The organism is Thermostichus sp. OS-CIW-20 (genome assembly GCF_054061455.1).
Genome location: NZ_JBSSEF010000017.1, coordinates 1 through 51,302, shown reverse-complemented (window position 1 = coordinate 51,302; position 51,302 = coordinate 1). Strand labels below are relative to the sequence as shown.

General features: G+C 60.0%; 48 protein-coding genes. 24 read left to right on the top strand and 24 right to left on the bottom strand.

From position 1 onward, the window contains the following. Positions 1 to 136 precede the first annotated feature (136 nt). Positions 137 to 562 (bottom strand): arylamine N-acetyltransferase family protein, encoded by a 426-nt coding sequence (locus ACVWXC_RS07845; protein WP_011431031.1) that lies wholly within the window; start codon positions 560 to 562, stop codon positions 137 to 139. Positions 563 to 713: 151 nt separating this feature from the next. Between ACVWXC_RS07845 and ACVWXC_RS07840 the strand changes: the two genes are divergently transcribed. Together ACVWXC_RS07840 and ACVWXC_RS07835 are read left to right on the top strand one after the other, a co-directional pair. Beyond that, the gene (locus ACVWXC_RS07840; RefSeq protein ID WP_011431030.1) at positions 714 to 2,852 is read left to right on the top strand and encodes a polyribonucleotide nucleotidyltransferase; all 2,139 of its coding nucleotides are present in this window, start codon (positions 714 to 716) and stop codon (positions 2,850 to 2,852) included. Positions 2,853 to 2,957: 105 nt separating this feature from the next. Next, positions 2,958 to 5,042: a CHASE2 domain-containing protein gene (locus ACVWXC_RS07835; protein WP_457391938.1), complete on the top strand. Its 2,085-nt coding sequence runs from the start codon at positions 2,958 to 2,960 to the stop codon at positions 5,040 to 5,042. Positions 5,043 to 5,439: 397 nt separating this feature from the next. On the opposite strand, the gene gshB is transcribed toward ACVWXC_RS07835, so the two are convergent. Continuing rightward, entirely contained in the window at positions 5,440 to 6,387 is a 948-nt protein-coding gene (gene gshB, locus ACVWXC_RS07830) for a glutathione synthase (RefSeq protein ID WP_457391943.1), read from the bottom strand. A gap of 218 nt (positions 6,388 to 6,605) precedes the next feature. Here gshB and ACVWXC_RS07825 point away from each other — a divergent pair, with 218 nt between their 5' ends. Next, positions 6,606 to 7,334, top strand: coding sequence for a pentapeptide repeat-containing protein (locus ACVWXC_RS07825; protein ID WP_414401401.1), 729 nt, complete (start codon positions 6,606 to 6,608; stop codon positions 7,332 to 7,334). Between the two features lie 73 nt (positions 7,335 to 7,407). Here the strand turns inward: ACVWXC_RS07825 and rpmB are convergent, their stop codons facing one another. Further along, positions 7,408 to 7,644: a 50S ribosomal protein L28 gene (gene rpmB, locus ACVWXC_RS07820; RefSeq protein ID WP_011431026.1), complete on the bottom strand. Its 237-nt coding sequence runs from the start codon at positions 7,642 to 7,644 to the stop codon at positions 7,408 to 7,410. Between the two features lie 24 nt (positions 7,645 to 7,668). Beyond that, on the bottom strand, positions 7,669 to 8,031 hold the full coding sequence (locus ACVWXC_RS07815) for a hypothetical protein (RefSeq protein WP_011431025.1): 363 nt from the start codon (positions 8,029 to 8,031) through the stop codon (positions 7,669 to 7,671). 187 nt (positions 8,032 to 8,218) lie between these two features. Between ACVWXC_RS07815 and ACVWXC_RS07810 the strand changes: the two genes are divergently transcribed. After that, on the top strand, positions 8,219 to 9,325 hold the full coding sequence (locus tag ACVWXC_RS07810; protein ID WP_099812909.1) for a dockerin type I domain-containing protein: 1,107 nt from the start codon (positions 8,219 to 8,221) through the stop codon (positions 9,323 to 9,325). A gap of 434 nt (positions 9,326 to 9,759) precedes the next feature. Further along, on the top strand, positions 9,760 to 9,936 hold the full coding sequence (locus ACVWXC_RS07805; RefSeq protein WP_457391933.1) for a hypothetical protein: 177 nt from the start codon (positions 9,760 to 9,762) through the stop codon (positions 9,934 to 9,936). A gap of 772 nt (positions 9,937 to 10,708) precedes the next feature. Here ACVWXC_RS07805 and ACVWXC_RS07800 read toward each other — a convergent pair. The 7 genes from ACVWXC_RS07800 to ACVWXC_RS07770 all read right to left on the bottom strand — a co-directional run bounded on the left by ACVWXC_RS07800 (position 10,709) and on the right by ACVWXC_RS07770 (position 16,799). After that, positions 10,709 to 11,338, bottom strand: a complete 630-nt coding sequence (locus tag ACVWXC_RS07800; protein ID WP_457391931.1) for a biotin transporter BioY — start codon at positions 11,336 to 11,338, stop codon at positions 10,709 to 10,711. Between the two features lie 152 nt (positions 11,339 to 11,490). Beyond that, complete coding sequence (locus ACVWXC_RS07795; RefSeq protein WP_414390416.1) at positions 11,491 to 11,706, bottom strand: phosphatase PAP2 family protein; 216 nt, start codon at positions 11,704 to 11,706, stop codon at positions 11,491 to 11,493. 697 nt (positions 11,707 to 12,403) lie between these two features. Then, complete coding sequence (locus ACVWXC_RS07790; RefSeq protein ID WP_457391929.1) at positions 12,404 to 12,817, bottom strand: hypothetical protein; 414 nt, start codon at positions 12,815 to 12,817, stop codon at positions 12,404 to 12,406. Positions 12,818 to 12,928: 111 nt separating this feature from the next. Beyond that, positions 12,929 to 13,671 (bottom strand): IS5-like element ISSoc13 family transposase gene (locus ACVWXC_RS07785; protein WP_457391927.1). Its coding sequence is split into 2 segments (ribosomal slippage): positions 12,929 to 13,353 and positions 13,353 to 13,671, totalling 744 coding nucleotides; the frame shifts between segments, so codons are not numbered across the junction. 379 nt (positions 13,672 to 14,050) lie between these two features. After that, on the bottom strand, positions 14,051 to 15,892 hold the full coding sequence (pyk, locus tag ACVWXC_RS07780) for a pyruvate kinase (protein ID WP_011431019.1): 1,842 nt from the start codon (positions 15,890 to 15,892) through the stop codon (positions 14,051 to 14,053). A gap of 404 nt (positions 15,893 to 16,296) precedes the next feature. Further along, entirely contained in the window at positions 16,297 to 16,455 is a 159-nt protein-coding gene (locus ACVWXC_RS07775; RefSeq protein ID WP_011431018.1) for an urease accessory protein UreE, read from the bottom strand. Then, positions 16,452 to 16,799 (bottom strand): hypothetical protein, encoded by a 348-nt coding sequence (locus ACVWXC_RS07770; RefSeq protein WP_457391925.1) that lies wholly within the window; start codon positions 16,797 to 16,799, stop codon positions 16,452 to 16,454. Before ACVWXC_RS07770 ends, ACVWXC_RS07775 begins: the two co-directional genes overlap by 4 nt. Before the next feature lie 41 nt (positions 16,800 to 16,840). Here ACVWXC_RS07770 and ACVWXC_RS07765 point away from each other — a divergent pair, with 41 nt between their 5' ends. The 3 genes from ACVWXC_RS07765 to ACVWXC_RS07755 all read left to right on the top strand — a co-directional run bounded on the left by ACVWXC_RS07765 (position 16,841) and on the right by ACVWXC_RS07755 (position 18,975). Continuing rightward, positions 16,841 to 17,167 (top strand): phasin family protein, encoded by a 327-nt coding sequence (locus ACVWXC_RS07765; protein WP_011431016.1) that lies wholly within the window; start codon positions 16,841 to 16,843, stop codon positions 17,165 to 17,167. Positions 17,168 to 17,305: 138 nt separating this feature from the next. Then, on the top strand, positions 17,306 to 17,908 hold the full coding sequence (gene leuD / locus ACVWXC_RS07760) for a 3-isopropylmalate dehydratase small subunit (protein ID WP_041438503.1): 603 nt from the start codon (positions 17,306 to 17,308) through the stop codon (positions 17,906 to 17,908). Beyond that, on the top strand, positions 17,905 to 18,975 hold the full coding sequence (locus tag ACVWXC_RS07755) for an SAM-dependent methyltransferase (protein WP_011431013.1): 1,071 nt from the start codon (positions 17,905 to 17,907) through the stop codon (positions 18,973 to 18,975). Before leuD ends, ACVWXC_RS07755 begins: the two co-directional genes overlap by 4 nt. Here ACVWXC_RS07755 and ACVWXC_RS07750 read toward each other — a convergent pair. Then, positions 18,957 to 19,145 (bottom strand): hypothetical protein, encoded by a 189-nt coding sequence (locus tag ACVWXC_RS07750; protein WP_011431012.1) that lies wholly within the window; start codon positions 19,143 to 19,145, stop codon positions 18,957 to 18,959. The genes ACVWXC_RS07755 and ACVWXC_RS07750 overlap by 19 nt on opposite strands. Before the next feature lie 142 nt (positions 19,146 to 19,287). Between ACVWXC_RS07750 and ACVWXC_RS07745 the strand changes: the two genes are divergently transcribed. After that, entirely contained in the window at positions 19,288 to 19,527 is a 240-nt protein-coding gene (locus tag ACVWXC_RS07745; protein WP_011431011.1) for a hypothetical protein, read from the top strand. An 83-nt stretch (positions 19,528 to 19,610) separates the two neighbouring features. Continuing rightward, the gene (locus ACVWXC_RS07740; protein ID WP_011431010.1) at positions 19,611 to 20,036 is read left to right on the top strand and encodes an NfeD family protein; all 426 of its coding nucleotides are present in this window, start codon (positions 19,611 to 19,613) and stop codon (positions 20,034 to 20,036) included. 321 nt (positions 20,037 to 20,357) lie between these two features. On the opposite strand, the gene ACVWXC_RS07735 is transcribed toward ACVWXC_RS07740, so the two are convergent. From ACVWXC_RS07735 to sufB, 5 genes are all read right to left on the bottom strand, one after another. Further along, entirely contained in the window at positions 20,358 to 21,758 is a 1,401-nt protein-coding gene (locus tag ACVWXC_RS07735; protein ID WP_457391921.1) for a 1-acyl-sn-glycerol-3-phosphate acyltransferase, read from the bottom strand. Positions 21,759 to 21,894: 136 nt separating this feature from the next. After that, on the bottom strand, positions 21,895 to 22,347 hold the full coding sequence (locus ACVWXC_RS07730; protein ID WP_011431008.1) for an AbrB family transcriptional regulator: 453 nt from the start codon (positions 22,345 to 22,347) through the stop codon (positions 21,895 to 21,897). Between the two features lie 673 nt (positions 22,348 to 23,020). Beyond that, on the bottom strand, positions 23,021 to 24,307 hold the full coding sequence (sufD, locus tag ACVWXC_RS07725) for a Fe-S cluster assembly protein SufD (RefSeq protein WP_099812916.1): 1,287 nt from the start codon (positions 24,305 to 24,307) through the stop codon (positions 23,021 to 23,023). Further along, positions 24,304 to 25,077 carry a Fe-S cluster assembly ATPase SufC gene (sufC, locus tag ACVWXC_RS07720; RefSeq protein ID WP_099812918.1) on the bottom strand — a complete coding sequence of 258 codons (774 nt, stop codon included), beginning with the start codon at positions 25,075 to 25,077 and terminating at the stop codon, positions 24,304 to 24,306. The genes sufD and sufC overlap by 4 nt, the downstream gene beginning before the upstream one ends. Positions 25,078 to 25,203: 126 nt before the next feature. Then, positions 25,204 to 26,640: a Fe-S cluster assembly protein SufB gene (gene sufB, locus ACVWXC_RS07715; protein ID WP_457391919.1), complete on the bottom strand. Its 1,437-nt coding sequence runs from the start codon at positions 26,638 to 26,640 to the stop codon at positions 25,204 to 25,206. A gap of 162 nt (positions 26,641 to 26,802) precedes the next feature. Between sufB and sufR the strand changes: the two genes are divergently transcribed. From sufR to ACVWXC_RS07675, 8 genes are all read left to right on the top strand, one after another. Further along, positions 26,803 to 27,531 (top strand): iron-sulfur cluster biosynthesis transcriptional regulator SufR, encoded by a 729-nt coding sequence (gene sufR, locus ACVWXC_RS07710; protein WP_011431002.1) that lies wholly within the window; start codon positions 26,803 to 26,805, stop codon positions 27,529 to 27,531. A 50-nt stretch (positions 27,532 to 27,581) separates the two neighbouring features. Continuing rightward, a complete protein-coding gene (locus tag ACVWXC_RS07705) occupies positions 27,582 to 27,707 on the top strand; it encodes a hypothetical protein (protein ID WP_255322479.1) in 126 nt (41 codons plus the stop codon). 87 nt (positions 27,708 to 27,794) lie between these two features. Then, on the top strand, positions 27,795 to 28,901 hold the full coding sequence (locus ACVWXC_RS07700) for an efflux RND transporter periplasmic adaptor subunit (RefSeq protein ID WP_457391916.1): 1,107 nt from the start codon (positions 27,795 to 27,797) through the stop codon (positions 28,899 to 28,901). 276 nt (positions 28,902 to 29,177) lie between these two features. Beyond that, the gene (locus ACVWXC_RS07695; protein ID WP_457391915.1) at positions 29,178 to 29,453 is read left to right on the top strand and encodes a hypothetical protein; all 276 of its coding nucleotides are present in this window, start codon (positions 29,178 to 29,180) and stop codon (positions 29,451 to 29,453) included. A gap of 546 nt (positions 29,454 to 29,999) precedes the next feature. Beyond that, entirely contained in the window at positions 30,000 to 31,070 is a 1,071-nt protein-coding gene (locus tag ACVWXC_RS07690; RefSeq protein ID WP_457391913.1) for a 3-deoxy-7-phosphoheptulonate synthase, read from the top strand. A 201-nt stretch (positions 31,071 to 31,271) separates the two neighbouring features. Continuing rightward, entirely contained in the window at positions 31,272 to 31,877 is a 606-nt protein-coding gene (gene miaE / locus ACVWXC_RS07685) for a tRNA-(ms[2]io[6]A)-hydroxylase (RefSeq protein WP_011430999.1), read from the top strand. A gap of 25 nt (positions 31,878 to 31,902) precedes the next feature. Then, positions 31,903 to 33,237: a sensor histidine kinase gene (locus ACVWXC_RS07680; RefSeq protein ID WP_011430998.1), complete on the top strand. Its 1,335-nt coding sequence runs from the start codon at positions 31,903 to 31,905 to the stop codon at positions 33,235 to 33,237. Positions 33,238 to 33,538: 301 nt separating this feature from the next. Further along, the gene (locus ACVWXC_RS07675; protein ID WP_457391911.1) at positions 33,539 to 35,830 is read left to right on the top strand and encodes a DUF1796 family putative cysteine peptidase; all 2,292 of its coding nucleotides are present in this window, start codon (positions 33,539 to 33,541) and stop codon (positions 35,828 to 35,830) included. Positions 35,831 to 35,885: 55 nt separating this feature from the next. Here ACVWXC_RS07675 and ACVWXC_RS07670 read toward each other — a convergent pair whose 3' ends face one another. Further along, positions 35,886 to 37,004 (bottom strand): hypothetical protein, encoded by a 1,119-nt coding sequence (locus ACVWXC_RS07670; RefSeq protein ID WP_457391909.1) that lies wholly within the window; start codon positions 37,002 to 37,004, stop codon positions 35,886 to 35,888. Positions 37,005 to 37,148: 144 nt separating this feature from the next. On the opposite strand from ACVWXC_RS07670, the gene ACVWXC_RS07665 reads away from it, so the two are divergent. From ACVWXC_RS07665 to arsJ, 4 genes are all read left to right on the top strand, one after another. Continuing rightward, a complete protein-coding gene (locus ACVWXC_RS07665) occupies positions 37,149 to 39,020 on the top strand; it encodes an N-acetylmuramoyl-L-alanine amidase (RefSeq protein WP_457391907.1) in 1,872 nt (623 codons plus the stop codon). Between the two features lie 150 nt (positions 39,021 to 39,170). Beyond that, the gene (gene murI, locus ACVWXC_RS07660) at positions 39,171 to 40,049 is read left to right on the top strand and encodes a glutamate racemase (RefSeq protein ID WP_011430994.1); all 879 of its coding nucleotides are present in this window, start codon (positions 39,171 to 39,173) and stop codon (positions 40,047 to 40,049) included. Between the two features lie 245 nt (positions 40,050 to 40,294). Further along, the gene (locus ACVWXC_RS07655) at positions 40,295 to 41,305 is read left to right on the top strand and encodes an ArsJ-associated glyceraldehyde-3-phosphate dehydrogenase (protein ID WP_011430993.1); all 1,011 of its coding nucleotides are present in this window, start codon (positions 40,295 to 40,297) and stop codon (positions 41,303 to 41,305) included. 37 nt (positions 41,306 to 41,342) lie between these two features. Then, the gene (gene arsJ / locus ACVWXC_RS07650; RefSeq protein ID WP_011430992.1) at positions 41,343 to 42,629 is read left to right on the top strand and encodes an organoarsenical effux MFS transporter ArsJ; all 1,287 of its coding nucleotides are present in this window, start codon (positions 41,343 to 41,345) and stop codon (positions 42,627 to 42,629) included. Positions 42,630 to 42,633: 4 nt separating this feature from the next. Here arsJ and proB read toward each other — a convergent pair whose 3' ends face one another. Beyond that, on the bottom strand, positions 42,634 to 43,749 hold the full coding sequence (proB, locus tag ACVWXC_RS07645) for a glutamate 5-kinase (RefSeq protein WP_099887368.1): 1,116 nt from the start codon (positions 43,747 to 43,749) through the stop codon (positions 42,634 to 42,636). Between the two features lie 152 nt (positions 43,750 to 43,901). Here proB and psb29 point away from each other — a divergent pair, with 152 nt between their 5' ends. Next, positions 43,902 to 44,621, top strand: a complete 720-nt coding sequence (gene psb29 / locus ACVWXC_RS07640) for a photosystem II biogenesis protein Psp29 (RefSeq protein ID WP_011430990.1) — start codon at positions 43,902 to 43,904, stop codon at positions 44,619 to 44,621. A 6-nt stretch (positions 44,622 to 44,627) separates the two neighbouring features. On the opposite strand, the gene ACVWXC_RS07635 is transcribed toward psb29, so the two are convergent. Continuing rightward, positions 44,628 to 45,338: an esterase/lipase family protein gene (locus ACVWXC_RS07635; protein WP_011430989.1), complete on the bottom strand. Its 711-nt coding sequence runs from the start codon at positions 45,336 to 45,338 to the stop codon at positions 44,628 to 44,630. A 3-nt stretch (positions 45,339 to 45,341) separates the two neighbouring features. Next, on the bottom strand, positions 45,342 to 45,866 hold the full coding sequence (locus ACVWXC_RS07630) for a GNAT family N-acetyltransferase (protein WP_099812932.1): 525 nt from the start codon (positions 45,864 to 45,866) through the stop codon (positions 45,342 to 45,344). A 174-nt stretch (positions 45,867 to 46,040) separates the two neighbouring features. Here ACVWXC_RS07630 and ACVWXC_RS07625 point away from each other — a divergent pair, with 174 nt between their 5' ends. Then, complete coding sequence (locus ACVWXC_RS07625; RefSeq protein ID WP_011430987.1) at positions 46,041 to 46,760, top strand: DUF554 domain-containing protein; 720 nt, start codon at positions 46,041 to 46,043, stop codon at positions 46,758 to 46,760. Positions 46,761 to 46,989: 229 nt separating this feature from the next. On the opposite strand, the gene ACVWXC_RS07620 is transcribed toward ACVWXC_RS07625, so the two are convergent. The 3 genes from ACVWXC_RS07620 to ACVWXC_RS07610 form a co-directional block, all read right to left on the bottom strand. Then, on the bottom strand, positions 46,990 to 48,303 hold the full coding sequence (locus ACVWXC_RS07620; RefSeq protein ID WP_011430986.1) for a M16 family metallopeptidase: 1,314 nt from the start codon (positions 48,301 to 48,303) through the stop codon (positions 46,990 to 46,992). Then, the gene (locus ACVWXC_RS07615) at positions 48,303 to 49,610 is read right to left on the bottom strand and encodes a M16 family metallopeptidase (RefSeq protein ID WP_011430985.1); all 1,308 of its coding nucleotides are present in this window, start codon (positions 49,608 to 49,610) and stop codon (positions 48,303 to 48,305) included. The genes ACVWXC_RS07620 and ACVWXC_RS07615 overlap by 1 nt, the downstream gene beginning before the upstream one ends. A gap of 114 nt (positions 49,611 to 49,724) precedes the next feature. After that, positions 49,725 to 50,915 (bottom strand): site-2 protease family protein, encoded by a 1,191-nt coding sequence (locus ACVWXC_RS07610; protein WP_011430984.1) that lies wholly within the window; start codon positions 50,913 to 50,915, stop codon positions 49,725 to 49,727. Positions 50,916 to 51,302: the final 387 nt, after the last annotated feature.

Sequence of the window (51,302 nt, the reverse complement as noted above, 5' to 3'; positions counted from 1 at the left end):
ATATAGGGGGGCGGTGGGACTGCCGCTCTCTGGCTGTGGAGGATCCTGGTTTACCAGTCCGTTGAAGCAGCAACTCCGGGAAGTGATTCTCGGAAACTCCCGTCTACAGCCCGTCAGGGCTTAGCGGGAGAGGATGTCACGCCTCATTGCCGCAGTTCACCTGCAGGGCCAGATGGTCGCATTCGGGGCCAAAGTGGCCATCAGGCTCCGTCCGAGTAGCGTGAACGGCCCGGCTCACCTGTCCCGAGAGCAGATGGACCGAAAACCCCATCCCCTGCAGAGCAGCGGCCAGCAGGCTGTTCAGCTCAAAGCAAAAGCCGCCCCGCCGCTCTCGGACGATTTTTTGGAACAAAAAATCCCGCTCCAGGCGAATGGGGCGACCCCAGTGAATATCCAGATTTTCAAACGGCACCCGCAGCAGGTGGGCCAGGTGGATCTGGCGCAGGGTTTGCGGGGTGAGCTGGGTGGGGCCGACGTAGCCAATGCGCTCCAGGTAGGCCCTGATTTGGGCAGGCGTCAGCGGCTCTAGCATCAGCACGGGAGGCGGTTGGGTTGGCGGCAAGCGAGCATCTGGCCTACCCTAGCCTTGCTGCAGCTCCCTGGCCAGAGCCAGAAGAACAGTTTTTGGCGACGCCCCAACTCTCTCCCACCAGAGAACAAAGCAAAAAGAGAATGCTACGATAGCGGCAAGAAAAAAGAAGGCGAAGCGTTACATGGCGGAATATACTCGGTCGATTTCCTTTTACGGGCGGGAAATTGACATCAATATTGGGTTGATGGCTCCCCAGGCAGGTTGCGGAGTCTGGTTGACTTCTGGGGAAACTTCGGTCTTGGTCACGGCTACGCGACAAGCCGGTCGTGCCGGTGTCGATTTCTTGCCTTTGCTGGTGGACTATGAGGAGCGGCTCTACGCTGCCGGGCGGATCCCAGGAGGCTACTTGCGGCGGGAAGGTCGGCCACCGGAGCGGGCCACCCTGATCTCTCGTCTTATAGACCGGCCCCTGCGGCCTTTGTTCCCAGAATGGCTGCGGGACGATGTGCAAATCGTGGCCACCACCCTCTCGGTGGACGACAAGGTGCCGCCCGATGTGTTGTGTATTTTGGGGGCCTCGCTGGCCATCCACAGCGCTCGCATCCCCTTCAACGGCCCGGTGGCGGCGGTGCGGGTCGGCTTGGTTAAAGATGAGTTCATCATCAACCCCACCTATGCCGAGATCGAGGCCGGCGATCTGGATTTGGTGGTGGCTGGCTGTGCCGACGGCGTAATCATGGTGGAGGCCGGCGCCAACCAACTGCCGGAAAAGGACGTGGTCGAGGCCATTGAGTTTGGTTTCGAGGCCGTTCAAGAGCTGCTCAAGGCCCAACAGCAAGTTTTCGCCGATCTCAACATCACCCCTGTGGAGCTGCCCCCGCCCCCTCAAAATGAGGAGCTGGTTGCCTTTGTGGCAGAACACGCCCAGGAGGAGATTCGCTCCGTCCTCAGGCAGTTCCTGGATAAGACCAGCCGCGAGCAACAACTGGAGGCGATCAAGGCCAAGCTAGAGGCCCAGATCCAGGCACGGCCAGAGGGGGATCCCTTGCGGCTGTATCTGCTGGAAAATCCCAAGGAATTGGACAACCAGTTCAAGGCTTTGACCAAGAAGCTGATGCGCCAGCAGATCTTGCAGGAGGGGGTGCGGGTGGATGGGCGCAAGCTGGACGAGGTGCGACCAGTCTCTTGTCGGGTGGGCTTGATCCCACGGGTACACGGCAGCGCTCTGTTCAACCGCGGCCTCACCCAAGTCCTTTCCATCACCACCCTCGGCACCCCTGGTGATGCCCAGGAGCTGGACGATCTGCACCCAGTGGACGAGAAGCGTTACATGCACCACTATAACTTCCCCGGCTTTTCCGTGGGAGAAGTGCGGCCCTCGCGCTCGCCGGGACGGCGGGAGATCGGCCATGGGGCGCTGGCGGAGCGGGCCTTGGTGCCGGTGCTGCCCAAGGAGGAGGAGTTTCCCTACGTGGTGCGGGTGGTCTCAGAGGTGCTCTCCTCCAATGGCTCCACCTCGATGGCCTCAGTCTGTGGCTCTACCCTGTCTTTGATGGATGCCGGGGTGCCGATCAAAGCGCCGGTCAGCGGCGTAGCCATGGGCTTAATTAAGGAAGGGGACGAGGTGCGCATCCTCACCGACATCCAGGGCATCGAGGACTTTTTGGGGGATATGGACTTCAAGGTGGCCGGCACGCGGGCCGGGATCACCGCTTTGCAGATGGACATGAAAATTACCGGCATCACCGTGGATGTGGTGGAGAAAGCCCTCCTGCAGGCCAAGGCCGGGCGGGACTACATCCTTGACAAAATGCTGGAGGTTCTCCCGGCGCCTCGGCCCCAGTTGGCCAAAACAGCCCCTCGTCTGCTCACGTTCAAGGTGGATCCGGAAGATATCGGCAAGATCATCGGCCCTGGCGGCAAGATGGTGCGCAGCATCACCGAAGCGACAGGAGCCAAGGTGGACATCAGCGACGATGGCACGATCACCGTGTCCTCCTCGGTGGGCGGCCAGGCAGAAGCGGCTCGGGCGATGATCGAAAACCTGGTGCGGCGGGTGGAAGAGGGGCAGGTGTACCTGGGCAAGGTGACCCGCATCATTCCTATCGGCGCCTTTGTGGAGTTCTTGCCGGGCAAAGAGGGCATGATCCACATCTCGCAACTGGCGGAGTACCGCGTCAGCAGGGTGGAGGATGAAATTGCCGTAGCAGATGAGGTGGTGGTCAAGGTGCGCAGCATCGACCACAAGGGCCGCGTTAACCTCACCCGTCTCGGCATTAGTCCTGAGGAGGCGGCGCGGGTGCGCAACCATCACCCCTGAAGCTGCGGTTTTTCCCCAGCAACTGGGTGGGCAGGGATCCCCTCGCCAGCCGTTGTCAGCGGCCAAGATGGCAGAGGAGGCGCTCTTCAACCTGTTGGCCTCAACATGCCGAATCTCGCTTCTCCCCTTCTTGCTGGCCAAGAGCGTGGCCCTCAGAGGCGACTGTCTCCCTCCCGGCGGCGACTGGGCTGGGCCTTGGCTTGGGGCCTGGGGTGGGCCACCTTGCTCAACCTTTCTGCCCAGCACCCTTTGTTGCTGCGGCTGGAGAGCGACGCCCAGGAATGGCTCTATGCTTGGCGCGGCCCTCAGCAACCTTCCCCGGAGGTGGTGATCCTCGGCATCGATGGCCGCATTGATGAGCAGGGAGAAAGTGGTGATGGCCAGCATAATGTTGACTTTCTCTTGGAACGGGCTAACTACGCCGGCCTGACCTTGCGCCTTCTGGAAGAGGCCGAAGCCAGGGTGGTGGTGCTGAACCTGCCCAGCAGCTTTGTGGTGCCGCAGAATCTGGGCAACGAGAACCTAGATGCTCCCCTGCGTCAGGTGGTGCAGCGCTACCCGGATCGCTTGGTTTTGGCCACCCGCAGCAGCGAGAGCTTTGGACGCTCCGAGATCAACATCTACAACCACTTCTTGCCTTTTTCGTCCTTGCGCCTTGAGTATTTGGTGCCGCCAGAGCATGTTCAGGGGGTGGTGCAACACCGAGTCGACAGAACCGGGATCCTACGCCAGGCCCAGTTGCGGGGGCTCTACCTACGCCGCGACAGCCAGGAGGAGCAGATGTTCGCCTCGGTGGAGGCTCTGGCTTTTGCCAAGTACGACCCGGAGAAGGCTAGCCGCTGGTTTCGCAAGCGGGGCTTACAGCCGTTTCAGTTCAATCCCCTTGGCTCTCAGCACAGCATCCCCATCATCCCCATCGAACGGGTCTGTCCGCCGCTGATCTCCCAGACGGGATCCGGCTCCCCGACGCTCAGCCCCGGCCAAGCCTGCCGCGGCCAAGAAGGGATCCCGCCCCTCGACCCCAAAGTTGCCGACCAACTGCGAGACAAAATTGTCCTGGTCGGCTTTGTGGGCGGCTACCCGGAGACCTTCCCGGTGCGGACGGCGGATGGATCCCAGATTGCGGCAGTCGAGCTGCAGGCGCAAATCCTCTCGAGCCTGCTCACCGGAGAGGTGTACCGATCCCTGCCGGCAGGGCTAGCGGCGGGAGTTGTCTTCCTGCTGGGGGCGGGAACGGGCCTGATCTGGGTGCTCTATCGCCCCTCCCCGCGACGGAATTGCTGGGACTGGAAACAACAGCGCTCTCTCCTCTGGCCAGTGGTGGGGCTGGTTGCTTATGAAGGGTGGGCCGTGACCCAATTTTTGCTGTGGCGTTGGATTTGGCCGCTGACCTTGCCGGCTTTGGCCGTCGGTCTAACGGGGGTGAGCCTGCTTCTGACCTTGGTAATCTTGGAGAACCAGGAGCGGCTCTTGGCCCAGCAACAGGAACTGGAGCGCCTGCGCCGGGCCGAACAAGAGGCTGCTATCGACCAAGCCCGCAAGCTGCTCTACCGCATTGCCACCGACATTCACGATCGCGAGCTGCAGGAGCTGAAGGTGGTGATGGACGAGCTGGAGAGCTTGCAATGGCAACAGCAGCAGGGTAAGGATCCCGATCCTGCCATTTACGATCGTCTGCTGGAACAACTGGAAAGGATCGGGCGAGGCATTCGCGAGCAGCTTAACGATGTGCGCACCCTGGCCACCAAGCTGCGCATTTCCCCCAGCTTGCGGGAGGGCTTGCACCGGGGCATCGACACCTATCTGGACGAGCTGATTCGGACGGGCAGCCTGACCTTGCCTGTGGAGCGCCACCTACAACCTCTGGAGGAGCCCAATACCGGCGAGTGGTTCGACCAACGGGAGGACATCTTGCGCTTTTTGCGAGAGGCCATCGGCAATGTCATCGCCCATGTGCAACCTCCCAAGGGCAACGCCTCCTTCGTCAAGGTGTCCTTGGTGCAAAAGGAGCGCCACTGCTGCTTGTCGGTCATCAATGACGGCGTAGAATACGCCCCCAGCCCCGGTGGCGGCTATGGCAGCAAAGCCATGAATACCATTGCCCGCTACCTGCCCAAGGGCTCCTGGCATCGCACCCACACTCCGGAAGGCCATACCTACGTCGAGCTGCACTGGGAGATGCCGCTCTAAAAGACTTAGACAACAGCGGGCAAAAGGGAACTTTTGTCTGTGCTTCAGCGACTCCTACCTAGCTGGTCGCCCAGCCCCGGCAGACCCCAGGCGTAACTTCCCCCAGAGCTTGAGGTACAGCCTGCTAAAGAATCAAGAGGTACAGTAGCAACACTTAGCAAACCCACTTCGGAAGCGGATAGAGGTCTTACCTGCCTGATAAGCTGTCACAACTCTTTGCCGTCAATCCAAAGAATGGGTTGGCATCCCCTCCTCTCCTGCCTCTTGAATACCTGTACCCTATTTTTAACAGGCTGTAGCATCGATGCTCTTGCGAGGGAGCTCAAAGGGGGAAAGTGACTGGAGAGGGTATCTGTTGGATAATGCCCAGATTCCTCGGAAGAGGGCGTGGGGCAGTTTACGCTTTGATGGGCACTTTCTTCTCCAGCCACTGGGCCACTTGATCGGCCAGATCAACCCCTTCTAACTGGCAGATCTCCCGCAGCATAGTTGGGCTGGTGACGTTAATCTCTGTCAGCCGTTCCCCGATGACATCAATTCCAACAAAATAGAGTTTCTCCTGCCGCAGCACTGGCGCCAAAGCCGCGCAGAGGGCCCGTTCTTTTTCAGCAATCTCGGTTTTCTCCACCCGACCCCCAGCGGCCACATTGCCACGGAAATCCCCCTCCCCAGGGATGCGATTGACGGCGCCCAAAGGCTCGCCCTCCAGCAGCAAAATGCGCTTATCTCCCGCTGCTGCCTGCGGCAAATACTCTTGCACCATCACGGGCAGCCGGCCAAACTGAGTGCTCAGCTCGATCAAGGAATTGAGGTTTGGATCGCCGGCATTGACCCGCAGGATCCCTTCCCCACCCTTGCCGCCCAGGGGCTTGAGCACCGCCTGCCCCACCTGCTCGATGAATTGGCGGAGCAAGGCCTTGCTGCTGCTGACGCAGGTACGCGGGATCCACTCTTTAAACCGCAAAGCATAGAGCTTTTCGTTGGCGGAGCGGATCCCGGCAGGATGGTTGAGCACTAGGGTGCGGCGGGGGGAGAGATGATCCAGAAGGTAGGTGGCGTAGAGATAGGCCGCGTCCACCGGCGGATCCTTGCGCATCCATACGGCTTGCATCTGGCTCAAGGGCAACAAACGCCGTTCTTTGACTTCGTACCAGGGATCCGCTCCTAGATCCAACACAATCTCCTCAACGGATCCCCAGGTTTCCCCTTGATCCCAGTAGAGGTCGGCCAATCCAAGGCAAAAAATGCGGTGGCCTCGTTTCTGCAGCGCCTCCATTAGGGCAACGCTGGTGTCGTGGCCCACCTGCAACTGAGACAACGGATCGACAATGAAAGCTACCTGCATGAATGGTTTGAGCAACGAAAAGCTGCCCTGAGTATGCAACAAATTGGAGCGGATTGCTCCGGGCAGGAAGTTAAACCGATGCAGAGCCGTCTTTAACATCCCCTTAACCCTGACCAGCGAAGCAAACGTTAGCTTAGTTAGATGAGATCCCTGTTAGACCTCAGTGTTTCGGCCAGGTTGACCAGGTTTCTGGCTCGCCTGTGAGGAATGGTCTGTCTGTGAGTGTTCCTTCTCCCCAACCCTCCGAGCCGGTTCGCATTGAAACCACGCGGGACTTGCTAGCAGCCCTGCGAGAAGGGCGCTCCCTGCTGGGTGCCAACCTCGAAGGCGCCTACCTCTCGCGGGGCCTGTTCGACCGCATCCAGATGCCCAAGGCCAACTTGACGCGGGCCAACCTGCGCTCGCTCAGTATGCAGCAGGCAGATCTGCGGTTATGCAACTTTCGCCGTGCCGAGCTGGAGCGGGCCAACTTCGCTGCCTCCGATCTCCGGGGATCCAGCTTCAGTCAAGCCCTGGGAGACTACAGCAACTTCACCGCTGCCAAGCTGGACAAAAGCAGCTTTCAGGGGGGACACTTCAGCCATTCCATCTTTCGCGAGGCCAGCTTGGTGGCTGCCAACCTAACGGAAGGCAACTTTTTTGCCGCCGACTTTCGCCAAGCCAACCTCTTTCGCTGCAACCTCTCCCAGGCCATCCTATCCAGTTGCCAGTTGCAGAATGCCAACTTTGACCAAGCCCTCCTGGTGGGGGCCAACCTCCAAGAGGCCCAAATTGAAGGGGCCAGCTTTGTCGGCGCCGACTTTACCGACGCCAAGCTCTCGGACGAAATGCGCAAGTTCTTGATCGAACGCGTGAGCGGCACCAACGAGCTTACTCAGCGGGACACCCTCAACACTCTGCTGGCGGGGCTCCAGCCCAAGTCACGCAAACTGTTTGGATTGCTGTGAACTGTAGCCAGGGCCACTCTTGCGCCAGCCCCAGCAGATCGGTTTTCAAGAGGTCAAGGCAGCGGATGATCCCTCAAAATTGGTTGAGGTCGATTCCAGCTTCGCGGGCCATGGCCCCTATCCCTTTGGCCTTGAGGGTTTTCAGTGCCTTGGTGGAAAGGCGCAAACGAACAAACCGCTTGCCCTCCTCCCACCAGATGCGTTTCCACTGCAGGTTAACCTCCTGCAGACGCTTGGTACGCCGGTGGGAGTGGGAGATGGCGAAAGCGTTGTTGCGTTTTTTGTTGGTCAGTTGGCAGCGACGTGCCATGAGATCCAAGGGAACTCAGCTTCGCTATTCTATGGCCTCTTTTTGTCGAGCAGCAAGCTGCAGCTGAGCTTGCAACTGGGCTAGCTCTGTCCTCAATTGGTCAAAGGTTTGTTGGCAATGGTTGACGCTTCTCAGGGGCAGCTCTTCGTTTTTGGCGATGCAGGTGACCTGTACAGATCCGTCAGCGGCTTGGCGGGTGCGATCCACAAACACCTCTACCGTCACCAGTTTGGCGTAGGGATTTTTTCCAGGCGGCTCGCCGGCCACCCAGTAGTCAGGGCTGTTGTGTAGGACAGTAAGCTGGCAACGCTCCAAGACAGCGCGAATCGCTTCGCTTAACTGCTCGGCTGAGCCCATGAGCTGGGTAACGCAGGAGTATCGAGCCATAGGAGAAGCAAGTCACCACGGTTATCCTACCACCAAGTTTTCGGCTCCTGCAGCCAAAGGCGGGCGAGCAAAATTGCGTTTAAGAGTACTTCGCACCGGCTCGGCCAACCCTGCTGTGGGGGAGTAATTGCGTTAAAACATAAGGACATAAAGAGTGCCTTTCGGCTCTTTCCCCAGGAGAGTTGTGATGTCTAGGGTCTCCTGTTTAGCCCGTTCTCTCTTGTTGCTGGGATCCCTGGCTCTGGGTTGGATAGACCTGTCTTCTGCCCAAGCGCAGCCCTTTCAAGCAGGCGATCTGGATGGGGATGGTCGTTTGACGGTGCAGGATCTCAACCTGTTGGGGGCCTATTTGCGGGGAGAACGGGAGTTGACCGACGACCAGATCCGGGCTGCCGATGTCGATCAGGATGGGCGGATTACAGAAGCCGATTGGCAGGTGTTGCAGCAGCGCATTCAGGCGGCCACAGATGCACCCACCGGCCAGGTGCAGTTGGACTCGGCCTACTCTGGGCAGGTGGTGGATCGCCTGACAGGGCAGCCTTTGGCCGGGGTGGAGGTGGCCATTCCGGGGGCAGGGATTTCGGTGCGCACCGATGCCCAAGGGCGGTTTCGCCTGCCGGGGCCGCTGCCGGCAGAAGAAATTTTGGTGGCGCGGCTGGAGAACTATTTGCCCTATTCCCAGAGCACAGGCAACGGACAGACCGGCGGGGATCGGCCTTGGCAGTTGCAGTTGGAGCGCTGGGATCCCAACGCCACGCTGGTGCTGGAGGCCAATGTCATCCGCCTGGGCGATAACCAATATTCTCCAAAGTCGGCGGCTGCCGGGCAATTTCTGGCGCCTGCCCAAGGGGTGGAGATGACCCGCTCCTTCAGCCTAGACCGCCTGCCGCCTCGCCCACCGGTTTTGCGGCTTGGATCCCTGATTGGGTTGGATACTGCCGCTGCCTATCGGGCCGGCCAGTCCCGCATTCCCGGCGCCAATATGTCTCCCATGCGAGTGCTTTTAAACGGAGTGGAGGTGGAGCAAATCCACTTGGGGGGAGACGACCTGCGCATCCCTCTGCCACTAGAGCATCTGCGCCTGGGGCTGAATACGGTTACCTTGCGCACTGGCAAAACGGTGATCCAGCCTGGCAGGATCGCCGGCGGATCCCGGATCAGTATCCCTCTTTTGGGTGGATCCCTGGATATCTTTGTGCCGCTGGGGACTGACACAATCGGCCAGGACGGTGGGGCTTGGGTGGACTATGACGATGTGCAGTTGGCCAATGTCACGATCGAGATCCCCAACTAAATGCCCAGGCTAACTTGCGCTGGCTAGGCCGCGGGGATTTTGTTGCTCAGAAGCTTGCCCGAAGCCTTTTCGACAGGCCTACTGGGCCCTGACGTGTTGACTTTGCGCAGCTTGGTCTTCGGTTTAGTAAACCTGTTTTTAAATTGTTATCCTGCTGGATGGAAAGCGACTGTGGAGCTTATTTCTAAAGCCGTTCCCAGAGGAGTGGAAAGCTCGAATTACTGAAAGTGTGCGGCGGAATTTTTGGGATTTTTCTGGGGTTGAGCCGTGTTGTCGCTTTTCTTCGCTATTTCAGCTTTTCCAGTGTTTTTAGTACTTCGGATCCCTTCAGCTCTAACCTCATCGATGATTACAGGTTTATTTGATTTAATTCCAGGTATTGGAGCCACTATTGGGACTAGCCTAATTGCTCATATTGTCTTATCACAGAGCGTATGGCTCTCTATCCAGTAATTTGTATCTCCCTACAACAAGTAGAAGAGAGCTTACTCCTGCTTTGCGTGATGCAGGGATCCGTCAATATCAACCCTGTGATCATGTTTTTCTCTTTGTTTGTGAGCGGTACTGTGGCCGGCTTGTTGGCGGTGTTCTTGGCCATTCCGGTGACGTGAGTGTTGATCAACTTACTTGAGTAAAAGGGCATCCAAAACGGTGATCTCCGCTTCCAGATTGCCCTTCAGGTTTTCCTCTACACCACCGGGGATCAGGAGCTGTTTTACCAGCGCTACGGCCAGGCCACCCAGGAAACGGTGATCCAGTTTCTGGCTTTTGATAGGGTTGGCTTGCTAAGTGTTGCTACTGTACCCCTTAATTAGGCTGTAGCACTGGGTTGAACAGCTTGGCTCTATCCTCTGATCTACTGCTCCACATGTTCTTTTAGGGCAGTCCATCTTTTACTTCCGTGTCTTGAAAACTGTTGGTCTTAGGTTTTCTCGGCTCAGCCAGCGATAAACCGTTAACGACTGACTTCGTAAATCTATGCGGCTATTGTCGGGCTGTCCCCTTCCTTAACATACCCTACAACTCTCTCCTAAGTCTGGGCTGTGGCTCGTGGAGTTGCCTCTTGGAGTCTGCTCCATACCATCTTATCTCTAACAGCGTTCCACCCTCAGCCAAATTGGCTATAGCAAGTCAGGGTCAGCCCTATCCCACCTTTTTTATAAAGCCGATAAAAAAAGCCCCATAAAGGGGCTTGTCGCTCAGCGACTTATAAAACTCTAGAGCAATATAGGGAAGCGCTCCATTGAATCTGTTGCTTTAAACACCGTTTTGATCACAGTCACTAGAATCTCAGAAAAAAGGCCAAACTGCGGCAGATATCATTTTTTTTTTAGATTTTCGGGAGGCTGGCCCTACACCGATCGGGCTGCTGTTGGGCAAGCCCTAGCTTGAGGACGACTTGGGATCCGCTGTCTCCCGCCCCAGCCAGCGCCAAGTGGTGGGCAGCAGGGCTGCTGCTAGCACACACTTCAGCAGATCGCCGGGGATAAAGGGGAACACGCCTTTGGTGAGCACGGCCAAGACGGAAGTGGGGCCGACATTCTCGTTCAGCCACACCCCCAGCCAGGTGGCTCCCAAGACGTAGATCAAAACCGAGCAGGAGAGCATGGACGCGGCCATCTTCCAAGGGCTGCGATCCACCCCCCAGCGCTCCACAAACCAGCCCATCAGCCCTGCGGCCAGGGGAAAGGCCAGCAAGTAGCCCCCTGTCGGTCCGGTTAGGTGGCTGAGCCCGGAGCCGCCGCCGTTGAAGAAGGGCAACCCCAAAAGCCCCTCCAGCAGGTACAGCAGCAAGGCGAGAAAGCCCAACCTCGACCCAAAGCCTGCCCCCACCAGCATCACGCCGAAGGTTTGTCCGGTGATGGATACTGGCGTAAAGGGCAAAGGGATCCGCACCTGCGCCAGGGCCGCTACCAACAAACTTCCCCCCAACACCAGCATGGAATCCCGAACCCAGGAAGGACGGGTCAGAAGGGTTTGCGCCAAAGGTGTGTGAACAAAAGTAGCAGTCATAGGATATTTGGGGCGCTGAGATACAAGAGATAACAGCCCTTTTCCGAGATCCGCTGACCCATCCCAAAAGCTTTTGGCCAGAGGCTGCAACTAACCGGCAAAGGGCCTTATCTGGGTAGTATATCGCAACCGGAGGATTCTGTACCTATGCACTACCTTGCTTGGCCGCGGCCATTTGTCTGGCGCATCCACTGAATCCGCAGAAGGGTGAGGCAAAAGATGAACCACAAAGCCCCCAGGCTATACCCCGCCAGCAGATCGCTGGGCCAATTCAACCCCCAGTCGGCCCGGCTGAAACCGATGAAGAATAGGATCCCCAGCACTCCTCCAGCGAACCAGCGCCGCTGAGCAGGATAATAGCTTGCCACCAGATAGCCCAAAAGGCCGTAGATTACCGTTGCTGCGATGACCTGTCCACTCCGACAGGATGGGATCCCAAAGATCTGGGCGGGGGCGAGAAAAGGTAGGCTGCAGGATCCCGGCGATCACGGCAGCTCCTAAGGCTGCAACCAACAGTCCCCAAGCCGTCCGTCTTTGTTGGCTGCGCCAGAGCAAAACCCATCCCCAGGCGGTCAAACCCACCAGCCCAATCGGATGCCCTAACCCCCACCCCACCCAAGCCAAGGGATCCAGCCAAGGGCTGGCCCGCTGCAGCCATTGCAAAATCCATGCATCGATGGCTTGACTGGAGGGCGCCAGTCCTTGCAAAGCCAGAGTCAGTCCCCAGAGGACCAGAGCCGAGCCGAGGATCCCGCCCAGGCCCACGGTTGCGCTCAGCAGGGTCAGGCTCGGCGAAACCCGTCTCACCCAGAAGATGGCGAGCTTTTCGGCGGAGTTGGGTTTCCGCACAGGCGGCGCGATGCACCTCGATCTGGACGGGGGTTGTGCCCACCACTTCTCCGTCGACAACCACCTTCTGGGGTGGGTTCGTCTCAACCCAGATGCGGGAAGCTTTGAAGGTGAGGATCCCTTTCAGCTAGAAACCGCAGGAGCCCCGCCCCCCTGCCCCCGTATACGGGGGGTTGGAGCGTGGCCAGGATCTCGGCAAGTTGCACCGGTAAGGGATCAGCTCTTGTTATTCTTCTTCTTCTTGTTCGGGTCGTCGGGATGCTGGCGATCTTCTTCGAGGAACATCAAACTGTGAAGACGAGCTGAGCGGTAGTCGGAGAGGCGCATCGCAAGGGAAGCCCAGGCTAATTTGCTGCCCAAGCCGGACTTCTGGTACAACAGGGAGGCGACGGGAGCGACGCCGACGGCCTTGGCATCGCGGATGGCAGCCAGATCGGCGCTCAAGAAAACAAACTGCCAGCCGTCTTTCTCTGTTTTTTCTTTGATCATCTTCTTGACTTGCTCTTTGCGGAACTCGCGGCTGGCGTTCTCTTGGCCATCGGTTACCACCACCATAACCACCCTCGCAGGGCGATCTGCTTCAGCGAGTTGGCTGAGGCCGCTTTCCAAGTCGGTGATGCCGCGACCCATGGCATCTAGCAAAGGGGTAGAGGCCCGCGGCACATAGGTCTCGCGGGTTAGCTCGGGAACTTCGGCGATGGGCTTGAAACGGTGGATAACTTCCTAGGTTGTGTTGATCTTTCATTTGAGCCAAAAGAGAGCACTGACGAGATAGAGAAAACTCAAGAAGTTCCTGGCCAATTTGTCAAAACGAGAAAATAGATGCCGGTACTGCTTTAACTTATGAAAAAAGCATTCGATTAAATGCCTATCTTTATACAGATGCTTGTCATAATGCCGCTGCGTCTTTCTATTCCTTTTAGGCGGAATAACCGCTTGAGCTTCCCCTATCTTCTCAATCAACTTATCCGCATCATATCCTTTATCCCCAATTACTTTGGTATCCTTTCTCTGCCAGCCCTCTATCAATTCTTCCCCTTGAGTAATATCGCTCTTTTCTCCGCCAGTTATTCTCAATTCCAGCGGATTTCCCAACCCATCTACACTCACATGAATCTTGGTGCTGTATCCCCCTCGGCTTCTCCCCAAAGCTTGCTCCCCTTTTTTCCGGCAGCACAGGAGTGCGCTCGAACCATGGTTGAATCAATAATGAGATGCTCTAAATCAGGGTCGTCAATAAAATACTTGAACATCCGTTCCCACACTCCAAAACGACTCCACCGGTGGAATCTTTGATAGATGGTGTACCATTTGCCATATCCTTCTGGGAGGTAGCGCCAAGGAGCACCGGAACGGGCTATCCAAAGAACTGCTTCAATAAACTGTTTGCAGTTTGCTTCTTTCCCAATGTTAACTCTCTCTTCTGTCTGTAAAAAAGCCAATATCTTCTGCCATTTGTTTTCATCTAAAAAAACCAACTTCATCCTCTTTCATCTATAAATTATTCTCTCTATCCTAACATAAGATCAACACGACCTAGGGATCCTGCGAGTCAAACTGAACCAAAGTGAGGGTGGCAAACCCTGGCTCTGCCCTCTGCTATGGTCACCGGCCTCCTGTAGGAAATCTAACTTGGGACTTCTGCCAGCGACCCGTTTGTGAAGGATTCTGTGCAACTATTTGCAAAGGTTATCAGCTTGATGGGCTTTGATAAATCCTTGTCGGCGCAGAGCCCTGAGAGAGTATCTTGAAGCGTCAAACGGCAGTGAAACTGCTCATTGCGCGGATCCCTGCCTTCCCTTTCCCGGGGAGAGAGGAACTGGGAGACGGTCTCAAACTTGTCTGAAATGACCGCAAAACCCTCTAAAAGCCCAGCCCATCTGCTCCTGAGGTCACCGTGCCTTTTTCTGGGTCTAGGGTGACGATGGCGCCGTCGCGGATGAGGCGCGTAGCATCCTTAACTCCCACCAGCACCGGCACCCCTAACCGCAGACCGATCACCGCCGCATGGGAGGAGGCCCCATCTTCTTCGGTGATCACCCCGGCCGCCTGTTTGATCGCCTCCACATAGTTGGCATCGGTAGCGCGAGCAACCAGGATGTCGCCGGCAGTGATCTTGCTGGCATCGAGGCTAGATCTGAGGATGCGGGCCGGGCCGCTGACAGTGCCTTTGCCAAACCCTCTGCCTTTGGCCACCACTGCCTTGACTACCTCTACCTTAATCAGATCGGTGGAGCCGGATACGCCTGGCAAAGTGCCGGCGCTGAGCACCACCAAGTCGCCATCCTTAAGCAAGCCTTCTTCCTGAGCCACGTTGATGGCGGCCTGAAAGGTCTGGCGGGTGGTAGGCAAATCCATGACCAACAAGGGCCGTACCCCCCACACCAACTGCAGTTGCCGCGCCACCTCTACATGAGGAGTTACAGCCAAGATCGGGGTGCGCGGGCGAAACCGGGAGACATTGCGAGCCGTAGCCCCGGTTTTGGTCAGGGTCATCACCGCCACCGCATCCAACTCCTGGGCAATCTCCCCTACGGCGCGGCTGATTGAGTCGGTGACCAGGGTTTTGGGCCGGGGCGAGCCATTGCCGCCGGGGCTGCCGTTATTTTGACTCAGCTCCTGCAGGGTGAGGGTGCGCAGGTGTTGGCGGCGATCGACATAGATCGGGCTGAAGTAATCCCGTTCGATGCGCACAGCAATGCGGGCCATGGTCGCCACCGCCTCGACGGGATATTTGCCTACCGCCGTCTCGTTGGAGAGCATGACGGCATCGGTGCCGTCCAAAATAGCATTGGCCACATCCGAGATCTCGGCCCGAGTGGGACGAGGGCTGTGGGCCATGCTGTCCAGCATTTGGGTAGCGGTGATCACCGGGATCCCCAGGCAGTTGGCCATGGCAATGATCCGCTTCTGCAAAATCGGCACCTCTTCCGCCGGCAGCTCTACGCCCAGATCTCCCCGCGCCACCATTACCCCGTCGCTGAGGGCCAGGATCTGGGGCAGTTGTTGGATGGCCTCGTGTTTTTCGATCTTGACAATGATAGGAACCCGCTTGCCGACAGCGGCCATCAGTTCCCGCAGCTCCAGCACATCCGAGGGATCCCGCACAAAGCTGAGGGCCACCCAGTCCACCCCTTGGTTGAGGCCGAAGTAGAGGTCTTCTTTGTCTTTTTCGGTAACGGCGCGGATGCTGAGTCGCACGCCGGGGAAGTTCACCCCCTTGTTGTCGGAGAGGGTGCCGCCGACAATGGTGCGGCAGAAGAGCTCCCCCGCCTCGGGATCCACCGCCTCCACCCGCATCTCCACCCGACCGTCGTCGAGGAGGATCGTCGCCCCTTCCGGCACCTCTTGGGCTAGCTTGTCGTAGGTGACCCAACTGCGCTCCTGGGATCCCAAAATGGGCTTGCTGGTCAACACGAAGGGATCCCCGCTCCTAAGGGTGATCGAGCCTTCGGCGAACTTGCCGAGGCGAATTTTGGGCCCCTGCAGGTCTTGCAAAATGGCGACCTGGATGCCGAGGTCCATAGCGGTTTGGCGGATGAGGCGGATGTTGCGGCGGTGCAGGTCGTGATCCCCATGGGAGAAGTTGAGGCGAAGGGTGGTTGCCCCTTGCAGGATCATTTCCCTTAGGATGGCGGGGTTGGAGCTGGCAGGGCCGATAGTGGCAACAATTTTGGTGCGTCGAAAAGACTCGCTCGAATGCATGGCAATCTTTACCAAGGGAGAGCAGCCCAGATTGTTTCCCCACACAGGGATCCCCTTGATACGATAACCCGTTTTGACACTTCCGGCCTTAAGTGGCGGGGATTTTCAAGCAGCCCGGAAACAGACTCTTAAAGGCGTTGTCAAAGCGCCTCTGCTGACTTTCCACAGACAAAGTCCAAAGGTTGCCGTTACTTCGTATTCGTCGCCGCATGGGCGTCGGCGTTGATGAGCCAACCCTCTGGGGTTCTAAACAGCTCACACTTACCTGCTTTTTCCAGCCTTTTTTACCGCTTCTAGGCAGAAAATGCCATCTTGGGCCTCGACTGGAATGTGTCGCTGCGCATCCGCGGAGAGCAGATCCTCCTCGTGGAGATGGGTGGCAGCATCAACTGGATTTCCCTGCCTCAGTCGCTCACCAGCCGCTGCCGAGAGTGCTGGCGATCGTGCCAAGTGAGAGAAACGGTCTCCATCTGGCCAGGGATCCCACCTGGCGGCTCAACCAGCAGCTCCGTTACTGCAATAACCGCCGGCTCCTCGCCCAAAGCGTGTCGGCCTTCGCTCATCTCAGAGACTCCAGATATTGGCTGAGGTCTTCTTGCAGGCGGGAGAACTCCACTTCAATAGAAAGGTGCAATGCCCCTGTTTTCAACATTACTAACACCTTGGCGGCGTGGGGGCCGGGCCAGATATTGGGATTGCAGAACATCTCCAGGTACAAGTTTGGGGCGGCATGGTGAAACTCAATCGGCGCCTGGGGCTGGCGTTGGGGGCCGCTTGCCCCCACTTTGAGCCGCTCCACAAGGGTTTGCAAAGCCCTGTGCCACTCCCGCGCCCCCTCTGCCGAAAGCGGGAAGCTGGCCGACCCGGTTGCGAAGTTGAGGGCAAACTGAGGAGAATAGGTAGTCATAGAAGCCCGTACCTTCGGCAAGCATTCTCTGGAGGGCAGCGTTGGACAATAACAGTATCTTACGTCAGCTCTTACTAATGGGCGTGGGCACCACCGCTCTCCTCGCGGAGCAGTTGAAAAAGGCTGCTGACGAGCTGGTGCAGAAAGGTCAGCTCAAGCCAGAAGAGGCCTCCAACGTCATCAACAACCTGCTCAACCAGGTGAAATCCGAGCAGAGCAACCTGGAGTCTTACGTGCAGCGGCAGGTGCGCAACGTCCTGCAGGATTTGGGTGTTCCTCGCCAATCGGAAATGGACGAGCTGCGCGGGCGGCTGGATCGGCTGGAGCGGCAGGTGCGCAACCTGGAAAACCAAGTTTACCGCCGCTAGCCGAGCTGGATGGTTCGTTTCTGGCGCTTGGCTTGCCCCCTCGGCCAAGCAGAGTTGGGCAAGGGATCCCAGGCTATACCCTGCAAAACTCTGAAGCCAATTCCCAGCTTTTGAGTCCAGAAGGTCACTGCAATTCCCATGCCAAGCGAAGTTTTGACCATCACGGGCCGCGGGATCCCGCTGGTGGGCAACGACATCGACACTGACCGGATTATCCCGGCCCGTTTCTTGAAGTGCGTTACCTTTGAGGGCTTGGGCCAGCATGTATTTGCCGACGACCGGGCCCAGAATCCCGGCCAGCATCCCTTTGACCTGCCTCAGTACCAGGGGGCAGAGATCTTGCTGGTCAACGCCAACTTTGGCTGTGGCTCCAGCCGGGAGCACGCCCCCCAAGCCCTGGCCAAGTGGGGGATCCGCGCCCTCGTCGGCGAAAGCTTTGCCGAGATCTTTTTCGGCAACTGCCTGGCCTTGGGGATCCCCTGCGTCACGGCGCCCGCCAGCGTGATCCAAACCCTGCAAGGGGCGGTGGCCGAGAATCCACAGCTCCGGTTGACGCTGGATGTGCTCAACAAACAGGTGTGCTGGGAGGATAGAACCGCTGCTGTCGAGATCCCACAGGGGGCCTGGCAGATGCTGGTGCAGGGGACGTGGGATGCCACCGGACAATTGCTGGCCGCCCGGGAGCGGATTCAAGAGGTAGCTGCTTCCTTGCCCTATTTGCGATGGCAGCGGGTCAGGTGAGCAGGTTTCTTCCCCCCACTACTCACCTGTGGCTGGGCAGCGCCGACCCCGATTTTCTGGATCTGGCGAGGCGGGAAATTGCGGCAGCGGATCCCGAGGCCGTCTTTCAGCCTTTGCCGGAGGCACCTGGCCTAGTGCGGGTGTGCAGCCAGCGCTCGTTTGCCGACCTTGCCCAGGCCTGGCAGGCTAACCCGCCCATTTTTTTGCGCCACATCTGCCCCATCCACCAAGAGCGACAGCTCGACGAGATCTCCCTGCTGCGCCTCGATCAAAACCTCTTGGCGGCCATCGACCCTGCCCTCAGCTTTTCGGTACAGACGCGCCGGTTTGGCAAGCTCAACGTCAAGCCCTTCCAGGTTAACGCAGCCCTGGCCGAACAGGTGATGGCGACGGTGGGATCCCCTCTGCAGGTCAAGGATCCCCAGCAGGTGATCTCGGTGGTGCTCCTGGCCAGCTCGACAGGGCTCCGGGCTTGGCTGGGCCTGTCGCTGGCGGCGCAAAACCTCTCCACCTGGGCCGGCGGCGTCCACCGCTTTCGCCGCGATCCCGACCAGATCAGCCGAGCGGAGTTTAAGCTGCTGGAGGCCATCCAGGTGTTTCGCGTCCCTTTGCAACCAGGGGGACGGGCCTTGGATCTGGGGGCAGCGCCGGGGGGCTGGTCGCGCATTTTGCGCCTGCATGGCCAGCAGGTGACGGCTGTGGATCCGGCGGAGCTGGACGAGCGCCTCCGCCACGATGCCGGCATTTGTCACCATCGCCTCAGCGCCCAAGCCTATCTGGCCCGCTGTCCAGGTCAGTTTCACCTCATCCTCAACGACATGCGCATGGATGGCCGTGCCTCTGCCCATCTGATGGCGGCTTTTGCCCCTCATCTGGAGCCGCAGGGGGCAGCCGTGATGACCCTAAAGCTCCCCCACCAGCATCGCCTGCGGGTGCTCCGCCAGACCCTAGACATCTTGGGCAGCGCCTTCCCGGTGGTGAGGGCGCGCCACCTGTTTCACAACCGCAGCGAAATTACCCTCTACCTGCAAAAAGGGATCCCGGCCCCTCACTCTTCCACCACCTGAATTTCCCGGCGCAGCACCTTCTCGCGAATGGACTCCAGCAAGCTCATCTCTTCCGGGGAGATTTTGCCATCGGCCCGGATGGCGGCGATGATTTGATCCACCTCGCTGCGGGTTAACTTCTTATCTTCCAGGGCTTGCTCCACCAGCACCTGCAGTTGGGAAAACTCCATAAAACCACTGCTCCTCTGGGCTTAACCGGTCTTCTCACTTCATCCAGGCTATCTGCGCCCATTCCGATCCCCGGCAGGCGCAAGATTCTCTTCAGGTCAGGTATTCTGAAGAAAATGTAAAAGCCTAGGAGAAAACGACCTCATGGCTGGCCCAACTCTCAAGAGCACTGAGCACGACTGCGCCACTCTTTGCCGAGATGGCTGTGTCTTGGGCGACGCCTGCCCCCACCGAGAGGCGGCTCGTCAAGCAGTGGCCTTCGTCATGAACACCGACTGGGAGACGCTGATGCGGATCGCCGAATCCAGGAACCTACCCAAGGATCCCCCCCAAGCAGAGGTGGATCCCCTGCAGTTTTTGGAGAACTACCGCCTGGGCGGCTAGCTAACAGCTCGGCAACAAATCCCAGTGCAGAATCCAGGTGCTTTGAGCCATACTAATTAAATAGGGTCGAATGCCTGGGTTGTATGGTTTGGCCCTGGGTTGTCTTCGGCTTGGTTCTCATTGCTGCCGAGCTGTTTTTGCCGGAGTTGGTGGCCGGGCCGGCGGGTGTGGCTGCCCTAGGGGCTGCTCTTTTGGCCTATTGGGGGTGGCCAGTTTGGGCCCAGTTCTCGGCCTGGATTGTGCTCTCCCTTGGGTTGATCGTTCTCAGCCGGCGTCTGCTGCCCTCTACTTCAACTCAGCTGGAAGATCTCCTGAAGGAATCGCGAGAAGCGCGGGCAGTTACGGCCATTCCGCCGGGCAAGCGGGGTCGGGTCTCCTATCTCGGCTCCACCTGGAATGCCAAGTGCAGCGTCCCCGACCTGGAGATCCAGCCTGGGCAAGAGCTCTACGTGGTCGATCGCCAAGGCAATACCCTGATCGTGATGCCGATGCAGATGCTCAAGTCTTGAGGGGGATCAGAGGCTTGGCTGCGACTCACTGGACAGGCTCTTTTGAAGAAACACCTGAGGAGTCGGGGAATCTCTGCGAAGGCGAACAAGAAGCTCGCCCTCAGTCCACCGTACTCGGCTACCCATCCCAACAGGTCTAGCAGGTTCTAAGTAGAAGATGCCGTTGGCGGTGGGGGGATAGAGGGCGGGGCTCCCGCGGTTTCTGGCTGAACGCTGGGGAGGCCTTCCCTACAGGCGGCGCAACAATTCCCAACAACAGGCCGGTATCGGTTTCGGCCCAGGCCTTCCCGCTCCCCTCGACAAGGCCAGCCAACCCAGATCTCAGCCGACGGCCACGCTCGCAGGGGAGCGCGGGATCCCTTGCAGCAGCCGCTCCATCTCCGCCTGCAAATCCTGGGTTAGAGCTTGTACGGCTTGCCGGCGGTTGGCCTGGTAGGCGGGCCAGCGCTCCGAAACCGAGAGGGGATCGCCGATGCTGAAACGGGCCAGCCGCGGCCCCAACCTGGGGGGGGCAGCGCCGACGGCGTTTTTGCCTTTGATCCAGGCCAACAGGTTCCACAGCCGCAGGGCGGTTTCGGCCAGTTCCTCCAAACTGGGTTGCTCCGGCAGGGGACGCACGGCAAACACCATCAGGGTCTCCACCAGGCGCATGTGCCAGAGGTGGAAGCTGGCCTCAGAGGCGACGCGATTGGCCAACCCCTTCTCCACAGCCGAAAGCGCCGCAATATCAGGGATATCTTCCCGGTAGATCCAGGCCCAGCCTGCCTGTTCGATGCGATGCCGCCGCTCGATCAAGTCTCCCTGGGGCTGCAGGCCAAAGTGCTGCTCGGCCACGCGCAGGGCCAGATCCGATAGGCTTTGCAGACGTGCCAACAGATCCCCTCCCCCTTTCAGGCTGACCCGCGCCGCGTCGGGCAAAGCTGGGGCGTAGAAGCGCTCGTAAAAACGCTCCATCACCTGAATCAGATGCTCGGCCAGGCGGAGCAGGCGGGCCATCAAAAACCCTTTGCCGACATGGGCCGAGCGCGTGGCCGGGAGCTTGCAATCCGCCTCCATGCGGCGGAGCAACCTGTCCAGCGCCAGGCTGGGATCCCTCAAGTAGGAGTAGCGGAGGCCCACCGGCAAGATCAGCACCTCCTCCGGGCGCCCCGCCTTGTGCAGATCCTCCACCGCCCAGAAACTCATTTGGGCCACCCCCGGCTCCAGCGGGTTGAGCAGCCCACTCATGCCGTTGATTGTCCCTTCGGGAGCCACCGCCAGGGGGTACGGGCCTGACACAAACTGCTCGCGAGAGCTCTTCAGCCCTGCCCGATCCAGACGGCCCCGCAAAATCGGGATCCCGCCCAGCCGGGGAAGCCCCCAGCGGCCAATCAAGCCCAGCCATAGGGGCAGGCCGCGGTCGTAGACAAACAAAACATGGGGACGCTGCCGCAGGCGGATCCCCTGTTGTCGAGCTACCTGAGGCAGAAGATGGGAAAACAGGTACATCAAGCAGGGGGGATCGTCGAGGGTGGGGTGGCGAAAGGCTACCAACAGGCGAATCTTGCCTGCCTCAAATTGCTGATAAAGCTGGGCCAAACGCTCGCCCCCCTCCACCTCAACGCGCGGGATCCCCTTGGCCCAGCGCAACCACAAGGGCAAACCCGCTTGCGCCAAACGAACTACCCAAGGCGTCAATCGCGGCGGCAGAAACTTGAGAGGAGGTTGAACAGTCTGGTACATAGGGATCTTCAGATCTAGGGTTGGCGAAGTCAATAAACCCAAGCTTCGGATCCCATCTTAAGGAGGGTTTGGAAGAGAGAAAGCCCTGCAGTGACAGTTTCTCAACTGGATTCCCTTGCCCAACTCCAGAAGAGGTTCAAGCTCCTGTTGTTTTTTTCCTGCGGCTCCGCGTCTTTTTGGGGGCAGCTTCTTCGTTCGAGGTTGAGTCCTCCATCACCTGACCGTTGAGCACTTGCTTGAGGTGAATGTGCTTATAGCCCAACTGAATCTCAAACTCATCGCCGGGCTTGAGATTCATTTTTTCGGTGTAAGCGGACCCGATGATGATCTGACCATTCTTGTGAACGCTCACGCGAAAGGTTGGCTCGCGACCGCGCCTGTCACGCTTGGCAGTTGGACTGAGGCTCAGACCTTTTGCCGCCAGCACCGCATCATAAAACTCATTTAAGTTGACGCGGAGCTTGTTGGTCTTGGTCATGGTTACGTAGCCACAGCGCTTTGCCGTCTCGCGGCGCGGAAGATGGCTCAACGCTTCTACCTTCTGCAGGAGAGCCTTTCCGGTTAAAGGTTGTGGTGGTATGTCCAACATTTTCTAATGCCCTACAGTCCTCTCCAGGATCATAACCTCCTGGCGTACTTCTGCAACCAAAAGTTGGGGACTCTTTTCGAGGCCACATTTTTCTCCTACTACTTGAAGTGGTTCTCTAAAGGAGAAAGGCTCTCCTCAATAGGCGTTCAATCGGTGTTCTTGCCGTGGTAAAAGGTGAGGGGGGAGCAGGGACTCAAGCGCGGAGGGGGGCTGCAGCTTTTGTTTTGATGGCGCCAAAGGCTAGAGAATCGGTATGGCTCTTCGGCGCGCTGGGTGCTTCGGCAGAGAGGCCAGAGGGATCCGCAGAATCGGGGGAAGAGAAGTGGGCCAGGCCAGGATTGGCGATGATAAAGTCGCGCCAACCAGACTAGATCTGTTCCTCCGATTCCCACCCCTCTGCCGCCCTAAACCCCCAAGACAGCTTCTCCGAACTTCAGCAAAAGGGGCTGGAGTTGTTTTGCACAACGGGTCGGAAAGATAGCCAAAGCAAGCCTGCGGCCCAATGCCATCACCTACAGGGCCGGTAAGGGATTTCGGGCTTCTCGGCGGGAGCCGGCGACGCCACGGGCGTTTTTTTTTCGCCGTTCGACGGGCGCGGGCGACGCAGGCCGCTAGCAGCCATTTCAAGACTGGCCGATGGCAGTAAGGGCTGGAGCGAAATGGGAGGGACAACTCAGCCGGATCCCAAGCGCTTGGCCACCTGGGAAGGAAGCTGGGCCAGCGGGATCCCCTCTAGGATCTCTGCCGCAAAGGCGTAGGTGAGGAGTTGCCTGGCCTGGGCTTGGGGAATGCCGCGGCTTTGCAGATAGAAGATCTCTTCCGCCTCCAGTTGGCTGACGGTGGCTCCGTGGGCGCATTTGACGTTGTCGGCAAAGATCTCCAGTTGGGGCCGGGTATCCACCCGCGCCTTGGGGCTCAACAGCAGGTTGCGGTTGGTCTGGGCGGCGTCTGTCAGTTGGGCTGCTTGGCTCACCAGGATCCGCCCGCTGAAGACCGCGCGGGCCGCCTCGTCCACGATGCACTTGTGCAGTTGGCGGCTGCTGCCGTGGGGCGCTTGATGGAGCAAGCGGGAGTGGGTGTCGCTGTGCTGGGATCCCTTCACCAGGGTCAGCCCCTGCAGCTGGGTGTGCGCCTGGGGCTCCACCTGGACAAGCTCCAGGTTGTGGCGGGAAAACTGGGATCCCCACTGGATGGCCTGCAGCCGGTAGTGGCTGTCGCGGCCCTGGCGCACGGCAGTCTGGTTGATGTGAAAAGCCTGGGATCCCTGCCGCTGCAGGATCACATGGTGTAGACGGGATCCTTCGGCCAGGGCGATCTCGGTAACAGCGTTGCCGAAGGGGATCCCTGCCCCCCACGAGACGTGGTCTTCGATGAGGGTGAGGGAGCTGTGGGCCTGCAAAGCCACCAGACAGCGGGGCTGGGCCAGAACCGCCTCTCCTTCAGAGGCCACCGTCACCCAGAGCAGGTGCAAGGGCGGCAAAACTTCCTGCTGGGGTGGCAGCTCGATTTGGATCCCGTCGGCCAGATGGGCGGTGTTGAGGGCGCTGAAGACATCGACCTTGGCGATGGTTTGCAACAATCCAGGGGCAGACTGGCTCAGAGGAGCTATTCGCAGGGCCGACGGCAGGCCGCTCAAGTCAGAAAGCTGGGGGGCAAAGTAGCCGTTGACGAACACCGCATAGCTGTGACGGCTCTCCGGCCACAGCCAGGGCTCCAGGGTGGCCCGCTCCAGACCCAGATCCCCAGGGCCGGCCAGGCGAAAGGCATGGGCCACTAGCGGCGAGAGGTCGCTGTATTTCCAGTCTTCCTCGCGGGGGGTGGGGATCCCCAGCTCCGCCAGTTGGGCGCGGGCCTGCTGCCTCAGGGTGGTATGGGGATCTTCTACCTCCGGGATTTGGCGGAGGAGGTGCTCCAGAAAGGAGTGGCCAAAGCGCTCAGCCCTCTCGGAGGGGTTGCTCATCGCGCCTCCTCCTTGAGCCAGTCGTAGCCCCGCTCTTCCAGCTCCAGCGCCAAGGTCTTATCGCCGCTGAGGACGATGCGCCCGCCTTCCATCACATGCACATAGTCGGGGGTCACATACTCCAGCAGGCGCTGGTAGTGGGTAATGAGGAGCATGGCCTTCTCAGGGCCGGCCAGTTGGTTGATGCCCTGGGCAACGACGCGCAGGGCGTCGATGTCCAGGCCGGAGTCCGTCTCGTCCAAAATGGCCAGCGTCGGCTCCAGCACAGCCATCTGCAGGATCTCGTTGCGCTTTTTCTCGCCGCCGGAAAACCCTTCGTTGACGGAGCGCTCCAAAAAAGCGGGATCCATCTTGACAATGCTCAGCTTTTCCCGCACGAAGTCGTCAAACTCGAGGGGATCCATTTCCGGCTGATCCCGGTATTTCTGCCGGGCGTTGTAGGCAGCCCGCAGAAAATCCAAGTTGCTCACCCCCGCAATCTCAATGGGGTACTGAAAGGCCAAGAAGATCCCGGCCCAGGCCCGCTCCTCCGGCTCCATGGCCAAGAGATCCTTGCCCAAATAGAGGATCTCGCCCCCTGTTACCCGGTAGTCGGGGTGACCGGCCAAGATCTTGGAGAAGGTGCTTTTCCCAGAGCCATTGGGCCCCATGATGGCGTGGATCTCGCCGGCGCGGATTTCCAAGTTTACCCCCTTGAGGATAGGAGTGCCGTCGATCTCGGCCGTGAGATCGCGAACGGAGAGGATGACAGGGCTGTTTTCCCGGATCATGTCAGCAGTTGCTCTCGAATCGATGACAGCTTGGCGCCTAGGAGTTCCCCCCAGCGCCGCTCCCCAAAATCTAGCTGCGCCAGACCCCTCGGCAATGGACAACAGGCAGGATCCCTTGCCAAGGATCTAGCCAACGGATCCCTCTAGCTTCAGGCTCAGCAGCCGATCCGCCTCGACGGCAAACTCCATCGGCAGTTGGTTGAACACCTCGCGACAGAAGCCGCTGATGATCATGGACACGGCGTCTTCTGTGGAGATACCGCGCGACTGGAAGTAGAACAGTTGCTCTTCTCCGATCTTGGAAGTTGAGGCCTCGTGCTCGACCTTGGCGGTGTGGTTTTGCACCTCGATGTAGGGGAAGGTGTTGGCGCTGCACTGATCCCCAATCAACAGGGAATCACACTGGGAAAAGTTGCGGGCGCCCTCTGCCTTGGGCCCAATTTTCACCAGGCCGCGATAGCTGTTTTTCGAGTGCCCTGCCGAGATGCCTTTGGAGATAATTCTGCTGCGGGTGTTGCGGCCGATGTGGATCATCTTGGTGCCCGTGTCGGCCTGCTGGTAGTGGTTGGTGAGGGCCACTGAGTAGAACTCGCCCACCGAGTTTTCCCCCACCAACACACAGCTTGGATACTTCCAGGTGATGGCCGAGCCGGTCTCCACCTGCGTCCAAGAGATCTTGGAGTTGGCCCCCTGACAGAGGCCGCGCTTGGTCACAAAGTTGTAGATGCCGCCTTTGCCGTTTTCGTCGCCGGCATACCAGTTCTGCACCGTCGAGTACTTGATCTCGGCATTGTCCAGGGCGATCAGCTCCACCACCGCCGCGTGCAGTTGGTTGGTGTCGAACATGGGGGCGGTGCAGCCTTCCAGATAGCTAACGTAGGATCCCTCGTCGGCAATGATCAGGGTGCGCTCGAACTGGCCCGACTCGCCGTTGTTGATACGAAAATAAGTGGAGAGCTCCATCGGGCAACGCACCCCTTTGGGCACGTAGACAAAGGAGCCGTCGCTAAATACCGCCGAGTTCAGCGCCGCGTAGTAGTTGTCGGCAATGGGCACCACCGTGCCCAGGTACTTGCGCACCAGCTCAGGGTACTCCCGCAGCGCCTCCGACATGGAGCAGAAGATGATCCCTTCCTTGGCCAGCTTCTCCCGGAAGGTGGTGGCCACCGAGACGCTGTCGAAAATGGCGTCCACCGCCACGTTGGCCAGCCGCTTCTGCTCTGACAAAGGGATCCCCAACTTCTCAAAGGTTTCCAGCAGCACCGGATCCACTTCGTCCAGGCTCTTTTTCTTCTCCCGCACCTTGGGGGCCGAGTAGTAGACGATGTTCTGGTAGTCGATGGGGGGGTAGGTGACGTTTGGCCAGGTGGGCTCGCTCATCTTCAGCCACTGGCGGTAGGCCCGCAGCCGAAACTCCAGCATGAAGTCCGGCTCCCCCTTCTTGGCCCAAATTTGCCGGATGATGTCCTCGTTTAGGCCTTTGCCGATGGACTCAGAAGGGATGTCGGTAACAAAGCCGTACTTGTAGGGCTGGCTAATGAGGGTGCGGACGCTCGTAGACATAGATGGCTCTTGGTTAGGGACAGGGTCAAGACAGACGGCCAACTAAAACAACACGGTTGTTGCTTAACTAACCCTCAGGTTACTGTAGCAATGATCCCGTTGTCAAAGTAGCTGTGCTGGCAGCGGCAGCCGAGTGAACCCAGTCTAACCAGGAGGGCGAGGGTGGAGAGCGCGCACAAGATCACCGGGCGGTTCACGCAGCCCCTTTCCAGCAAGCAGGCCATCCTAGTCTATTTGCGCAAGGCGGGGCAGGCCACCGCCCAGACTCTGGCAGAGCACTTGGGCATTTCTCCCCAAGCCATTCGCCGCCACCTCAAGGATCTAGAGGCGGAGGGGCTGATCCACCACGTCGCTCAAGCCAGTGGCCTGGGCCGCCCCCAGCACTTCTATCAGCTTAGCCCCCAAGGGGAAGCGCAATTCCCCACAAGCTACGACGAGTTTGCCCTGGGCCTGCTCAATACGCTGGCCGAAACCCTGGGATCCGAACAGATGGGATCCCTGCTCCAGCAGCAGTGGCAGCGCAAAGCCCAAGAGTACCAAGCCCAGATGGGATGCGGATCCCTGGCCAAGCGGCTGGAGCGCTTGGTGCAGTTGCGCCAGGCAGAAGGCTACATGGCGGAGTACTACCCCTACCCCAACCACCTGGCTGCGGCCAGGGCAACAGAAGGCGCTGAGCAGTATGCCGAGCAATACGTATTGGTGGAGCACCACTGCGCCATCGCCCAAATTGCCCAGCGTTTTCCCAGCGTCTGCGGCCACGAGCTGGAGATGTTTGCCGCCGCCCTGCCCGACTGCCGGGTAGAGCGCCTCACCTGGCAGGTGAACGGAGAACACCAGTGCGGCTACTGGATTGCCAGGATGGGATCCCCTCCTAGACCCAGCCACGAGTAGCAGTAGGTGGCGGCTTCGGAAGACAGGCAAGAGCAGCTATAGCTCTGGCCGTGCAAGGGCCATGGGTCAGTTGGCTCAAGTCCGCCTTTGAGCAGTATTTCCTAGCCAAGATGCGCTGGGGGTGGGCGGTGCCTTGGTTTGAGCGCCTCAGTTTGCAGGGGGTGGGGCTCTCATAGAGCCCATCTCCAAGCCATTGGGAGATTTGGTCTTTCCTTAGCCTCTTTCTCTCGTCACTCTCAAGTTACGCCTTGGACACTTGCACTATGGAAACTCAAGTCGGCAGGTTGCACCAACAAAGGTTTTCCGGCTGGAGCTGGGGCCACCTGGGCTGGGCGCTGCTGTTCCTCTCGCTAGGGGGGCTGGGCGGCTGGCTGCTGGGATCCCAAAGCCGGCCCGGTCCAGGGGTAGCCGCTTCGGAGCTTCCCGTCAGCGAGACGGAGTCCTTGGAAACCGCCAAGGCCGCCCCGTTGGCCACGATGGAGGTCAAGCCTCGGGAAATCGGCCAAGAGCGGATTCTGGTGGGCAGCCTAGAGGCTGTGGAGCGCACCTCCCTCAGCAGCCGCATTGTGGGCCGAGTTCTGGAGCTGCCGGTTCAGGAGGGGCAGCAGGTGGCGGCCGGATCCCTGATTGCCCGTCTGGATGTCAGCGATGTGCAGGCCGCCCAGCAACAGGCCCAGGCCCAGCGGCAACAGGCTGAGGCGCAACTGCAGCAGGCCCAAGCAGGCCTTCTGGCCGCCCAGGCAGGGGTGAGGGGAGCGGAAGAAGCCTTGCGCCAGGTGCAAGCCCAGAAGCAGCAGGCGGAAGCGGAGCTGCAGGAGGCCCGTTTGCACCAAGAACGCATGCAGAAGCTGCACGCCGAAGGGGCCATGGCCCAAGCCCAGGTGGATCAGGCCAATACGCGGGTAGCCGTGCTCTTGGGCCGGCTGGCCCAGCTCGAGGCCGGGATCCAGCAGGCCGAACAGGGATTGACCCAAGCGCGGGCCCAGCTTGCCCAGGCCAAAGGCCGGATCCCTGAGGTGCAGGCGGCCATGGCCCAGGCGCAGGCGGGGGTGGCACAAGCCCAAGCCAACCTGGCCTACGGAACCCTGGTTGCCCCCTTTGCCGGCGTCGTCACCCGCAAGTATGTGGAGGTAGGGGCTTTGGCGGGGCCGGGCCAGCCGATAGTGGAGCTAGAAAGCAGCGAGCGGCTGCGGTTTTCCGTGGCTGTGCCCGAATCGCTGGCCGGCCAGATCCGGGTGGGACAAGGGGTGCCCATCAGCATCGACAGCCTCAACCAAACCGTGGAGGGAGCCATTCGCCAAATCATCCCCAGCGCCGATCCCAGCTCGAGAACCGTGGAAGTCAAGGCGGAGCATGACTCTAGTCAATAATAAGCTCAACTATACTGAAAATAATGTATAATATGTTCAGTACGGATTACTACCAGTTGATCTTTCTGTTTACTTTCGAGTCTGCCAACATGGTAGCCAAAGCAAAGCAGAAAATTGGTAGTAAGACGACACGGAAACTGCGCTTTGGGTATTCTACTCAAAGCTTTGCGGGATACCGCCATTCTGTTTGGACTCCGTCCCGCTAACGCGAATGGAAACAAGCAGAATGCTATCGCTGCATAGTTGAACAGTGATGTTCAGCAGTGTTCAGCGTAAATGTATCAGATCCCTCCGCTCCCCGGAGCCATGCCGGGCATGCTGGGCCGTCTGAAGTTGGCAGGAGAAACCCGCCAAGCCCTGCTGCTGCCCCAGACAAGCCTGGTAGAACAGTTCGGCCTGACGGGCGTGTATCGGCTGGCGGACGGCAAGCCGCTGTTTACGCCGGTGGCGGTGGGATCCCGCTATGGGGATCTGGTGGAGATCCACGCCGGGCTGCAGCCTGGAGACGAGGTGATCCAGGAAGCGGCTGCCGTTCGGGCCGGATCCTTCTGAAGCCTGTTTTCTGGGACAGAAGCCCAGAGTCCTGCTGACTGTCTTGGTTTCCGCCGGGCTTGCGGGGCTTTCGCCGCTGCGGCCCTGTCAGGCTGAGGCAGCGGCAGGAAGTTCCTAGTTGCCCTGAAGCTTTTCTCCTCGCACCGCTTGCAACAGCGTCGCAGAGCGATGGCTACGGGGCGGGCAAGCCTCTTGAGCTGGGTGGGGGAAAGCCGTCCTCTGGGCTGCGCCCGGGGAACCCTGGGAGCGACCCAGAACCTGAGCCCGTCTTGGCAAATCCAGTTTCTTTTTGGGTATACTTCCGCTATACTCATCTCGTACAGATTCCGAGTTCCTTCCCCTGAAGATGATCTTGCGCGCTCCCTTTTTTGGCTACTTTACCTTTCCCTGGCAGCGACCAGGGCGGAAGGGTGGCGCGTAAACTATAAAGCCTAGGTTTACCTGAGTCAGTCCTGAAGCCCTGAGCCCAGTGCCAGGGCTTTTTTGATGGCTCGACAGCTCAATCCCTCACTTGCCCATCCCTTGGACACAATGAAGGACAGTTCTATGCCCCCCCAAACCGACAACTGCAACATCCAAGAGGTGACTCCCTTGATTGCCCCTGCTGCTGTCAAGGCCAAGCTGCCGCTGACGGAAACGGCAGCCCAAGTGGTGCTCTCCACGCGGCAGGCCATTCGCGACATCATCCACGGACGGGATCTCCATCGCCTGGTGGTGATCGTCGGCCCCTGCTCCATCCACGATCCGGAAGCGGCCTTGGAGTACGCCCACCGCCTCAAGCGGGTGGCCGACCGAACCCGCGAGCACCTGGTGATCGTGATGCGCACCTATTTTGAGAAGCCGCGCACCACCGTGGGCTGGAAGGGGTTGATCAACGATCCCCACCTGGATGGCTCCTGCGACATTGCCACCGGCTTGCAACTGGCCCGCTCCATCCTGCTGCAGATCAACGAGCTGGGCCTGCCCTGTGCCACCGAGATGCTGGATCCGGTGACCCCTCAATACACCGCAGACCTGGTGAGCTGGGCGGCCATCGGCGCCCGAACCATCGAAAGCCAGACCCACCGGGAAATGGCCAGCGGCCTCTCCATGCCCGTGGGCTTCAAAAACGGCACCGACGGGCGGCTGGAAATTGCCCTCAACGCCATCTTGTCTGCCAGCCACCCCCACAGTTTTCTGGGCATTGGCCAAGACGGCATGACGGCCTTGGTGAAAACCACCGGCAACCCGGATCGGCACATCGTGTTGCGCGGCGGCGTCGGCAGAACCAACTACGGCCCGGAAGATGTGGCGCGGGCGGCGTTGCTGATGAAGGATCAAGGGATCCCGCGCTCGGTGATGGTGGACTGCTCCCACGACAACTCACAGAAGGACTACCGCCGGCAGGGATCCGTCTGTCGGGCGGTGCTACAGCAGTACCAAGCGGGGCAGCGGGCCTTGATGGGGCTGATGCTGGAGAGCAACCTCAACCCGGGCAAGCAAACCTGGCAGGAAGGGGCGCCGCTCCAGTACGGCGTTTCCATTACCGACGGCTGCATTGGCTGGGAAGAGACCGAAGACCTGTTGCAGGAGATGGCGGCGGTCGTAGCAGGGAAAACCTTGGCTCTGAGCCATTGAGGCGGGGGCCAGCCTTCTGAAAAATCCCCGAACTCCCCTCTCCCTCTGGGAGAGGGGCCGGGGATAGGGACAACTGCTGCCAGAGCGTCAGACGGGATCCAAGACTTAGAAAGGGGTACGCCGGCAAAGCTAAGATCCGATTAACCCAGTTCCGTTCCCTGCTCCCGCAGCGGGCAGGGTGGGTCAACCTGGAAGCTGTTGATGCCTGAAACCTCTTCTGACCCTGTGCCGACGCTACAACTGGCCTCGCCGACTTCTGCGGCCTGGATCGACCAAGCCATTCGTCACCTCGACCTTATCTTGTTGGATCACGCCAACTGCGAGAAAAAAGCGGCGGGCAACGCCCTTAGTTTGCTGTTTCGCTACCCGGCCAACGGGCGGCTGGTGGAAGCGCTGTCGCCGCTGGCGCGGGAGGAGCTGCAGCACTTTGAGCGGGTGCATCGCCACCTGCAACGGCTGGGGATCCCGATCAGGCCCCTCTCGGCTGCTCCCTACGCCAGCCGTCTCAACCAGCACCTGCGCCGCTCCGAGCCGGAGCACCTTTTGGACGCTTTGCTGGTGGCCGCCATCATCGAGGCCCGCAGCCACGAACGCCTGGGCCTGCTGGGGATCCACGCCCCCGACCCGGAGCTGCGGCAGTTTTACCTCTGGCTGGCGGCGGCTGAAGAGCGGCACTGGCAGTTGTATCTAGACCTGGCGCTGGAGCAGTTCCCCGCTGACGAGGTGCAGGAGCGGCTGGACACCCTGCTGCAGGTGGAAGCGGAGATTTTATCGACCCTTCACCCTGAGCCTCGTGTCCACAGCTAACCCATCCCCTTCCCGCGCAACCCCCATGTTCCAGGCAACGCGGCGGTGGTTGGCCCTCTGGTACACCGTGGTAACAGGGGTGTTTTTGTTGCTGTTTGCCGGCAGCTTCTACTGGTATGTGCAGTCAACCCTGATCGAGCGGGTGGACGACACGCTGGGCCATGTGGTGGAAATTGTCGAGCGCTCCCTGGTGGTGGACGAGAGCCTCTTGGATCCACAGCAGGCCCGCCAGAGCTTAGAGGCCAGCTTTCGGGATGATCCCAGCACCCTGGAGGACGACCACATCGACCTGGAGTGGTTTGATCCCCAGGGATCCCTCATCTGGTCCACGGTGCCCGGCGGCATCCCTGCCCCCCTGCTGACCGAGGGATCCCTGCACACCGCCCGCATCGCGCCTGGGTATTGGCTGCGCCAGTTCACCGAGCCGATCCTGGCCGGTGGGAAGCTGCTGGGGTATTTGCGGGTCAGCCACCCCTGGTTTGAGGTGAGCAAGCCGACACGCCAGCTCATTCGGGATCTCAGCCTCTGGGTAGTGGCCAGTTTGGCCTGTGTGGGGGGAATCGGCTGGCTGCTCTCCGGTTTGGCCATGCAGCCCATCCGCCAGTCTTACCAGCAGCTCAAGCAATTTACCGCCGATGCCTCCCACGAGCTGCGCAGCCCCTTGGCCAGCATTCAAACCACGGTACAGGTGGCTTTGGCCGATCCGCACCTGGACGCCGACACCCGCCAGCGCTGGCAGATGGTGGAGCGGCTGTGTTTGCGGCTGGGCCGCCTGGTGGACGACCTGCTGTTTCTGGCCCGCCACGACAGCGGCATGGTGCCTTTCCAGCCCCGCTGCTGTGCGCTGGATGCTCTGCTGCTGCAGGTGGTAGAGGAGTTGCAAGGGCTGGCCAACCAGAAAGGGATCCACCTCAAGCTGGACATTGTCACCCCCGACGAGGAAGCAGAGGGCTATCCCTTCGCCTTTTGGGGAGATGAAGACCTGTTGGCCCGCCTGTTCACCAACCTGATCGAAAACGCCCTTCTCCACACTCCCTCTGGCGGCGAGGTGCAGGTGCGCCTTAGGCAGCGGCTGCGCTCCGGATCCCCAGAACTGGTGCTTCAGGTGCAAGATAGCGGGCCGGGGATCCCACCCCAGGCGCTGCCCCACCTGTTCGACCGTTTCTACCGGGTGGATCCGGCCCGCAGCGGGGATCCCAATCGGCGGTCGGGATCGGGTTTGGGGCTGGCCATTGTCAAAAGCATCGCCGAGCAGCATCGGGGGCAGGTGCAGGTGGAGAGCGAGGTGGGGCAGGGATCCACCTTTGAGGTGATTTTGCCCCAGCGACAATTGGAAACTTGCACTCCAGAAACCCTCTGAAAGTGCTCCAGAAAACAGACAATTCTTGGACAGTATGTTAAGTTCAAGCTAAAGTTCAATTGTTCTTTACTTAGAGAGCTTTACTTTGGGGCTTTAGGTCTTTTTTGTGGCCTTCTGTGTTTTCTGTTTGCGGATCTGAGAACTTCTTTTTTTTAAAACTCAGGATAGGCCAGACAAGGCGGAACTGGATCGCAGCTTTTGTTTTCTCTTACCAGTTGTCGGCAGGGTAATAAGCCAACTGATCAAGCCTGTCTATCTACCGGCAAATCCAGAATAGGTTCCTCTCCCTCTCCTTCGGAAAATGTATCGCTTTCAAGTTCGCGCCACCACTCAGCCCGGCGATCGAATTGCCCTGGTGGGATCCAGCCCTCAACTGGGCGCCTGGGATCCCTGCCGCTGTGTTTGGCTGCAGACGGATCCCGATCGCTACCCGCTCTGGTGGGTGGAGTTGCCATTAGGCCCGGCAGATGGCACTTCTAGCCCACTGTCCTCTGGGGAGGGACTCGAAGAAACCCCTCGACTGGAGTACCGGTACCTGCGCGTTCAGGCGGATGGCGAAGTTATTTGGGAAGCCACCGATAGGAATCGCTGGGTGCCGCTTGAGCCGGAACCTTTGCCGGCAGTTTTGATCGTGGAAGATGGCGAGTTTGGCCGGATCCCTTTCTATCCATACGGCTATTTTGCCTTGCCGGTGAGCGAGCCTGAGCCCGAAGATTGTCCGGGACTGAAGATAGTCGTCTTGGGCAGTTCGGTGGCCCTGGGGTGCAGCGCCTGGCTGTTGCGAGGATGGGCCTGGCTGTTGCAGAAAGCTCTACGAGAACGCTATGGCCATCAAGTGCGGAACCTCTCCGAATTGGGGGCAAACGTCAGCCGAACCCTGGCCCGATTTGAGCAGGTGGTGATCCCTGAACATCCCGATGTCGTTATTGTTGCCTTGTCTTTGGGAAATGAAGGCTTGGCCACGGCTCTGCCGGAGCATCGCCGTGCCGTCCAAAGGCGGTTTGAAAACGGCCTGCAGCGGTTAATTCAGCGAATTCAAGACATTGGAGCCTTGCCAGTTTTGGGAGGGGTTTACCCCCATGCAGACTACGGCCTAGAACAGCATCTGCTTTTGCAGGAAACTCAGCAAAGGATGCTCAGTTGGGGATGCCCCGTGTTCAACTGGCTGCCCATCTTAGACGATGGCCAGGGGCGCTGGAAGCCAGATCTGGCTTTTGACGCGGCCCACCCTAATACCAAGGGGCACCAACTCATGTTTGCGGCTATTGACCTCTCGATTTTTGATCCCAACACTGTGAAGTCAGCCCCCCTAAAGCTGGCATCATCCAAAGAAAAGCTGATTTTTGAGGATCCCTCTGGCTTTTGGGCGGCCTTGGAGGGTCAGAATCGATTCCGCCTTGTTAATATTACTCCTTATGATTACACCTTGACACCGACTTGGCAATCTTTACAAGCTGCTTTTCAAGAAGCTCGACTACAGCCAGGCTTATATATTGGTAAAAGCGGTGAGAAAGGGCAAGATCAACCTTTGTACTCCCTCTCCATTCATGAGAATGGCTTGATTCAAACAACCCTTTCCATTCCCCCAGATGCCGACCTTGTCTTTTCTCCGGCAGCCGATTTTTTCTCTCCGGAATCCTCAGAAATAGTCTTTAGTGACGGGACTCTAACACTCCTCAAACTTAGCTACCCATCCGCCGGCTTGGATCCCAAGCCCCGCCTGTGTGTGATTAACCAAAGCAGCTATGAGTACAACATCCACCCTATGTGGAAAGAAGTGCGGGCTGCCCTCAAAGCTCTGCCAACAGGCGTTTATGAGGATCCCCTCTATCGCGATGCTCCCTTTCGCACGTTGATGATTGGAGAGGGGGGGTTGGAAAGCCGGGTCAAGGCTGCTCCCAACTCGGTCATGCTATTGGAATACACATGCGCCTTATCTGATATTCATCGCGTTGCTGTTGTTCCCCTGGGGGATCGCTGTGCGGTGCGGATGCTGCTCTACAAGTTGGAATACGACGGGCCTGCCTTTCCGTTTGATCTAACCCGCACCAGCAACCTAGCGGATGTAGCCGATATGATCCACCACGAGTTTCAGGGCATGTGGGATCCGCAATATTTGCACTACAGCCCTGAAGACAGGCGAATTTATCACAGCAAGTGGACAGGTCTTTCTTTCGGCCATGAGGTGGAAGAGGGGGAAGACCCCCTGCAGAATATGAATCCAATCCATGAGCGGATGCGGACTCGTTATACAGCTCGCGCCAAGCGCTTTCTATATGTCTTGGAAAAGGCGGACAAGATCTTGTTCGTGCGCACAGGCGGCTGTCAGCGGGGCGCGGTGATCGACTTGATGGATAAATTGTCCGCTAAGCGAAAGGGCAAGCCCTTCCTACTCCTTATCATTTCCCCTCAGCCTTCAGAGGAGTTTGCCGGGATCCCCAATGTCATCCACTACGATATGGAGTTCAACCCCGACCGCATGTGTGCGGATCCCGAGCATTGGCGGTACTGCACAGAGATCATGAGAGAGATCCTCCATTCTCTGGGAGTTTCCAGCCGCAATCTTTTCTGGTGTCCTCCCCAGCCGGCTTAATTGCCTGAGATCCTACCTAGAATGCGATGCCGGTAGGATCCTGCTCTGCCCTACCTCAGCGGTGTTTGCTTAGCACAGAAAGAGCATCAGCCCAGAGGATCAGCCTTGCTTGTAGGTTTAGCCAAATCCCATCGTTCATTCGCAATAAAAATACGATATACAAGCCCAATATAAACAAAATGCACAAGTTCCCTAACCATTTGTAGGTCTGGATAATTTGGTCGGCACTCCAGCCAAAATCATCAACCAAGCGGTTCATATCCCCACCAGCATCCCCCTGGCCACACAGCAGAGTTCCCCACGGGATCGGAGCTAGCCCTTTTTGGATTCTGTGCCATTGCCAAAAGCTTCTCCAGAGGCTGCTGGCTGCAACTCCCAGAACGACGAATCGCCAAAAGTCCCACCGCCAGCGATCTGGCAAGCGAAGATAAAAGCAGGCCATCAAGAAGGTGCTGATGTAAAACTCGCCGCCCACGCCGCCAAAGGTAATTAGCATTTCTTTGGTGCGATTGGGCATTAGCCAGGTCATATAAAACTGCAGCAGCGCAAGAACAACAACCAATGCCTGTAGCCATCGAATCCGCTCCTTGCGGGTCGACCAGAATAGCAAGCTCAGCAAAAAGAGGATCCCAAAGTACACAAAGGGATCCTTTTCCGGACTGATGCTGGTCCAGCCAAAAGGTAAGGGCAAAGCTCGATGCCCGCTCCACCAGGCAATGCTGGCATGGCCCAGCTCGTGAATCCAAATGTGCCAAGGCAAATGTAACAACTCCAATAGGGCAATGCTGTTTACCAGCAGGGCTACCACAAATGCAACTGGGTAAGCCCAGATATTTATCGCCCAGCTATCAAAAGAAAACCGATCCCATCGCTTTTGGGATCTCAAACGCAGGCTGCGCTGCCAAAGCAACTGAGAGCCACAGAAAGCGCGGATTTCCAATTGCTCTAGGCGTGGAATCCGCAGTTGCTTCACCATCAAAAACAGCCGGGCCACAACAACCGGCGGAGAGGGGCTTTGGGACGGGGATCCCAGCAGGTCGATGCGCAAGGTGTTGTCGGCAAGATACACTTGCGCGGGCCAGCGCCACTTCAGGAGCTCTGCCCGAACCACCCGCAGGATCGCTTGGCTGTCCCCAGCGCGGGCCAGGGGGAGGGGATCAGGTAGGGGGGACATCCACACTCCAGAGGCAGGACGAGGATCCCTACCCATTGTGGCCTGGGCCGACTGGCAACGGCGAAATTGCGCTCCCTCTCAGGCCGCTCTGGGGGGAGCTTGGTATAGTTGAGGGCAGCAGGTGTGCCGGAGTGGGTGCAATTCATGCCTGGATTGGAACGGGAGCCCAAACTGTCTAGGCAGAGCTCTCTGTGGGGGGCAACGCTGCTGCTGGGCTTGGCCGGAGCAGGTTTATTTTCCCCCTTGCCCGCTCAAGCAGAGCTGACCGCCGTTCCTGGCTTGTCTCGCATCGAGAGTTGGCACTACGACCCGCAGCGGGGATGGCTAGAGGTCAACACCCAGGGAGAGGTGCGTCCTTTTCTGTTTGTGCTGCAAAACCCTCCTAGGGTAGTGCTGGATTTTCCCAACACTCTCTTTGGGCGGGAGCCCCAAACCCAGACCTTTCCGGGGCGGGTTACCTCGTTGGAGATCAAACAGTTCACCCCAACGATCACTCGCTTTGTGCTGCACCTGCAGCCGGATCAGCCTCTCAGCCTCGACCAACTGCAACTGCTCACGGCTGGTCCCTCCCGCTGGGCTGTCCAGTTCCTCCAACCCGAGCAGCCCTTGCCCGCAGCAGCACCGCTATTTCCCTCGGCAGCCGGCCCCAGGGATCGCATCTCACCGTCCCCGCCGCTGCCCCGCCGCCCCGAAGCCAGCCCACTCTCTCCTCCTGCAACCTCCCCTTCCAGCCATCGGATCTTGGCCATTTCTCCGCAAGCGGAGGGCTTTTTCATCCGCACTCAGGGTAGCCCTTCCACCACGGTGCGGCGCATCCTCGATCCGGATCGAGTGGTGGTGGATTTTCTCAACACCACCCTCAGCCCCGCCCTCACCCAGCGGGTCTATACCGTCAACCGCCTGGGGGTTTCGCGGCTGCGGGTGGGGCAATTCGAGCCCACCATCGCCCGCGTGGTCTTGGATGTGGATCCTTCCAGTGGCGACTGGGAGGCCCGCTACGACCCGCAGCAGGGAGGAATCTGGATCCAGCCCGCCGGGGGTGCTGCCCAGGCCAGCCTTCTGCCCGATCTCAGCTCTGCCGACTCCCAAGGGCCCCTGGCTACCTTGCGCTCTGTGGAGCTGCGGGGGAATCAGCTCATCATCAGCGCCGATGGGTTCATGTTCTACCGGGCCGGCTGGGATCCGGAAAGCGGCGGCTACCGCATCAACGTGGCACCGGCCCGCCTACCCGAGTCCTTGCCGGATCCCGGCTTGCCAATTGGAGGGCCGGTGCAGCGGATCCGCTTTGTGCAGGAAGATGCCCGCACGGTCAGCATTCTGGTGCAACCTGCCGAAGAGTTCAACGTCTTTGAGCCCAATCCCGGCCAGGGATCCCGCCGCATCACCCTGGAGCTGCGCCCCCTCCACGCTCCGCCGTCCGCACCCCAGCCGCAACCGCCTGCCCAAGCTTCCCTTCCTTCCCGCCGGGGCCGGACGGTCATCGCCATCGATCCAGGCCACGGCGGACGGGATCCCGGTGCCATTGGGGTGGGTGGGATCCAGGAAAAGGACATCGTGCTCTCCGTTTCCCACCAGGTACGACACCTGTTGCAAGAGCGGGGGTATGAGGTGGTGATGACCCGCACCGACGACCGGGAAGTGCTGCTGCAGCCGCGGGTGGATATGGCCGTGCAGGCCAACGCCACTCTGCTGGTGAGCATCCACGCCAATGCTCTAGAGCGCTCCAGCATCCACGGCATTGAGACCTACTACCTGCGGCCCGACAGCGCCGAGCTGGCTGTGGTCTTGCACCGCAGCTTGGTGAGGGCCAGCGGCGCCGCCGACCGGGGGGTGCGACGGGCCCGCTTCTTCATGGTGCGGGAAACGCCGGTGGGCATGCCTTCGGTGCTGCTGGAGCTGGGGTATGTAACCAACCCAACCGAAGGGCGAAAGTTGGCTACCCCCGAATACCAGGCCATTTTGGCGCGGGCCATTGCCGAGGGCATCGAGGCCTTTCTGCGTAGCCGCCAAAGATAGGGACTCGGTCGGATCTTTGGTTTGAGCCGTTCGCCCCTACGGCCCACTCCGTGAAGGGACGAAGTCCCAGGGTAGGGAAGCTGTCGCCGAGACTCTCGGAAGCAGGGTAGGATACAGCAGCTTCAGCCAAGGTGTTGAGGAGAACGGAGCATGCGTTGGGAGTGGGGATCAGATCCGGATCCCAGTTGGCCAATTGGGGTGTTTGACAGTGGCTTGGGCGGGCTCACCGTCTGGCGGGCCCTGCGCCGTCGCTTGCCCCAGGAGCGCCTTGTCTACTTTGCCGACACGGCGCGGCTGCCCTATGGGGATCGCTCCGCCGAGGAGATCTTGACTTTTGTGCGGCAGATCCTCCGCTGGATGCAGGCGCAGCCGGTGAAGGTGGTGGTGATGGCCTGCAACACCAGCTCGGCGCTGGCCCTGGAGCAGGTGCAGCAGGAGTTTGCCCTGCCCATTCTGGGGCTGATCCTGCCCGGCGCCCAGGCGGCCCTGGCCCAGGGATCCCGCATTGGGGTCATTGCCACGGCAGCCACGGTCAAAAGCCGCGCCTACTCCAAGGCCATTCAAGAGTACAGCGCCCTGGATCCCCGGCGCTTTCCCCAACCTGTCCAGTGCTGGGAGCAGGCCTGCCCGGAGTTCGTCCCCCTCATCGAAGCCGGCCAGTTGGACGGCCCCGAGCTGCGCCAAGCGGCTGAACGCTATTTGCAGCCGCTCCTGCAACAGGGGATCGACACCCTCGTCTACGGCTGCACCCACTACCCGCTGCTGGATCCTCTCCTGAAGTCCTTGCTGCCCTCTTCGGTCAGACGGGTGGATCCCGGCGTGGCGCTGGTGGGATCCCTGGCCCGGGAACTCAGCCTCTGGGGCCTGCGCCGACCCTCAACTGCTAGCCAGGCAGAACCTCACCGCTTCTATGTGAGTGGGGATCCGGAGCGGTTTGCCCAGTTGGCCACTCCTTGGCTGGGCTTTCGACCCCAGGTGGAACGGGTGGAATGGCCGGCCTTGGACGTCAACAACTCCCGCCGGCCCTAGGCGAGAGCAGCAGGCCAGCCCAGGCAAATTGGCCCTACTTGCCCCCCTGTTGCTGCAGCGATCCCACAGGTTCCCTGCCTGCAGCCAGGTCGACACGGAGCAAGGGACAGGGAAAGGCCCTTTGGGTGGCTTTGGAATTGGAAGAGTGCAAGGTTGCCCAGGGCCTGGCCGATTCTCCTTAACTTGATAACCCCGAGTTAGCTCTGCTAGGCTTTAGGCGAGATTCGGCTGGGGGGAGGGGATCTATGGCGGCACGGGTGGGTATCAACGGTTTTGGCCGCATTGGGCGTTTGGTGCTGCGGGCGGCTTGGGGTTGGCCGGAGCTGGAGTTTGCCCACATCAACGAGATCAAAGGTGGGCCTGCTACTGCGGCTCACCTGCTCAAGTTCGACTCAGTGCAGGGCCGCTGGAACACCGACATCGAGGCATCTGAGCAACGGCTGCGCATCCAAGACAAAACCCTTACCTTCAGCGAGTTCAAATCTCCCGGCGAAGTCCCTTGGGCGGATCTGGGGATCGACCTGGTGCTGGAGTGCTCGGGCAAATTCGTCAAGGCGGCAGAGCTGGATGCCTACTTCAAAGCAGGGGTGCGCAAAGTCATTGTGGCTGCCCCCGTCCAGGATGAAGAGGCCCTCAACATCGTCATGGGCGTCAACGACCACCTCTACGACCCCGCTCGCCACCATTTGCTCACAGCCGCCTCCTGCACCACCAACTGCCTGGCCCCCTTGGTAAAGGTCATCCACGAGGGGATCGGCATCCTGCACGGGGTGATCACCACCGTCCACGACGTCACCAATACCCAAAGTATGGTGGATGCCCCCCACAAAGACCTGCGGCGGGCCCGCTCGGCTCTGCTGTCTTTGGTGCCCACCACCACCGGCTCGGCCAAGGCCATCGGCCTCATCTACCCTGAGCTGAAGGGAAAGCTCAACGGCCTTGCCGTGCGCGTGCCCCTGCTCAATGCCTCTTTGACCGACGCGGTGTTCGAGGTAAAGCGGCCCACCACGGTGGAAGAGGTGAATCATCTCTTAAAAACGGCAGCCGAGGGGGAACTCAAGGGCATCCTTGGCTATGAGGAGCTGCCGCTGGTCTCGGTGGATTTCAAGGGGGATCCCCGCTCCAGCATTGTGGATGCCCCTTCCACCATGGTGGTAGATGGCACGCAGGTGAAGATCCTGGCCTGGTACGACAACGAATGGGGCTACGCCAACCGCATGGCGGAATTGGCCCGCAAGGTGGCCCTCAGTTTATAGAAGCGTTTTTTGAAGCATCCCCCTTGGAGGCCTGCCCATGACTGCTGTCTCGAGCGCCCAAGCTGCCGCCGTGCGCAACTATGCCCTGGTAACGGCTGCCTACTGGGGCTTTACCCTCACCGACGGCGCCATCCGCATGTTGGTGCTGCTCCACTTCCACAAGTTGGGCTTCACCCCGATTCAGATTGCCATGCTGTTTCTCTTCTACGAGATCTTTGGGGTGATCACCAACTTTCTGGGCGGCTGGATTGGATCCCTGTTTGGCCTGCGGCTGACGCTGTACGGGGGCATCGCCATCCAGATCTTCGGCTTGGTGATGCTGGGGGTGATCAACCTGCAATGGCCGGTCTGGGGCCAGGTGGCCTATGTGATGACGGCCCAAGCCCTGGCCGGGATCGCCAAAGATCTCACCAAGATGAGCTCCAAAAGCGCCATCCGCCTGGTGGTGCCCAAGGAGGCCGAGTCCCGCCTCTTCCGCTGGGTGGCCATGCTGACGGGATCCAAAAACGCCCTCAAGGGGGTAGGGTTTTTCGTCGGGGCGGCCCTGCTGCAGATCTTCACTGAGATCTACGGGGATCCCATGGGCTTCCGCATGGCCAATTTCGTCCAGGCGGGGGCGCTGGCTTTGATCTTCTGTTCCGGGATCCTGCTGCCGGCGGACATGGGCAAGGTCAAGGCCAAGATCCCCTTCAAGCGGCTGTTTTCCAAAAGCCGCGAGATCAACCTCCTCTCAGCCGCCCGCTTTTTCCTCTTTGGGTCGCGCGATGTGTGGTTTGTGGTGGCCCTGCCGGTGTTCCTCTACGACAGCCTAGGCTGGAGCTTTATGCAGGTGGGCAGCTACATGGCCCTCTGGGTCATTGGCTATGGGATCATCCAGTTCCTAGCGCCCCAGCTCCTGGGAGGAGGTCGCCCGGGTCGCGCCCCCAAGGCCCGCACCATCCAGATCTGGACGTTCACCTTGACGGCGGTGCCGGCACTCATTGCTACCGCTTTTATGGCCGGCCTGCCGCCGCAATGGGTGGTTACCGGCGGCCTCATCCTCTTCGGGATCGTCTTTGCCTTCAACTCGGCGGTGCACTCCTATCTGGTACTGGCCTACACAGAGGATGATGATGTCGCCCTCAACGTGGGCTTTTACTACATGGCCAACTCCGGTGGGCGCCTGCTGGGGACGGTGACTTCGGGGATCCTCTTCCAGCTTTACGGTCTGGAGGGCTGCCTCTGGTTTTCCACCCTGTTGATTTTGATGGCAGGGCTGTTTTCGCTGAAATTGCCCGATCCCAGCAAAACCCCCGTGGAGTGGGTGGTTAAGCCGGGGGATTGAGGTGTTAGTCAAGCAGGGCCAGGTTATCCCGGTGAACCGCTGTATCGACTCCCTCGTAGCCCAAGATGTAGGGGATCTCGGCGGTTTTCTTGCCTTTGATCCGCCGCAGTTCCTCGGCGCTGTAGTTGACCAGGCCCCGCCCCACCTCCCGTCCGCCGGGATCGCACAGGCGCACGGCTGCCCCTGCCTCAAAGTCGCCAGAAACGTCGGTGATCCCTGCCGGCAGCAGCGAGCGCCCCTGCTCACAGACTGCCCTTACAGCTCCCTCATCCAGAGTCAGGGATCCCTCGGGGATGAGGCCGTAGGCAATCCACCGCTTGCGAGCACTAACGGGCTGGGGAGCTGGCTCAAAGCGGGTGCCGATGGGCTCTCCGGCCAAGATGGCCGGGATCTGATCGGGCCGTTTGCCGTTGGTGATCACCACCGTCACGCCGGCGGCTGTGGCGATTTGAGCCGCCGTGAGCTTGGTGGCCATGCCGCCCGTGCCCCAGCCACTTTTGCCTTGGGCTTCCGCCTTTATCTGCAGCGGCATCCCGCGCCACACCCGTTCGATCGGCTCGGCGGAGGGGTCCCGATGGGGATCCGCCGAATAGAGCCTGTCCACGTCGGTGAGCAGGATCAGCCACTTGGCCTGCACCATGCTCGCCACCAGGGCAGAGAGGGAGTCGTTGTCGCCAAACTTCAGCTCCTCCACCGCCACCGTGTCGTTTTCGTTGACGATGGGGATAACCCCCATCTGCAGCAGTTGGGTGAAGGTGCGATTGGCATTGACGTAGCGGCTGCGCTCCACAAAGTCGCCGCGGGTAAGCAGCACCTGGGCAATGGGTTGGTTGAGAGCAGAGAAGAGATCATCGTATAGGCGAATTAGCCGTCCCTGCCCCACTGCTGCCACCGCCTGTTTTTCTGCAATTGCCGTGGGTCGTTGGCGCAGGCCCAGGCGGGCACAGCCTACCCCTACCGCTCCGGAGGAGACAAGGATTACCGCATAGCCCTGGCTGCGCAGCCGAGTCAGCACCTCCACCAGCGGCCCCAGCACGGAAAGGCGCAGCGAGCCCGTCTGCATGTCTGTCAAGCTGGAGGTGCCGATCTTCACCACCACTGTTCCCTCTGTTGCTGCCATCTTCTCATTCGATCCACTTGTTCGATCCAGCCAGGGTTCCCCATCCGTATCCCACCATAGCGGAACCGGGGCCCTTGCTTGCCCTCAGAGTCGCTGCAGGGGACAATAGAGGAAAGCAATAAATCTGCCTCAAGGTCTCTCTTTCTCTGCCTGTGAACCCTGTTCGTACCCTCTCCGCCACCAAAGCGGCCTTTTTCAGCGCCTACCCTCGTCCGATCAACGCCGCCTACCGGCGAGTGGTGGAGGAGTTGCTGGTGGAGCTGCACCTGACCACCGTCAACAGCGCCTTCGTCTACGATCCTTTTTTTGCCCTGGGTCTGGTTACTCTCTACGACAGCCTGATGGAAGCCTACCATCCCCCAGAGCAGCGCGAGGCCATCTTCAACGCCCTCTGCAAGGCGCTGCACCTGAAGCCGGAGGTGTTGCGCAAGAACGCCCGCGACCTGCTGGAGCTGATGCGCAGCGGGGATCCCGTCCAGCGATACAACCTGCTCTGTCTCAAGCCGGAGGCAGAAGATGTGGGCGGGCTGAAGGCGATTTTGCAGCGCATGACCCAGCCCCCCTACGCCTACAGCCGAGTTTTGGCGGTTGGCCTCTACACGGCCTACGAAGCGGTGGCCACCTCGCTCTACAAGGAGCCGGAAGAGCGCACCCGCCACTTTCTGGAGGACGTGATCGGCAACCTACCCTTTTCGCCGGAGCGAGTCAAAAAAGATCTGGAGCTTTACCGCAGCAACTTGGATCGCCTGAAGCAGGCGCGGGCCATCGTCGAGGAGATGGTGAAAGCGGCCCGGCGCCAACAGGAGCGCCGCCAATCCACCGCCTCGCTGCCCGAGACTCCCGCCGCCGATCGCAGGGAGTCCAGCGGCTAAAACCCCCTAGACCAAATAGGGGGCCCACCTGTCCACCACCTCAGGCGAGCCGTACCAGCGCCGCCCGCCTCGACCAGAATGGTGACAGTCGGGAAGGGTGAGGTTGATGGCCCCTGGCAGATGGGCGGCCTCGATGGGGGTGATGCCATCTCCCCACAGCTCCCCTTGGCCGGCGGTAAGCCGGTAGCTGTTGTAGGCCAGCCAAGCCAGATAATGCTCCTGCCGCCATAGCGATCCCAGGCCCACGCGCCGCCCTTGGATGGCCTTGCCCGCCACACAGACGTATTTGACCTGTGGCCAGAAGGCTCCCGGGTAGTGGGTGTTAACGAAGTCCAGGTTGCGCCTTGTCCAGCGCTCCCGGCTGGTGTGCGGGGATCCCAGGCTAATTAGGGTGGAAACGTGCTCCCGCCCCTGCCAGACCTGCCCCCCGTAGGGCACGGATCCCAGGTAGATGCGGGCAATCCAGCCGCCCGCGGAGTGGGCCACCAGGTTAACCCGGTCCACTTCAAACTCGGCTTGGGTACGCCGAATCGTGGCCTGAAGCGCCTGCAAGATGGGCGTGACGGGCCTTCCTCCCAGGGTAGGCAGCCAACTGCGCACCTGCAGCGGCACCACCCGAGCCGGGTAACCGCGGGCCTCCAGCTCCCGACGCAAAGGCTCATACTCAGAGGCGCCCGCCAGATAACCGGGCAAGATCACCGTGGGCAGAGCAGCCATGGGCTAGCGGGGGTACCAGAACATGCCCTTGATCCCCTCCGGGTCGGGCGTAAAGCCCAGCCGCTCGTAGAAGCTAACCACATCGCGGTCGGCAAAGAGGGTGATGTTGCTGATGTCTTGGGCGCGCAGCTCGTGGATCACCTTTTCCATCAGCCGCCTGCCCAGCCCCCGGCCCTGAAACTCAGGATGCACCACCACATCCCAGATGGTGGCATTGAAGGCGTGGTCAGAGGTGGCGCGGGCAAAGCCGATGAGGCGACGGTAGCTGCCCCGCTGCTGCCACATCGACACCACCAGAAAACTGTGTTGCAGGGCTTTCCTAACCTTGTGGATGGGGCGACGCGACCACCCTACTGCATCGCAAAGTTCCTCCAGCTCATACAGATCCAAGTTGGGATCCAGGCTAAAGACAATAGTCTCCCCCCCCACCGCCAACGTTTCCTGGCGACGGTCGGCTTTGGCTGTTTGCGCCGGCTCTTTGGTTGTAGCGGCCCCTGCTGCCCCAAACAGGCCTTTCCAAAAGCTCATCTGAATTTTTGCCGAGTAAAAGCCCACCTCTAGCCTGGGCGGGCGTGTCCTCAGTATAGCCAGGATCGGCAGCAGAAATGGTGCATCTGCCCAGGTGTTTCCGCGCAGGCTTGGGACGAACCTTATATCCGAGACTGAGAAATAATCGAGAAAGCTTAGCTCTGGGCACGTTGTATGGCTCCTCCCGGCACCGGCACCCTTGTCAATGCCCTCGCGATCCTAGTGGGCAGCGGCCTCGGTTGGGCGGCGGGCCGTCGCCTGCCCGAACGCATAAGCCAAACCCTGTTGCAAGCCCTGGGATCCCTGGTGTTGGTCTTGGGGATCCAGATGGCTCTCACCCTCAGCAGCGCTGCCCAGGCGGTAACGGTTTTGCTGGCCCTGATCGGGGGGGCTTTGCTGGGGGAAGGGATCGACCTCGAGGCCGCCTTTGAGCGGCTGGGACAGGGCCTGGAAAAGCGGGTGAGCCCCTGGCTGGGCCCCAGCCCTATCGCCCGCGCCTTCGTGACCACCACCATCCTGTTTGTGGTCGGCCCCATGACTCTGCTGGGAGCTATCCAGGATGGCCTGGGGGATCCCTCGCTGCTCTTGGTCAAGGCCGCCTTGGATGGCATTGCCACCCTTGCCTTTACGGCCAGCCTCGGCTGGGGCACGCTGTTTTCCGCCCTGCCGGTGCTCTTGGTTCAGGGAGGCGTGGCCCTGCTGGCGCGGCAACTGCAGCCGCTGTTGCGCCCAGACCTGCTCGCCGCCTTGGAAGCCACTGGCGGGATCCTCATCCTGGGTATTGGCATTAACCTGCTCGGCCTGGCCCGCCTGCGGGTGGCCAACCTGCTGCCCGCTTTGGTGATTGTGGAGCTGCTGGTGGGATTTTTCCCCCTCTGGGATCTCGACTTCTAGGGAACTGGAGGGGGCTCTCGCCCTGGGGGAGAAGGGAACCCAGCACAAGAGCGTCTGGAACCTCCCTCTCTATCCTCTAAGCCCTACCCTGACCGCCGTCCTAGCTGCTGGGGGCCAGCAGCAGTAAGGGTCGCGTCTTGAAAAAGCCTGATCCGGAAACTGACCCGGTGCGCGGCAAGCCCCGTCGTGCCGCTGCGCAGAAGTCGGCAGCCTGCCTCGTGGCACCCACCTACAGTTCAACTTTTGCCAAAGCTTCTTCCGGCCCCACCAGGGCAATGGCCGGGTTGACCAGGTAGGTTGTTGCGGCCTGATGGAGATGGGCAGGGGTGAGCTGCCTTACTCGCTGCAAATACTGCTGGTCGAACTCCAGGCCCAGGCCCAAAATCTCGTACCAACCGGCCAGTTGGGCCACTTGGGCGTTGGTTTGTTTGCTGAGGGCATATTGGCCCAAGAGCTTGCGCTGGGCCATCTCCACTTCCTCGCCGCTCAGGAGGGTGTCGTGGAGGCGACGGATCTCCGCTTGCAGGCGCTCCAGGGCCACCAAAGTGTTCTCCGGTGCCGTGCCCAGGTAGGCCCCAAAAGGGGCGGGATCCCGGCGGGTGGCAAAAAAGGCCGAGACCTCATAGGCCAGGCCGCTGCGCTCGCGCAGCTCCACAAACAGGCGGCTGGACAGGCCGCTGCCCAGGTAGGTGGCCAATAGCTTCAGGGCCGGATAGTCGGCGGAAGCGGCAGGGGAGCCGCGGAAGCCCATCAAGATCGTCGTCTGCTGGGTGGGCTGGGGCAGCTTCAGCAGTTGCGGCCTCTCCAAGGGAGACAGCGGCAGGGCTGGGTCGGGGGCGGGCGGGCCGGCGCTCACCCAATCTCCCAGAGCCGCTTCCACTTGGGCCGCCACTGTCTCGGGCGGCTCTGGGCCGATCACCGCCATCACCATGCCCTCTGGGCGGCAGTAGGTGGCGTGGTAGGCCAGCAAATCCTCGCGGGTCAGGGATCCCACTGTTTCCACTCCTCCCAGCTCTGGCAGGGCGTAGGGGTGATCCCCATAGAGGGCCCGCCGCACCTGATCAAAAGCCAAGCTGAAAGGCCGTTCCTGTCGGGCGCGAATGGCTTGCAGCATCAAGTCCCGCTCCCGCGCCACCTCTGCCTCGGGAAAGCTGGGATCGCGGAGGATCTCCGCCAGCAACTGCAACAGCTCCGGAAAATCCTCCGCTACACAGCGCAGGGCGACCTCGAAATGATCGGCGGCGCTGTCTACCGAAAGGGAAGCTCCCAACGATTCCACCCAAGCGGCAATAGCCTGGGAGTCGCGCTGCCGGGTGCCCTTGGTGAGGACAGCGGCCAGCAACTGGCTCAAGCCCGCCTGCTGCGGTTGCTCTACCCGGCTGCCGCCGCGAAAAAAACAGTGGGCAGCCAGGATCTCCACCGCCGCGTTCTGGCCCACCAGCAGCGTGATGCCGTTGGTCAAGCAGAGGCGCTGCAGATGGCCGCGTTGGGTGGTGGACAGGGTGGGGTGCATTGGGCAAGGGATCCAAGACTGAAAGGCCATCAACGGCAGGCCAGTTGCAGCTCCGAAGCCGCGGCAGCGTCAGAGGCAGCCGGCTTGAGCAGAGCGACCACGTAAGCCTGAGGGGAGAGATACTGCTGCGCCAGCTCGCGGATTTGCGCCGGAGTAAACGCTTGCAACAGCTCCAGGTACTCCTGCAGGCGCTGTACCCCAACCAGGGTCTCGTAGTAGCCGTAGAGGCTGGCCAGTTGACTGGGGGACTCGGCGGAGAAGAGCAGCTCGTGGGTGAGCATGCGCCGGGCGCGATCCAGCTCCGCTTGGCCAATGCCGTCCTGCTGTAACTTCTCGATCTCGTGCAGGATGGTTGACTCCACCTGTGCCAAATCCTCTACCTCCAGTTGAGCGCTGATGCAAAAGAGCCCCCCCTCCTTCAGCACCAGCGAAGAGCAGCCGATAGCCCTCACCCAGCCCCGCTGCTCGCGCAACAGATGCACCAGCCGCGAACTACGGCCCTCCCCCAGCACTACGGCCAACAGCTCTAGGCCGCACACCTGCTCCCAGGCGTCGAGGCTGACAGTGGGCCAGGCTAATTTCAGGCGGGCCTCTTCTGCGCGGGCGTGGGCGCTTTCGCGGCGCAGAACCCCCTGCGGGCGGGGCTGAGGAGAGATCGGAGGGGCAATCCAACCAGGGCCACCGGCGGAGCCGCCAAACTCCTTTTCCACCAAGGCCAGAGCTCGCTCAGGATCAATGCCTCCCGTCACCACCACCGTCATGAATTCGGGTCGGTACCAGCCGCGGTGGTAGGCGCGTAGTAGCTCTGGGGTCAACCCCATCAGGCTTGCCGGCGTGCCCAGCACAGGTCGCCCATAGGGGTGCTCCACCCCAAAGGCAGTTTCCATGAGGAGCTGATAGGCGGTGTAGCCCAGGTTGTCAGCAGCGCGGCGAATCTCCTCCAAAATCACCTGCTGCTCTTGCTCAAACTCCTGATCGGGGATCCCGGCCCGCAACACTGCCTCCGCCAGATAGGGCAAAGTCTCCGGCAGATCGGCGGCAGCTACTGTCATGTAGTAGTGGGTGTAATCCTGGCCAGTAGCAGCGTTGGCAATTCCCCCCCGGCCCTCGATGGCCCGATCCAGCTCGCCGGGGGCCAGTCGCTCGCTGCCCTTGAAGACCATGTGCTCCAGAAAATGGGAGATACCTAGCCACTCTGGTGGCTCGTTGCGCCCGCCTGTCCGAACCCAGACATCGACAGTTGCAGAATCGGCAATTGGGATAGGGTGAAGAATGACGCCCAGCCCGTTGCTCAGGCAATAGGTATGGGCAGGCAAAAGACGGTGTGTGCGATTCAAAATTCTTAATCGATAGAGATCATCCTTAATCTTATTAAATCTTAACGACGAAAGCCGCTCAAGACAGCATGTGAGGTCACCTTTCATCAAAAACCTGCCACAGCCCCTCTCTCGTCACGCTTGCTGCTGTGGATTAGGGGATCCCTCGCCGGCGAGGTTTTCTTCTACCTGGAAGCCAGGGGGCCATTCTTCGCTGTCGCGCAGCCTCTGCACCACCTCCTGGGGCAGTACCACCCCCAACTCCCGCGCCGCCACCGCTACCACATCGCCGCGGTCGATCAAGCCGGCAATGGCGCCGCTGGGGGTGAAGACCAGAATGCGGCGCGGCTCTGCCTGGCGCATCATCTGAATCACCTGGGGGATGGGGGTTTCCTCTTGCACCCCCTGCAGTTGCTCCATCGGCTTGAGAATGGCTTTGAGGGTGAGGTGATCCCACTGGCTACGCTCGATGTCGTTGAGCAGTTCCGGCCTGACCAGGCCGCGGTAGCGGCCATCTTCTTCGGCAAAATAAACGTCCGCTGGCTGAGCTGGGGCTTCCGGCCTGAGGGAAGAAGGCACCAGGTAGCGATCGACAAACTCCCGCAGGCTCATGCCCGCATCCACCACCCGAAACCGGCGGGTCATCACATCCGCAGCTTTTAGGCGGGCCAGCACCTGCTGCAGTTGCGCATACTGCTCATAGCGGCGGGCGCTGTTGACGATAAATAGGCCAATCAGGCCTATCCACAGGCCGTTGAGGCTCCCTAAGAACACCACCCACAACCCCAGGGCCACCAACCCCCAGCCTACCCCTTGCCCAGCGCGAGCCGCCCACAGCATGCCCTTTTGCCGATCCCCTGTCCAACCCCAGATCGCCGCTTTGAGCATCTGCCCCCCATCCAGGGGCAGTCCCGGCAGCAGATTAAACAGGGCAATCATTAGGTTGATGGCAGCCAGGCTGGCGAGGGTTGAGGTCAGGGGCGACCCCGGCCCAGCCCAAGCTCCGGCCACGCTAAAGAGGACAAACAAGCCCAAACTGAGAAGGGGCCCTGCCAGGGCCACCCAAAAAGCGCCCAGGGGACGGGGGACTTCCCGCTCAATGGCCGCCATGCCGCCAAAGATGAACAGGGTGATGGAACTCACCCGTACCCCATAGGCGCGGGCCACCAGGCTGTGGGCCAGCTCGTGAGCCAGCAAAGAGAGAAACAGCCCCAGGGCCGTCACCACGCCATAGGAGAGCACCAGCAACAGGGCCGCCGGAAACCAGGTGTAGTCAAGGAAGAGGGGGATCCCCCACAGGCTACCGATGCGCAGGCGACTGGTCATGGCGATGCAACTCCTTACAAAGCTCTTACTTGGGAGAAGGCCCAGGAAGGTGCCATTGCAGACTTGACGTGGGATCCCTCTTTTCCACTGTAGCCCTTTTGCCTGGTCTTCCTTCCCCACCCGCCGCCGCCAGCCCAGGGGAACAGCGGGGGGAGGTAACCGAGCTTGCCCTATCCCTAGGGGATCCTGAGGAGTTGCCTAGAGAACACCACCACCTACAACACCAGGCTTCTGAAGATTGTGATAACGTGGTTGGGCATTGGCTCGGCAGGGTTGTAAACCGGCGCTCAAAGGAGCATGACTCTAGTCAATGATATGCTGGACTATACTGAAAATAATGCCCAGTATGTTCAGTATGGCTGCTTGGTATGGCTAGGTATGTAAAAC

Coding starts and splice junctions, on each gene's coding strand:
- ACVWXC_RS07840 (WP_011431030.1), top strand. CDS start 714: ATGGCGGAATATACTCGGTCGATTTCCTTTTACGGGCGGGAAATTGAC.
- ACVWXC_RS07835 (WP_457391938.1), top strand. CDS start 2,958: ATGCCGAATCTCGCTTCTCCCCTTCTTGCTGGCCAAGAGCGTGGCCCT.
- gshB (WP_457391943.1), bottom strand. CDS start 6,387: ATGCAGGTAGCTTTCATTGTCGATCCGTTGTCTCAGTTGCAGGTGGGC.
- rpmB (WP_011431026.1), bottom strand. CDS start 7,644: ATGGCACGTCGCTGCCAACTGACCAACAAAAAACGCAACAACGCTTTC.
- ACVWXC_RS07815 (WP_011431025.1), bottom strand. CDS start 8,031: ATGGCTCGATACTCCTGCGTTACCCAGCTCATGGGCTCAGCCGAGCAG.
- ACVWXC_RS07810 (WP_099812909.1), top strand. CDS start 8,219: ATGTCTAGGGTCTCCTGTTTAGCCCGTTCTCTCTTGTTGCTGGGATCC.
- ACVWXC_RS07805 (WP_457391933.1), top strand. CDS start 9,760: ATGGCTCTCTATCCAGTAATTTGTATCTCCCTACAACAAGTAGAAGAG.
- ACVWXC_RS07800 (WP_457391931.1), bottom strand. CDS start 11,338: ATGACTGCTACTTTTGTTCACACACCTTTGGCGCAAACCCTTCTGACC.
- ACVWXC_RS07790 (WP_457391929.1), bottom strand. CDS start 12,817: ATGGGTCGCGGCATCACCGACTTGGAAAGCGGCCTCAGCCAACTCGCT.
- pyk (WP_011431019.1), bottom strand. CDS start 15,892: ATGCATTCGAGCGAGTCTTTTCGACGCACCAAAATTGTTGCCACTATC.
- ACVWXC_RS07775 (WP_011431018.1), bottom strand. CDS start 16,455: ATGAGCGAAGGCCGACACGCTTTGGGCGAGGAGCCGGCGGTTATTGCA.
- ACVWXC_RS07770 (WP_457391925.1), bottom strand. CDS start 16,799: ATGACTACCTATTCTCCTCAGTTTGCCCTCAACTTCGCAACCGGGTCG.
- leuD (WP_041438503.1), top strand. CDS start 17,306: ATGCCAAGCGAAGTTTTGACCATCACGGGCCGCGGGATCCCGCTGGTG.
- ACVWXC_RS07750 (WP_011431012.1), bottom strand. CDS start 19,145: ATGGAGTTTTCCCAACTGCAGGTGCTGGTGGAGCAAGCCCTGGAAGAT.
- ACVWXC_RS07745 (WP_011431011.1), top strand. CDS start 19,288: ATGGCTGGCCCAACTCTCAAGAGCACTGAGCACGACTGCGCCACTCTT.
- ACVWXC_RS07740 (WP_011431010.1), top strand. CDS start 19,611: ATGGTTTGGCCCTGGGTTGTCTTCGGCTTGGTTCTCATTGCTGCCGAG.
- ACVWXC_RS07735 (WP_457391921.1), bottom strand. CDS start 21,758: ATGTACCAGACTGTTCAACCTCCTCTCAAGTTTCTGCCGCCGCGATTG.
- ACVWXC_RS07730 (WP_011431008.1), bottom strand. CDS start 22,347: ATGTTGGACATACCACCACAACCTTTAACCGGAAAGGCTCTCCTGCAG.
- sufD (WP_099812916.1), bottom strand. CDS start 24,307: ATGAGCAACCCCTCCGAGAGGGCTGAGCGCTTTGGCCACTCCTTTCTG.
- sufC (WP_099812918.1), bottom strand. CDS start 25,077: ATGATCCGGGAAAACAGCCCTGTCATCCTCTCCGTTCGCGATCTCACG.
- sufB (WP_457391919.1), bottom strand. CDS start 26,640: ATGTCTACGAGCGTCCGCACCCTCATTAGCCAGCCCTACAAGTACGGC.
- ACVWXC_RS07700 (WP_457391916.1), top strand. CDS start 27,795: ATGGAAACTCAAGTCGGCAGGTTGCACCAACAAAGGTTTTCCGGCTGG.
- ACVWXC_RS07695 (WP_457391915.1), top strand. CDS start 29,178: ATGTATCAGATCCCTCCGCTCCCCGGAGCCATGCCGGGCATGCTGGGC.
- ACVWXC_RS07690 (WP_457391913.1), top strand. CDS start 30,000: ATGCCCCCCCAAACCGACAACTGCAACATCCAAGAGGTGACTCCCTTG.
- miaE (WP_011430999.1), top strand. CDS start 31,272: ATGCCTGAAACCTCTTCTGACCCTGTGCCGACGCTACAACTGGCCTCG.
- ACVWXC_RS07680 (WP_011430998.1), top strand. CDS start 31,903: ATGTTCCAGGCAACGCGGCGGTGGTTGGCCCTCTGGTACACCGTGGTA.
- ACVWXC_RS07675 (WP_457391911.1), top strand. CDS start 33,539: ATGTATCGCTTTCAAGTTCGCGCCACCACTCAGCCCGGCGATCGAATT.
- ACVWXC_RS07670 (WP_457391909.1), bottom strand. CDS start 37,004: ATGTCCCCCCTACCTGATCCCCTCCCCCTGGCCCGCGCTGGGGACAGC.
- ACVWXC_RS07665 (WP_457391907.1), top strand. CDS start 37,149: ATGCCTGGATTGGAACGGGAGCCCAAACTGTCTAGGCAGAGCTCTCTG.
- murI (WP_011430994.1), top strand. CDS start 39,171: ATGCGTTGGGAGTGGGGATCAGATCCGGATCCCAGTTGGCCAATTGGG.
- ACVWXC_RS07655 (WP_011430993.1), top strand. CDS start 40,295: ATGGCGGCACGGGTGGGTATCAACGGTTTTGGCCGCATTGGGCGTTTG.
- arsJ (WP_011430992.1), top strand. CDS start 41,343: ATGACTGCTGTCTCGAGCGCCCAAGCTGCCGCCGTGCGCAACTATGCC.
- proB (WP_099887368.1), bottom strand. CDS start 43,749: ATGGCAGCAACAGAGGGAACAGTGGTGGTGAAGATCGGCACCTCCAGC.
- ACVWXC_RS07635 (WP_011430989.1), bottom strand. CDS start 45,338: ATGGCTGCTCTGCCCACGGTGATCTTGCCCGGTTATCTGGCGGGCGCC.
- ACVWXC_RS07630 (WP_099812932.1), bottom strand. CDS start 45,866: ATGAGCTTTTGGAAAGGCCTGTTTGGGGCAGCAGGGGCCGCTACAACC.
- ACVWXC_RS07625 (WP_011430987.1), top strand. CDS start 46,041: ATGGCTCCTCCCGGCACCGGCACCCTTGTCAATGCCCTCGCGATCCTA.
- ACVWXC_RS07620 (WP_011430986.1), bottom strand. CDS start 48,303: ATGGCCTTTCAGTCTTGGATCCCTTGCCCAATGCACCCCACCCTGTCC.
- ACVWXC_RS07610 (WP_011430984.1), bottom strand. CDS start 50,915: ATGACCAGTCGCCTGCGCATCGGTAGCCTGTGGGGGATCCCCCTCTTC.